This window comes from Bacillota bacterium, assembly GCA_012837285.1.
GTDB lineage: Bacteria > Bacillota > DTU030 > DUMP01 > DUMP01 > DUNI01.
This window is the reverse complement of record DURJ01000131.1, coordinates 1-47,647: the sequence shown is the minus strand read 5'-3', so window position 1 is coordinate 47,647 and position 47,647 is coordinate 1. Positions and strand designations below refer to the sequence as shown.

The 47,647-nt window shown below is 52.9% G+C and carries 46 protein-coding genes, 1 pseudogene, 1 CRISPR repeat array and 2 riboswitches; of the genes and pseudogenes, 10 read left to right on the top strand and 37 right to left on the bottom strand.

All coding sequences use genetic code 11. From position 1 onward, the window contains the following. From GX016_07880 to GX016_07860, 5 genes and pseudogenes are all read right to left on the bottom strand, one after another. Window positions 1–143, bottom strand: a 143-nt coding sequence (locus GX016_07880; GenBank protein HHT71477.1) for a permease, incomplete at its 3' end; no start/stop codon positions are given. Window positions 144–212: 69 nt separating this feature from the next. Further along, window positions 213–539: a winged helix-turn-helix transcriptional regulator gene (locus GX016_07875; protein ID HHT71476.1), complete on the bottom strand. Its 327-nt coding sequence runs from the start codon at window positions 537–539 to the stop codon at window positions 213–215. Window positions 540–760: 221 nt separating this feature from the next. Next, window positions 761–1,306 (bottom strand): DUF2703 domain-containing protein, encoded by a 546-nt coding sequence (locus tag GX016_07870; GenBank protein HHT71475.1) that lies wholly within the window; start codon window positions 1,304–1,306, stop codon window positions 761–763. A gap of 30 nt (window positions 1,307–1,336) precedes the next feature. After that, the gene (locus GX016_07865) at window positions 1,337–1,675 is read right to left on the bottom strand and encodes a winged helix-turn-helix transcriptional regulator (GenBank protein HHT71474.1); all 339 of its coding nucleotides are present in this window, start codon (window positions 1,673–1,675) and stop codon (window positions 1,337–1,339) included. Window positions 1,676–1,691: 16 nt separating this feature from the next. Next, window positions 1,692–2,020: pseudogene (locus GX016_07860) on the bottom strand (hypothetical protein). A gap of 340 nt (window positions 2,021–2,360) precedes the next feature. Further along, window positions 2,361–2,469, top strand: a riboswitch (SAM riboswitch). Between the two features lie 73 nt (window positions 2,470–2,542). On the opposite strand from GX016_07860, the gene GX016_07855 reads away from it, so the two are divergent. From GX016_07855 to GX016_07840, 4 genes are all read left to right on the top strand, one after another. Further along, window positions 2,543–3,349 carry an ATP-binding cassette domain-containing protein gene (locus tag GX016_07855; GenBank protein ID HHT71473.1) on the top strand — a complete coding sequence of 269 codons (807 nt, stop codon included), beginning with the start codon at window positions 2,543–2,545 and terminating at the stop codon, window positions 3,347–3,349. Window positions 3,350–3,419: 70 nt separating this feature from the next. Continuing rightward, a complete protein-coding gene (locus tag GX016_07850) occupies window positions 3,420–4,034 on the top strand; it encodes an ABC transporter permease (protein HHT71472.1) in 615 nt (204 codons plus the stop codon). Window positions 4,035–4,040: 6 nt separating this feature from the next. Beyond that, window positions 4,041–4,868 (top strand): MetQ/NlpA family ABC transporter substrate-binding protein, encoded by an 828-nt coding sequence (locus GX016_07845; protein HHT71471.1) that lies wholly within the window; start codon window positions 4,041–4,043, stop codon window positions 4,866–4,868. Window positions 4,869–4,907: 39 nt separating this feature from the next. Next, complete coding sequence (locus GX016_07840) at window positions 4,908–6,287, top strand: iron hydrogenase (protein ID HHT71470.1); 1,380 nt, start codon at window positions 4,908–4,910, stop codon at window positions 6,285–6,287. Here the strand turns inward: GX016_07840 and typA are convergent. The 3 genes from typA to GX016_07825 form a co-directional block, all read right to left on the bottom strand. Then, window positions 6,256–8,097 (bottom strand): translational GTPase TypA, encoded by a 1,842-nt coding sequence (gene typA / locus GX016_07835; protein HHT71469.1) that lies wholly within the window; start codon window positions 8,095–8,097, stop codon window positions 6,256–6,258. The genes GX016_07840 and typA overlap by 32 nt on opposite strands. 145 nt (window positions 8,098–8,242) lie before the next feature. Beyond that, window positions 8,243–9,292: a CapA family protein gene (locus tag GX016_07830; GenBank protein HHT71468.1), complete on the bottom strand. Its 1,050-nt coding sequence runs from the start codon at window positions 9,290–9,292 to the stop codon at window positions 8,243–8,245. 112 nt (window positions 9,293–9,404) lie between these two features. Further along, a complete protein-coding gene (locus GX016_07825) occupies window positions 9,405–10,361 on the bottom strand; it encodes a membrane dipeptidase (protein ID HHT71467.1) in 957 nt (318 codons plus the stop codon). A gap of 222 nt (window positions 10,362–10,583) precedes the next feature. Here GX016_07825 and GX016_07820 point away from each other — a divergent pair, with 222 nt between their 5' ends. The 4 genes from GX016_07820 to GX016_07805 all read left to right on the top strand — a co-directional run bounded on the left by GX016_07820 (window position 10,584) and on the right by GX016_07805 (window position 13,619). Continuing rightward, entirely contained in the window at window positions 10,584–10,841 is a 258-nt protein-coding gene (locus GX016_07820) for a ferrous iron transport protein A (GenBank protein HHT71466.1), read from the top strand. Further along, complete coding sequence (locus GX016_07815) at window positions 10,838–11,584, top strand: iron transporter FeoB (protein HHT71465.1); 747 nt, start codon at window positions 10,838–10,840, stop codon at window positions 11,582–11,584. The genes GX016_07820 and GX016_07815 overlap by 4 nt, the downstream gene beginning before the upstream one ends. Then, window positions 11,572–12,960: a ferrous iron transporter B gene (locus tag GX016_07810; GenBank protein HHT71464.1), complete on the top strand. Its 1,389-nt coding sequence runs from the start codon at window positions 11,572–11,574 to the stop codon at window positions 12,958–12,960. The genes GX016_07815 and GX016_07810 overlap by 13 nt, the downstream gene beginning before the upstream one ends. Before the next feature lie 194 nt (window positions 12,961–13,154). Beyond that, window positions 13,155–13,619, top strand: coding sequence for a Fur family transcriptional regulator (locus GX016_07805; protein HHT71463.1), 465 nt, complete (start codon window positions 13,155–13,157; stop codon window positions 13,617–13,619). A 263-nt stretch (window positions 13,620–13,882) separates the two neighbouring features. Here the strand turns inward: GX016_07805 and ptsP are convergent, their stop codons facing one another. The 20 genes from ptsP to GX016_07705 all read right to left on the bottom strand — a co-directional run bounded on the left by ptsP (window position 13,883) and on the right by GX016_07705 (window position 33,112). Next, window positions 13,883–15,601: a phosphoenolpyruvate--protein phosphotransferase gene (gene ptsP, locus GX016_07800; protein HHT71462.1), complete on the bottom strand. Its 1,719-nt coding sequence runs from the start codon at window positions 15,599–15,601 to the stop codon at window positions 13,883–13,885. Window positions 15,602–15,623: 22 nt separating this feature from the next. Then, window positions 15,624–15,887 carry an HPr family phosphocarrier protein gene (locus GX016_07795; GenBank protein ID HHT71461.1) on the bottom strand — a complete coding sequence of 88 codons (264 nt, stop codon included), beginning with the start codon at window positions 15,885–15,887 and terminating at the stop codon, window positions 15,624–15,626. Window positions 15,888–15,901: 14 nt separating this feature from the next. After that, window positions 15,902–16,291 carry a PTS-dependent dihydroxyacetone kinase phosphotransferase subunit DhaM gene (gene dhaM, locus GX016_07790; GenBank protein ID HHT71460.1) on the bottom strand — a complete coding sequence of 130 codons (390 nt, stop codon included), beginning with the start codon at window positions 16,289–16,291 and terminating at the stop codon, window positions 15,902–15,904. Window positions 16,292–16,300: 9 nt separating this feature from the next. Then, window positions 16,301–16,825: a type 1 glutamine amidotransferase gene (locus GX016_07785; protein HHT71459.1), complete on the bottom strand. Its 525-nt coding sequence runs from the start codon at window positions 16,823–16,825 to the stop codon at window positions 16,301–16,303. Between the two features lies 1 nt (window position 16,826). Then, window positions 16,827–17,465 carry a dihydroxyacetone kinase subunit L gene (gene dhaL / locus GX016_07780; protein ID HHT71458.1) on the bottom strand — a complete coding sequence of 213 codons (639 nt, stop codon included), beginning with the start codon at window positions 17,463–17,465 and terminating at the stop codon, window positions 16,827–16,829. 52 nt (window positions 17,466–17,517) lie between these two features. Further along, window positions 17,518–18,516 (bottom strand): dihydroxyacetone kinase subunit DhaK, encoded by a 999-nt coding sequence (gene dhaK, locus GX016_07775; GenBank protein HHT71457.1) that lies wholly within the window; start codon window positions 18,514–18,516, stop codon window positions 17,518–17,520. Between the two features lie 176 nt (window positions 18,517–18,692). Further along, window positions 18,693–19,565 (bottom strand): hypothetical protein, encoded by an 873-nt coding sequence (locus GX016_07770; GenBank protein HHT71456.1) that lies wholly within the window; start codon window positions 19,563–19,565, stop codon window positions 18,693–18,695. 18 nt (window positions 19,566–19,583) lie between these two features. Then, window positions 19,584–20,216 (bottom strand): glycerol-3-phosphate responsive antiterminator, encoded by a 633-nt coding sequence (locus tag GX016_07765; protein ID HHT71455.1) that lies wholly within the window; start codon window positions 20,214–20,216, stop codon window positions 19,584–19,586. A 29-nt stretch (window positions 20,217–20,245) separates the two neighbouring features. Beyond that, window positions 20,246–20,635, bottom strand: a complete 390-nt coding sequence (locus GX016_07760) for a DUF1667 domain-containing protein (protein ID HHT71454.1) — start codon at window positions 20,633–20,635, stop codon at window positions 20,246–20,248. After that, complete coding sequence (locus tag GX016_07755) at window positions 20,632–21,909, bottom strand: FAD-dependent oxidoreductase (GenBank protein ID HHT71453.1); 1,278 nt, start codon at window positions 21,907–21,909, stop codon at window positions 20,632–20,634. The genes GX016_07760 and GX016_07755 overlap by 4 nt, the downstream gene beginning before the upstream one ends. Next, window positions 21,902–23,386: an NAD(P)/FAD-dependent oxidoreductase gene (locus tag GX016_07750; GenBank protein HHT71452.1), complete on the bottom strand. Its 1,485-nt coding sequence runs from the start codon at window positions 23,384–23,386 to the stop codon at window positions 21,902–21,904. Before GX016_07750 ends, GX016_07755 begins: the two co-directional genes overlap by 8 nt. 172 nt (window positions 23,387–23,558) lie before the next feature. Further along, the gene (glpK, locus tag GX016_07745; GenBank protein ID HHT71451.1) at window positions 23,559–25,052 is read right to left on the bottom strand and encodes a glycerol kinase GlpK; all 1,494 of its coding nucleotides are present in this window, start codon (window positions 25,050–25,052) and stop codon (window positions 23,559–23,561) included. A gap of 254 nt (window positions 25,053–25,306) precedes the next feature. After that, complete coding sequence (locus tag GX016_07740) at window positions 25,307–25,912, bottom strand: glycerol-3-phosphate responsive antiterminator (protein HHT71450.1); 606 nt, start codon at window positions 25,910–25,912, stop codon at window positions 25,307–25,309. A 34-nt stretch (window positions 25,913–25,946) separates the two neighbouring features. After that, window positions 25,947–26,528 (bottom strand): glycerol-3-phosphate 1-O-acyltransferase PlsY, encoded by a 582-nt coding sequence (gene plsY / locus GX016_07735; GenBank protein HHT71449.1) that lies wholly within the window; start codon window positions 26,526–26,528, stop codon window positions 25,947–25,949. 183 nt (window positions 26,529–26,711) lie between these two features. After that, window positions 26,712–27,584, bottom strand: a complete 873-nt coding sequence (locus GX016_07730; protein ID HHT71448.1) for an arsenic efflux protein — start codon at window positions 27,582–27,584, stop codon at window positions 26,712–26,714. A 57-nt stretch (window positions 27,585–27,641) separates the two neighbouring features. Beyond that, window positions 27,642–28,484, bottom strand: a complete 843-nt coding sequence (locus GX016_07725) for a deoxyribonuclease IV (protein ID HHT71447.1) — start codon at window positions 28,482–28,484, stop codon at window positions 27,642–27,644. A gap of 66 nt (window positions 28,485–28,550) precedes the next feature. Further along, window positions 28,551–29,267, bottom strand: a complete 717-nt coding sequence (locus GX016_07720; GenBank protein HHT71446.1) for an amino acid racemase — start codon at window positions 29,265–29,267, stop codon at window positions 28,551–28,553. Window positions 29,268–29,396: 129 nt separating this feature from the next. Beyond that, window positions 29,397–31,025 (bottom strand): chaperonin GroEL, encoded by a 1,629-nt coding sequence (gene groL / locus GX016_07715; protein ID HHT71445.1) that lies wholly within the window; start codon window positions 31,023–31,025, stop codon window positions 29,397–29,399. 17 nt (window positions 31,026–31,042) lie between these two features. Further along, complete coding sequence (locus tag GX016_07710; GenBank protein ID HHT71444.1) at window positions 31,043–31,330, bottom strand: co-chaperone GroES; 288 nt, start codon at window positions 31,328–31,330, stop codon at window positions 31,043–31,045. 111 nt (window positions 31,331–31,441) lie between these two features. Then, on the bottom strand, window positions 31,442–33,112 hold the full coding sequence (locus tag GX016_07705; protein ID HHT71443.1) for a nucleoside kinase: 1,671 nt from the start codon (window positions 33,110–33,112) through the stop codon (window positions 31,442–31,444). A gap of 111 nt (window positions 33,113–33,223) precedes the next feature. Here GX016_07705 and GX016_07700 point away from each other — a divergent pair, with 111 nt between their 5' ends. Continuing rightward, window positions 33,224–34,042 (top strand): DUF2935 domain-containing protein, encoded by an 819-nt coding sequence (locus GX016_07700; protein HHT71442.1) that lies wholly within the window; start codon window positions 33,224–33,226, stop codon window positions 34,040–34,042. A gap of 87 nt (window positions 34,043–34,129) precedes the next feature. Here GX016_07700 and pfkA read toward each other — a convergent pair whose 3' ends face one another. From pfkA to GX016_07680, 4 genes are all read right to left on the bottom strand, one after another. After that, window positions 34,130–35,089, bottom strand: coding sequence for a 6-phosphofructokinase (gene pfkA, locus GX016_07695; GenBank protein HHT71441.1), 960 nt, complete (start codon window positions 35,087–35,089; stop codon window positions 34,130–34,132). A gap of 17 nt (window positions 35,090–35,106) precedes the next feature. Next, the gene (locus tag GX016_07690) at window positions 35,107–35,877 is read right to left on the bottom strand and encodes a glucose-6-phosphate isomerase (GenBank protein ID HHT71440.1); all 771 of its coding nucleotides are present in this window, start codon (window positions 35,875–35,877) and stop codon (window positions 35,107–35,109) included. Window positions 35,878–35,989: 112 nt separating this feature from the next. Next, window positions 35,990–37,141 (bottom strand): amidase domain-containing protein, encoded by a 1,152-nt coding sequence (locus GX016_07685; protein HHT71439.1) that lies wholly within the window; start codon window positions 37,139–37,141, stop codon window positions 35,990–35,992. A gap of 159 nt (window positions 37,142–37,300) precedes the next feature. Then, on the bottom strand, window positions 37,301–38,218 hold the full coding sequence (locus tag GX016_07680; GenBank protein HHT71438.1) for a LysM peptidoglycan-binding domain-containing protein: 918 nt from the start codon (window positions 38,216–38,218) through the stop codon (window positions 37,301–37,303). A gap of 184 nt (window positions 38,219–38,402) precedes the next feature. After that, window positions 38,403–38,555, top strand: a riboswitch (FMN riboswitch). Window positions 38,556–38,632: 77 nt separating this feature from the next. Here GX016_07680 and GX016_07675 point away from each other — a divergent pair. Beyond that, window positions 38,633–39,208 (top strand): ECF transporter S component, encoded by a 576-nt coding sequence (locus tag GX016_07675; protein ID HHT71437.1) that lies wholly within the window; start codon window positions 38,633–38,635, stop codon window positions 39,206–39,208. 270 nt (window positions 39,209–39,478) lie between these two features. Here the strand turns inward: GX016_07675 and GX016_07670 are convergent, their stop codons facing one another. From GX016_07670 to GX016_07650, 5 genes are all read right to left on the bottom strand, one after another. Further along, entirely contained in the window at window positions 39,479–43,003 is a 3,525-nt protein-coding gene (locus GX016_07670) for a glycosidase (GenBank protein ID HHT71436.1), read from the bottom strand. Window positions 43,004–43,148: 145 nt separating this feature from the next. Then, window positions 43,149–43,850 carry a GntR family transcriptional regulator gene (locus tag GX016_07665; GenBank protein HHT71435.1) on the bottom strand — a complete coding sequence of 234 codons (702 nt, stop codon included), beginning with the start codon at window positions 43,848–43,850 and terminating at the stop codon, window positions 43,149–43,151. A gap of 267 nt (window positions 43,851–44,117) precedes the next feature. Beyond that, window positions 44,118–44,276, bottom strand: coding sequence for a hypothetical protein (locus GX016_07660; protein HHT71434.1), 159 nt, complete (start codon window positions 44,274–44,276; stop codon window positions 44,118–44,120). A gap of 298 nt (window positions 44,277–44,574) precedes the next feature. Further along, a complete protein-coding gene (locus GX016_07655; GenBank protein HHT71433.1) occupies window positions 44,575–45,489 on the bottom strand; it encodes an EamA family transporter in 915 nt (304 codons plus the stop codon). 104 nt (window positions 45,490–45,593) lie between these two features. Beyond that, a complete protein-coding gene (locus tag GX016_07650) occupies window positions 45,594–46,565 on the bottom strand; it encodes a cellulose biosynthesis cyclic di-GMP-binding regulatory protein BcsB (GenBank protein HHT71432.1) in 972 nt (323 codons plus the stop codon). Window positions 46,566–47,325: 760 nt separating this feature from the next. Next, window positions 47,326–47,647: direct repeats of the CRISPR family, unit length 37 nt; unit sequence GTTTCAATCCTCACCCAGCGGTGAAGCTGGGTGCTAC.

Here is a 47,647-nt window from a genome sequence, read left to right as displayed (position 1 = left end):
GTCTTTGGACCGAAGTACTGTAAAACTGCTGCCGTAGAAAGCACAGCCGAAATACCACCGGCAATAAAAAACGCCGGTACCAAACAAGTTAACACATGAGCCGAGAGATATTCCAGCAGTTCACTAAGACCACTTTGTAGCATTGTAAAGATAATCAACGATAATCAGCTCCTTTTCCAACCAAAAACATCTAATTGAAACATCTTGACAAACTACTTCTCATCGCGGTTAAACTGGGACAGAACACTTTGTTGGGCCTGAACTTGCCGAGCCAATAGTCTGGCAGCAGCATCTAGCAGGGGCATAATTCCCGGGTGCGCCAATCTATAAACCACGCGCAATCCATCTTTACTAAAAGTAACTAAGCCTTGGTTGCGCAAAACCGCCAGATGCTGAGAAACATTAGACTGCTCCAATTCCAACTGAGGTGCCATATCGCAAACACAGATTTCTCCCTGGCGCAGTATCTTCAAGATCTTTACTCGTGTCGGGTGTCCTAGCGCTTTAAACAAGTCAGCCAATAGTTGCTCGGCATCCATTTGAAGCATGGCCAATTCCCCCCTTAGGCGGGCTTACTCACAAATTTACTATATGCATATATCCTAATATAGTTGTCATGGAAAATCAAGTGAAATCGCTACTGTAATAATTCTATGTACAATTGGATAAAGCAGCAAAGCAGTTTTCCCCAAAGGATACTGCCTCTAAAGGCGTCGTTCGACTGATCTTGCAAGTTTTCCTTATTCAAGTTCCTTATTCATCAACAGCAATTGCCTTCGCAAGAGCATTTTGTGCCTTCCTTGCCTTCGAAAAAAGTTGCTAGATTGTCCGGCAGCTTATAGCTGTCGCAGGAACAACTGCCTTCAGGCATCCCAAACACACTCCGGAGTATAGCATCGGCCAGCATTTCTTTTGGAGGTATCTCGTAGATTTCCCCGTTATATTCAAACACACGGCAATCCACATTGGTGTCACTAATTTCGCTACAACAGCCGCAGCTTGTTTCCGTAACAGTCTGACAGATGTCCTGCCCGTTTACACGAATGGTCGGCGAGGACAAAAACTTATACTGCCTTGCTATTTCCGCCGTGGCCATTTCAACCTTGTGATATTCAACAGAGCATCCGGCAAGTTCCAGGGCAGGCGTAAGCTTCACCATAACCTCGTCCAGCACGATGTCAGTCCCTATGCAACGATTGCAGGTTTTCAAATCAAGATACAGATATTCAACAAGTACTTTCTTCTTAGTAAGTTCGCCGCAGCCATAGGAGCAGCAAGTCTCTCCCATATCCCGAGTTTTAACCATAACAAATCACCCCTTTAATGTATCCGGTCCTTAAAAACCATCTTCGGATGGCCCACAGTCCTTACAGCAGTAATTCGTTTCTACTACAGTGTTTGGCGTTGTTAGAGTTTTGAGAAGCTTAGCTGCTGAACTACTCCCTTTTTTACTTATTTTGTAATGGGTCCATTTTCCGTCCTGCCTGCTATCCACGATACCTGATTCACATAATATCTTCATGTGGTAAGATAGCGAGGATTGCGGGATATCAAGCTGCTCTATCAAAACACAGGCACATTTTTCACCGGCTCGAAGCAGCTCAAGTATCCGCAAGCGCTTTTCATCGCAGAAAGCTTTGAATACCTTTGCCTGATCCTCATATATCGATGTCATGTTCTTCTCCTCATATTTAAAAATCTTGATACGAAATATAATATGTATCAAATCTAGTTTTGTCAATACGCGCCGTAAGTACTATGGCGAGAACATTGATAGCCGGCCCGAAATACAAAAAAGCTGTCCTATCCCCGCCCCCTTGCGATAAATGCCAGCAAATAAAGGTAGTACCGTACACGAGCAAACAGCTAACACCGTTCCCGACACCGAAGCCACACCATAAGAAAGCCACTTTTCAGTTCGGGGGCCAAAATACTTCAGCACTGCCCCCGCAGACAGAACAGCTGAGATGCCGCCGGCGATGCAAAAAGTGCTCCAACTGTGGAGCCATCTCGCATACACATATCTCCCCTTGGCACAACAGCCGCAAAATCTTCAACCGAGTAGGATGCCCCAACGCCTTAAATAGGTCAGCCATAGGCTGTTCTGCATCCATGTGTATCATGAATTCACCCCCATAGCCCCGGAATTAATTTTCTATCGCTATATGATAATATTCTAATATAGTTATGTGCACAGTGCAACAGTATCTTGTTCAAGAAAATGTCTTCCTTTCCCATGGTGACATTTTCTCAGTCCCCTTATATCATAGTCCCGTGACACAAATGATTCATAACTCTTGACAGCTATTGGATTCTGTGCTAACATTGCTGACAACAAGCAAATACCGAGCTAACTTAGGCTCTTATCCAGAGAGGTGGAGGGACTGGCCCGGTGAAACCTCGGCAACCAGCCGCCCATACGCGGTATGGTGCCAATTCCAGCAGGACTTAAGTCCTGGCAGATGAGAGTGTGGGATAATACTATGTATTTTACCCCTCCGTCTGCGGAGGGGTTTTATTTTGCTTATAAGGAGGGACCATGATGGTAGAAGTAAAGAACCTGTGCAAAGAGTTCGTTACCCCCATGGGAACTGTAACTGCTTTGCAAAACATCTCTTTTGCCGTGGCTGAGGGGGAGGTGTTTGGCATCATGGGCGCCTCCGGAGCCGGAAAAAGCACTTTGGTCCGCTGTCTTAACTACTTGGAACGCCCCACTGCCGGCCAAGTTCAGATTGACGGCCAGGACCTAGGTCAGTTAAGCCCACAGCAGTTGGCCCAGGCCCGTCAACAAATCGGTATGATCTTTCAGCATTTCAATCTGCTTAAGCTTAGAACCGTGGCTCAAAACATCGCCTTTCCCCTGGAGATTGCCCGTGTACCTGGAGCGGAAATAAAACAGCGGGTGGATGAACTGCTGGCGATGGTGGGATTGACTGACAAAGCTCAGGCTTATCCGCACCAGTTGTCCGGCGGCCAAAAGCAGCGGGTTGGCATTGCGCGAGCGTTGGCTTGTCGCCCTCGCCTTCTGCTCTCTGACGAGGCCACCTCAGCTTTGGACCCGGAGACAACTCAATCCATCTTAGCACTGCTAAAACAAATCAACCGTAACTTAGGTGTTACCATCATTCTGATCACCCACGAATTAGCGGTAATTCACCAAGTCTGTGATCGCGTAGGCGTACTCGACGAAGGCCGGTTAGTGGAAATGGGCTCGGTAACCGATGTCTTTAGCCAGCCCCATGCTTCCGCTACCCGCCGCCTGATCACCACCAGCGGTCTTGTAGCAGGCGTCGCTCGCAACAAGTCGGCTGTGGCCAGGCCGGCACTGGCCGTCGGGGAGGTGGTATAAAGTGTCAGCTCTTCTGGCTGATAAAGCCCTGCAGAAACTGATTTTGACAGCCACTGGGCAAACACTGTACATGGTAGGGCTGTCTCTGGCCATAGCTTTGGCTGTTGGGGTACCGTTGGGCGTATTGTTAGTGGTCACTGCGCCGGGACATATTCTTCCCCGGCAACAACTAAACGCCATTTTAAGCAGCATCGTCAATACTGGACGCTCGATACCGTTTGTGATCTTGCTCTTTTTGTTGATGCCGATCACAAAATTGCTGGTAGGCGTGTCTATTGGTACCCGGGGCGCCATTTTCCCGCTGGCTGTGGCCGCCGTGCCGTTTGTAGCCCGGGTAGTGGAAAACTCCCTTAGGGAAATCGAACCCGGTGTTATCGAGGCCGCTGAGTCTATGGGAGCCTCGCCGCTCCAGATAATTGCCAAAGTATTGCTGCCGGAAGCGTGGCCGGCACTGCTGCTTGGCTTTACCCTCACTGCCATCAATCTGGTCGGATACTCAGCCATGGCCGGTGCCATCGGCGGTGGCGGTCTGGGGGACATTGCCATTCGCTATGGTTACCAACGGTTTCGCAATGATGTCCTTCTGGAAACAGTGGTTATCCTTATTGTCTTGGTCCAAGTCACACAATCAGTGGGTAATTCCCTGGCTTTAAAAGCGTCGAAAGGACAAAGGAGGTTGGAGTAATTGAACTTGTTTCAACGTATTGCTGTTATCGCTCTAGCTGTTATTCTGCTGTTCACTCTGGGTGCCTGCACTGCCCCGGCCGAGCCGGAAGCAGACAACAATTCCGGTGAGGAAGTTGTTACGGTAAAAATAGGAGCTACATCTGTTCCCCATGCCGAAGTGCTGAGCTTCATCAAGCCTGAATTGGAACAGGAAGGCATTGAGCTTGATATACAAGAGTTCAGTGATTGGACTCAGCTGAATCCCAGCTTAGCCGGTAAGGAACTGGACGCCAACTACTTCCAGCATGTACCGTATCTGGAGACTTATAACGAAGGTGCCGGAACTGATCTGGTACCCATTGCCAAGGTTCACGTAGAGCCGTTAGGAGTGTACTCCAAAAAGATTGCCAGCATCAACGACATACCGGAAAAAGCGGTAGTAGCTATCCCCAACGATGCTACCAACTGCGGGCGAGCGCTGCTGCTACTGCAGAAGGCAGGCCTTCTTACCTTAAAAGAAGGAGTGGGGCTCACAGCCACGCCCCTGGACATTGCCGCCAACCCCAAGCAGCTACAAATCAATGAGCTGGAGGCGGCCTCCCTGCCCCGCACTTTGGACGAAGTGGATTTTGCCGTCATCAACACTAACTACGCCCTGCCGGCTGGACTCAATCCTAAAGCCGATGCCATCTTTATCGAAGACAAAGATTCGCCCTATGCCAACGTGCTGGTGGTACGAGCCGAAGATAAAGATAGCGCCGCCCTAAAGAAAGTGGCCCAAGCTCTGAACAACGAAGCGGTGAAGAAATTTATTGAAGAAAAATACGAAGGTGCCGTAGTACCGGCGTTCTAACAACCGAACATTAGGGCAAACTAGAGCCGGGGTGATACTGTGAAGCTGGAAATTACCCCGGCTCAAGCTTTGCGCCGTCAGCTGTGGCACAAGATCACTTATGCCACTTTAAACGGCGATTTGCCACACCAAATAGACGTGATAGCAGCTGAAGCCGCCGATTATTGGTTTCGGTTGCTCGAGCAGCCGAAAGAGGCCCGCTTAATCGCCGAAGCCTTAGTCCGTAGCACCCTAGGCCTTAATCCCCGAACCGGTGGGGAAAACTTGATTCAAGCCGCCCGGCGGGCTCCTTTCCTTTCGGCCCCGGAAAAGCCGCTGATATCTGCTATTCCCGCAGCCTGCCGTAGCTGCAGCGACCTGGAGTGCGCAGCCGAACTCGCCTGTATCACCGACGCCTTAGAACGAAATGAGCACGGGCGCCATATCAACAACGACCGCTGCCTGGGCTGTGGGTTCTGCATCGGTGCTTGCCGTGCCGCCGCTCTTTCGGACAAGACAGAAATCGTTCAGGTTGCCCAGCTACTGATGGATCAGACGCAAGAAGTGGCGGCGGTGGTGGCGCCCGCTTTCGCCGGTCAATTCGGTCCCGGTGTTTTCGGCGAACAAGTTCGCGCTGCCCTTACAGCTTTCGGCTTTGATCGCGTGGTGGAAGTTGCTTTAGGAGCCGACGTGATCACCATTAAAGAAGCCGAGGAATATATCCGCCGCCGACAACGCGGCGATCTGTTCATGATCACATCCTGCTGTTGCCCGCCTTTTATTCGCCTGGTACAGAAGTTTCGGCCCCTCCTGGCTCATCTCATCTCTGATTCCGTTTCCCCCATGATCGCCATCGGACGATTGCTCAAAGCCGAAAACCCTAAGCTCAAGGTAGTGTTTATCGGCCCCTGTATCGCTAAGAAATCAGAAGCCCGCCAACCGGAGCTGGCCGGCGCCGTCGACTTTGTTCTTACCTTTGAAGAAACCGCGGCCATGCTCCAAGCCGGTGGAATCGAAGTTGACGGTGCAACTCAAACTGCCGATCTAGCTGATGCCAGCCACGACGGGCGTATCTACGGGCGTAGCGGCGGTGTCTCCACCGCCATTGTCCGTAGCATCAACACCCTGGCTCCCAGTTTAGAAGTTAGGATCCAGCGCGGCAACGGTATTAAAGAATGCAGCCAGCTGCTGAAACTGGCTGAACAAGGTTTGCTCGACGCAACTTTTATTGAGGGTATGGCCTGTGTCGGCGGCTGCGTCGGTGGCCCAGGAAAGCTTATCCCCCCAGAAACCGGAAAGACCCAGGTCGACACGTTTGCCGACCGAGCACCCATCGGCGAAGCCGTCCGCAACCGGCGTGCCCATCGACTCTATACCAGGTACGGCCAGGCAGTGAAGCTGCACTCAGTTAAGACTCCTGACCCCCTCCGTGGTACTTAGCATCTTTGCGTTCGTCCCGGTTTAAGATCAGCTTCCGCAATCTAATGCTTTTGGGGGTTATTTCTACCAGCTCGTCGTTATTAATGTAAGCCAGCGCCTGTTCCAACGTTAGAATCCGCGGTTCATCTAACTTCACAGCTATTTCCGACGTGGCCGACCGGATGTTGGTCACGTGTCTTTTTTTGGCTATGTTCACATCGATATCAACCGGTCGGGAGTTTTCTCCCACAATCATTCCCTGATAAACCCGGGTGCCGGGCGTAACAAAGAGTGTACCCCGCTCCTGAATGTTACTGATGGCATAAGCGGTGGCTTCGCCTTCTTCCCAGGCTACCAAACTGCCACCGGGACGAGTTGGTACTGGTCCACGATAGGGCCCGTAGCCAGCGAAGTTTTGGTTTAAAATGCCGGAGCCCTTGGTTTCGGTAGCGAACTGAGAAGCATAGCCGATCAGTCCACGCATGGGGACAACAAACTCCAACCGCACGCGGTCGTCGCCCCGAGGTGTCATGCTTTGTAGCTCACCTTTACGTATTCCCAGTCCCTCAATAACAGCGCCGGTATATTCCTGTCCAACATCGACGGTTACTCGTTCCAACGGTTCATGCTGGATCCCATTGATTTCTTTCATTATTACATTTGGTTTGGAGACAGCTAGTTCATAACCTTCACGCCGCATGGTTTCGATTAGAATGGCCAGATGCAGTTCTCCCCGACCGGCCACAGTGAACGCGTCCGGAGTATCAGTCTCTTCCACCCTTAAGGCCACATCTTTGCGTGCCTCTTTCCACAGCCTCTGGCGCAGCTGGCGTGAGGTGAGGTAGTCGCCTTCCTCGCCGGCAAAAGGACTGTCGTTCACTCGAAACGTCATGGTAAGCGTCGGTTCATCCACCGTAATCGGCGGCAACGGTCTCGGATCGTTGGGATCCATTACCGTAACGCCGATATCTACATCTCCCAGTCCGGTTACAGCCACAATATCGCCGGCTAGCGCTGCCTCGATGGGAACTCGTTTCAGGCTTTGGAAAGTGAACACATCGGCAATTCTAGTCAGTACCGGTTCTTCATCCCCTCGGGCTACGGCCACTTCCTGTCCGGGATGGAGCATACCGTTGTCAATTCGGCCGATGGCTATCCGCCCGACATAATCGCTCCAATCAAGGGTGGTCACCAAAAGCTGCAACGGCGCCTCCGGGTTACCGCTGGGCCCGGGTATATAGTCTAATATTGCCTCCAGCAGCGGCAGGATATCTTGCTTTCCGGCCGCCAACAAGCGTTCCGCTTGGTCCAGATCGGGGTGTAAAGCTCCGGCTCGGGCCGAACCGTACAGCACCGGAAATTCTATTTGCTCTTCAGTGGCACCCAGATTAATGAATAAATCAAGTACTTCATCCACCACTTCTTGCGGCCGTGCTCCTTGGCGGTCAATTTTATTGATAACAACTAACAGTTTTATTCCCTGCACTAACGCTTTCTCCAGTACAAACCGGGTCTGGGGCATGGGCCCTTCAAAGGCATCCACCAGCAGCAACGCACCGTCCACCATGGACAATACTCGTTCAACCTCGCCGCCAAAATCGGCATGGCCGGGGGTATCCACAATGTTAATCTTGGTGTCTCGATAAAAGACCGCTGTGTTCTTGGCCAATATCGTGATTCCCCGTTCCCGTTCCAGCTCACCGGAGTCGAGAACGCGATCTCTTACTTCTTGGTGACTCCGAAACACACCGGTTTGATGTAGCAAAGTATCAACCAAAGTGGTCTTACCGTGATCTACATGAGCAATAATAGCAATGTTTCTAAGCTCCATAATATCTCCTCCGACAGTTAGTCTAACCATAACTCTGTGGGCGGCCGCGGAGGGCCGGACTCCGTCCCGGCCCGGGAAACAAGCAGCCACAGAGGGCCCACCCCTACACAAGGTCCGTGTCGGGCCCCCGCTGGCAATTCTCTGGCTAGGGAAATTCTAGTTTATCATCCACTACAACGGTATGGCGCTGCTCCCGCAGAACCCGTGTGGGCACAACTTCATAGGAATCAACGTTGATGATGCCCGAGAGAGGATCCTTGGCTAGAGTAACGTAAAGAATAATACCGCGATCAGTATAAGGGAAGTATTGGTTGGAAATAAAGTTGCCCAGTGAGTAGACAATAAGAACTCGCTCATCACTATTTGGTTTCATCTGCTCAGCCCACGGTTGTACCACATGGGGGTGGCATCCCAGGACCAAGTCTGCACCGGCGTCTATTAGTTCCTGTGCAATCTGCTGCTGCTGTGCCGACGGCTGACGCTGATACTCGGGACCAAAATGGATACAGGTGATGACAAACTCCGCCCCCTGCTGGCGGGCACACCGGATATCAGCCGCGGCCTTTTCTTGGTCCCATATATTTACTAAGTAGTCTTTGCCTATCGGCACCGGCAAACCATTGGTAGTGGTAGTGTAAGCCAAACAAGCCAAATCAAATCCTGGCACCGATATCAACAATGGTTGTCGCTCGGTCTCTGTCCGAAAAGTGCCCGTATGCAAAAGGCCGATCTGATCCAAGTGATCCAAGCTGTTTAGCAGCCCGCTTTCATCTTGATCCAAAGCATGGTTGTTGGCAGTAGTGACCACGTCTACCCCGGCTTCCTTTAAGGCTACAGCCAAACTGCTGGGGCTATTGAAGCGCGGATAACCGTGGTACGGACGGCTGTCGTCCAGCACTGTTTCTAAGTTGGCGATAGTAAGGTCGGCACTGCTTAAGTAAGGGGCAATTTCCCTGAAAGAAGGGCTAAAATCATACACCTGCCGCTCCGGATCCCAAGCTCCGTGTACCTGGGGCATATGGGCCATCACATCTCCCACCGCCGCCACCGTAATTAGCGTCGGTGCCGGCAATTCTGCCGCTGTTTTGGCCGGATCTTCTCCAGCTGTAACAGCGTTGCCGAGCCCACAACCGACGACAACGAAAACTACCATCAGGGCCGCAGCTGTCCCGCCGCCGATTCTAATCTTGGTCAACCTTCTCCCCCTCTCTGGCTTGACTGACCCATTCCTTTCTAGTCTTTACCAACAAACAGCCCTTATTATATCACTCTCCAGCAAGAAACGGGCTGGTTTTGAGTCTTAATACCTAAGTTGATGGAAGAACTCGCAAAAAATTCAAGCCCATAATGGCCCTCACTTCTTGATCCTTATACCCGCGCTCAGTCAGGGCCCGAGCTAGATCCGGAAACCGGTGCGGTCCCTCCAGTCCCTGGGGACCGGCTGGGATGCCATCGAAATCTGACCCTAGCCCCACATGCTTAGGCCCCACCAATTGCACCAAGTAATCAATATGGTTCACCACATCGATCAACTTAGCCCCACCCTGTTTACATAAGAACGGCGAGTGGAAATTCACACCGATAACACCGCCGGTTTGGGCCACAGCCCGAGCCTGCTGGTCAGTAAGATTGCGCGGGTGTGGGCAAAGAGCAAAGGCCGAGGAATGAGAAGCGATGACCGGTCCCCGGGCGTAATCAATTAAATCCCAGAACGACCTGGCGCTAAGATGAGATACATCCAGTAGTATGCCTAGGTTCTGGGCTACCTTTACCGCTTCGCCGCCCAAAGCGGTAAGGCCGCCGCCGGAGTCACCGTCATCCACACCGGAAGCCAACAGATTACGCTGATTCCAGGTTAGACCCAGAGACCTTACCCCTAAGCGGTAGAACACTTCCAGTAACCCAGGATCATCGCCGAGTGCCTCACCGCCTTCCAGACTGAGGATAACCGCAATTTTGCCCTCTTGTTGTGCTTTTATAACATCAGCTTGGTTAAAGGCTAGCATCAATTCCGGATTAACTCTAAGTTCACGATAAAGTAACTTAATCTGCTTTAGAGCACTGGACTGAGCCAGGAGTAGCCGGTTAGGCTCCCCGCCATAGAGGGCAAAAAACTGAGCTACCACTTGGCCTTCTTGTAGGCGTTTAATATCGACCTGTCCTTGAGGTCGCTGCTTTAGCGAACCCTGGCCGGCCTCTTGTTCCAGTTGATACAAAGCATCACAATGACCATCGATAACAAAATAGTTCGTCGTCTGTTCCACCGTACATCGCCCTTTCTTGCCGTCACTCTCTTTTGATCTGGGATAATACTTCCATCTAAGACACCCTCTTCCCTGCCAACAGGAGTTATCTTCGACAGTCAGACATTATCTTCTAGGTGCAAACACGACAAGTCGGTGACCTTTATCGGGTTTTAGTCATAGAATAAACCAGTTATAAGGCGAGGCTAAGTTTGTTTGCGTTGTCTAAGTGAGGTGACCTAAATGATCACTGACAATAAAGAAACGCTGATACCGCTTAGTATGTTACCGTCTGGCCAGTCAGCACAGATTATTTCCCTGGAAATGACGGGCGGTATAAAGCGCCGCCTTCTGGACCTGGGACTTGTTCCTGGAACACAAACAGCGGTCGCCTTCTCCAGCCCGATGGGTGACCCTAGTGCTTATCGCGTACGCGGCACAACCTTGGCCCTTAGGGCCAAGGAAGCGCAGTTAATTATGGTGAGGAGGTTGGAACCATGACCAGCTTGGCACGACCGGTTGTAGCACTGGCCGGCAACCCAAACACCGGCAAAAGTACCGTTTTTAACGCGTTAACCGGCCTTAATCAGCATACCGGTAACTGGCCCGGAAAGACAGTTACCTTGGCCACGGGCTCATTTGCCTGGCAAAATACCGCCTATACCATCGTTGATCTACCCGGCACTTACTCTTTGTTTGCTAACTCCCCGGAGGAAGAAGTTGCCAGGGATTTCATTTTGTTTGAAGCACCTGATGTCACAGTGGTGGTGGTAGACGCCACCTGCCTGGAGAGAAATCTGAATCTAGTGTTGCAAATACTTGAACTAACCCCTAAAACTGTGGTTTGCGTTAACCTGATGGATGAAGCCCGCCGCCAAGGTTTGGCTATAGATACAGATAGACTGGCTGCTGAGCTTGGTGTCCCCTGCATACCCAGCGTAGCTCGATCCGGTGAAGGAATGGCGGCCCTTAAAACTGCCATCCGGGACATCGGTAACAGACATTCTATCCGCTCTCCCCGTTTTGTACGTTACGGCGCCGACATAGAAGCATCCCTGGCTGTTATTACGGCGGAATTGGCACCGCTGGCTTCGCAGTTTTCTCCCCGCTGGTTAGCTCTGCGCATACTGGAGCGGGACAACAGTTTGCTACAACGCCTTCTGGACCAAGAACAAGAACAAACGCCAGCTACCGCCCCTGTTCTTGCCCGGGCCACAAAGAAGGTGGCTCCATGGCTCGGCTAAATCCGAACCAAGCAGCTGCTTTGCAGCAAGCCAGCCAGCTCGCTGCCGACCTGCCAACGCCATCGCACGATCAGCTGGTTCATAGCATTTATGATACTGCCCAAACCATTGCGGAACTAGTAGTGAAAATAGAGTCCGGTCCGAAAATCACTTGGCAAGAACGATTAGACCGGGTACTTACTTCCCCCTGGTTGGGCTTCCCGGTAATGATAACATTACTGGTAATTGTGTTTTGGTTGACTTTTGAAGGGGCTAACCACCCCTCAGAGATGTTATCGGCACTCTTTCACGTCGGTGAAGACTTTCTTTCCGCTTTGTTCATAACGATGAACGCCCCCACTTGGCTGCACGGTCTTTTGGTCTTAGGTATTTACCGTAGTACCGCCTGGGTGGTGTCGGTAATGCTTCCGCCCATGGCTATTTTCTTCCCTCTGTTTACCTTACTTGAAGACTTAGGCTACTTGCCCCGGGTAGCCTTTAACCTGGACCGTTTCTTTCAATGGGCGGGGGCGCACGGCAAGCAAGCCCTTACCATGAGCATGGGTTTCGGCTGCAATGCTGCCGGCGTTATCGCCTGTCGGATCATTGATTCCCCACGGGAACGGCTGGTGGCAATCTTGACTAATACTTTCGTGCCCTGCAACGGTCGTTTTCCCACCTTTATTGCCTTAAGCAGTATCTTCCTAGGCAGCACTCTCTACGGTGTTGATTCCGGATTCCTGGCATCGTTTGCCGTATTGTCCCTGATTCTAGTTGGGATCGGCACTACCTTGGGTGTGTCTTGGCTGCTAACCCGTACCCTGCTTCGGGGCGTGCCGTCAGCATTTGTGCTGGAGCTTCCTCCCTACCGACCGCCACAAGTGGGGCGCATCTTGGTCCGGTCAGTCTTAGATCGTACCATTCACGTGCTCATGCGGGCCATCGTTTGGGCAGCACCGGCAGGGGCTGTTACCTGGATCTTAGCCAACACCCCGCTGGGATCGGAGACAATGCTAAGTATAGCCGCTGGACACTTAGACAAATTTGCCCGTTGCCTAGGCCTTGACGGCGTTATTCTACTGGCCTTTTTCCTCGGTTTGCCGGCTAACGAAATTGTCCTACCCATTGTGGTTATGGGCTATTTGGCCGAAGGTGCCCTGCTGTGGCCGGGTAGCTTGAGCGAATTGCAGCAGCTGCTGGTGGCTCACGGCTGGACTGCCAAAACTGCCATCTTAGTAATGCTGTTTTCTTTGCTTCATTTCCCTTGTAGCACCACTTTATGGACCATCAAAAAAGAAACCGGCAGCAAGCTCTGGACAGCGGTAGCATTTTTGTTGCCTCTAACGCTAGCTTGCACTGTGTTGTTCCTTCTAAATCTATTGTTACCGTCACTGTAAGCTAGCTCCACTACATGCGAAGCCCGTAGGATTGTCCTTTGAGCACAATGTGGCGACCGCTATTAACATGGCGCCGGCGAGCGAGCCTACTCACCCACACACCTATCGACAGAGCCAGGTTCTGCCCACAAAGAACACGGCGTAGGCTAAAGGGTAGAGAGATTGTTGTCCCGGCGGTAGAAAGGGGAGATGTTATGGATAACAAAACCGACTTTTATACCTTCCGCGGCTACCACTTAAGAAACACGCTACGCCGCGAGAGCCTAACCCCCAGTATGGAAGACTATCTGGAAATGATTTATCGCCTATCTCAGGACAGCGGGCATACTCGTGTTCTTGAGCTGGCTACCGCATTGAACGTCCAGCCGCCGTCGGCATCCAATATGATTCAAAGGTTAGCCGAGAGAAACTGGCTGGTATACGAAAAATACAGCATTGTCCGGCTCACAGACAAAGGTCGGAAACGCGGAGCTTATTTGCTCAACCGCCACCACATACTAGAAGATTTCTTGCGCCTTCTGGGCTTAGAAGATGTACTGGAAGATGCCGAGAAAATCGAGCATAACATTAGCCCGGCTGCAGTAACTGGATTAGAACGACTCCTGGCCTTCTTTAACTCCCATCCCCAAATTCTTTCACAGTGGCAAACCTTCCGCTAGGGCCAAAAGGCATTATCAAGGAATGTGTCAACAGCTCAGTCCCCTTAACACGAACTTAACACGAAAAAGAAAAAGCCCTAGCACTAAACTGGGGCGTCTTAGACAAACCATTAAAGGCATTCACCTTAATCAGTATCGCTCTGCTGCCAGTATTGCTTATGGGCGGCTTGCTCTGGCATGCCTTCGGCCCGGCCGCCCCGTTCTACTTTGGCGGTTCATTAGCCGTCCCGGCTACAATAGGGTTATGCTTCACCCTCCGCACCCTAGGCTCCGTCTCCCCAGTTTAAGACAAGTGTTTGCACCTCTTCCCCTGACGACAGTTCTAGCGCTTGTCGAGCCAGTGACCGGGCTGCGTCCAAAGACCAGGTGCGGACTTTTTCTTTTACTGCCGGCAGCGACAGTGCCGCCATACTAAACTTTTGCAGCCCCAGCCCCAAAAGTAGCGGGGTCGCCAGGGGATCGCCGGCCATCTCACCGCACAGGCCCACTTCGATTCCAGCCTCGCGGCCGGCAGCTATAGTGGTGTCAATAAGACGCAGCACCGCCGGGTGAAACGAATCGAATACCGCCGCCACCCTTTCGTTCTGCCGGTCGGCGGCTAGAGTATACTGGATCAAATCGTTAGAACCGATGCTAAAGAAATCCGCTTCCCGAGCCAGCTGATCAGCTATTATTGCCGCCGCCGGAGTTTCCACCATAATGCCCACCTGAACTTTATCCCCGCGCGGTACCTTGCGTTCGTCCAGCTCTCTTTGAGCCTGAGCCAGTTGCTCCTTAGCCTGTCTTATCTCCTGAATCGACACCACCAGGGGAAACATGATTCTAACCTCACCGGCAGCAGCAGCGCGGAGAATAGCTCGCAGTTGAGTGCGAAATATTTCCGGGTGCGACAAAGAGTAACGCAGTGCTCGCCAGCCTAAGAACGGGTTAGCCTCTCGAACCAGGCCTAAATACGGCAAATCCTTGTCGCCGCCGATATCCAGCGTGCGGATAATTACCGGCTGCGGGGCCATCAGTTCCACCACCTGCCGATACGCAGCCAACTGTTCTTCTTCGCTGGGCAGTTGCTCCCGATCCATATACAAGAATTCGGTTCGGAAAAGGCCTATTCCCGCGGCCCCCATGTTTAGGGCCGGTTGGACTTCGGATGGGCGGCCGATATTGGCCATCAGAGTTACCCGCTGACCGTCCACAGTGATTGCCGGCTGCGCGGCCAGGGCTTGCCGACGACGGCGGTCGGTTTTAAGTTGGTTCTGTCGTTGCTGCCATTCGGCAAGCTCAGCGGCTTCCGGATGTAGCACTACTTCCCCGCTGGTTCCATCCAGAGCCACCACCTGGCCGCTTTTTACCTGGGCGACAATTCCACCTGTCCCCACCACCGCCGGAATACCCAAAGAACGGGCCATAATAGCCACATGGGATGTACGACCTCCAGTCTCCGTGACCAAGCCCAGCAATCGCTCTTTCGGCAGACGAGCTGTCTGGGACGGTGTCAAGTCAGGGGCTACTACAATGGAGGGTACATCAAGCTGCGGCAGCTGTTGTTGTTGGCCCCGTAGATGGGCCAACACCCGTCCTCCCGCATCGCGTACATCAGCCGCCCTCTCAGCCAAATACTCATCGGGCAGGGCTTCCAGCAGAGCCGCCTGCTCTGCTACCGCCTGAGCCATGGCTGTATCAGCACTTTCGCCCTGGGAAATAAGCCCGGCCGCTCTCCCTACAAGAGCCGGATCAGCCAGCATGAGCAGATGGGCGGTAAAGATGGCAGCCTCCTCGGGTCCCAATTCCCGCTCGGTCCGGCTTTTTAGCTCGGCCAACTCTGTTTCCGCAGCTCGTACTGCCGCCTTCAGTCGGGCTCTCTCCTCTTCTGGGCTACCTGTCGTCGGTTCTTTGTCTACACTCGGCAGCTCCGGGCACCACACCACTGCCGGACCGATGGCTATTCCTGGTGCCGCCCCCAAGCCTAAGTATCTGTTCTCCACCAGTGTTCACCCCTGTCTCCAACTACTCTTCAGCCTGGCCGGCAAAAAATGCCTGCAATCCTGCCGCCGCCTTCTCTTCGTCCACCCCGTCAATCCTAATTGTAACGGCAGCCCCTTGGCGGGCCCCCAGTCCTAAGACACCAAGAATGCTTTTGGCATCCGCTGTTTTTCCTCCGGTGGAAATGCTAATTTGGGACTTGAACCCCGCCGCCGTTTGCACAAACGCCGCCGCCGGCCGGGCATGAAGTCCCAGCTTGTTAGTCAGTACTAATTGAATCTCTTTCATCTTTATACCTCATGCTAGAGTTTTTTCAAGCCGGCGGCCCCTTCAGCCGCCGCTTTCACTGCTTTCAGCGGGCTCCCTAAGCTAGCCTCTACTGCCGCTGCTACCGCACCTTCAACTAGCGGTCCATCGGCTAGCTGCACCTTTGTCTGCAGCTCGGCCGCCATAAGCTCCAGTGCCACTTCCGTGCTTAACACAGCGCTGCCCAAATCCATTAGTACCAGCACTCCGTCACAATCAGCAACCTCTTCAATAGCTTGTCGAATCAACACAGCATCTGTACCCAAGCGACCGTCAGCCGTACCGCCGGCAGCGGCTATGGGCACGCTGGGTGCCATCTGCAGGGCCAGCTCTCTGGTTCCTAAGGCCACTGCCTGCGAGTGGGATACAATCACCAGTCCTACCATAATCTGACCCTACTGCTTGAAGGCGGCGATAAATTCCCGGCAAAAATCCGGTAAATCAGCCGGACGCCGGGAACTGATTAAGTTTTCATCCACCACTACCGCCCGATCCACCCAGGTGGCACCGGCGTTTTCCACATCGTCTTTCACCGCCACGGTGGAAGTCATGGTCTTACCGGTCAGCACTTTGGCCGAGATCAACACCCAAGGAGCATGGCAAATAGCACCTACCGGTTTGCCGGCCAGGAAAATGTCGCGGACAAAATCCAATATATTCCCATAGCGGCGCAGCTTGTCCGGTGCCCAGCCGCCGGGGACTATTAACCCGTCGTAGTCAGCCGCCTTGACAGCGACGATATTTTTTCCCGCTGGACAGGAAAGCCCATACTTACCTCTGTATTCGGCAGCGCTACCGGTACCGATCACATCCACTTCAGCACCGGCTTCCCGCAGGCGCAGCACCGGATACCAAAGCTCCAGGTCTTCAAAACCGTCCTCCACTAATACCGCTATTTTCTTACCTGTAAGTTCAGCCATCCTATTGCCTCCTAGTCAAAAACTCTTCTATGGTCTTCAGTATTAAGTAGGTGGATGTGGCTCCAGGATCCTGGTGACCGAGGCTGCGCTCGCCCAGATAGCTGGCGCGCCCTTTGCGGGCAATAATTCCTTTAGTGTATTCCACCCCGTTTTCGGCCGCACTCACAGCCGACCCTAAGGCTGCGGCGGCTCCGTTGCCCGCTGCCAGAGCCTCGGTTAGTGCCGCCAGCGCCGGCTCAAGAGCATCCACTATGGTCTTGTCACCTGGTTCGGCCCGGCCCCGCTGCTTGATCCCCTCCAGGGCAGCAGCCAAAGCCTGCTGCAAATCATTAGCTGACAGTTCGGTTTTATTACCTATTTTCATGCCAGCACGCAAAAACGCGGTGCCGTATAGGGGACCCGACGCGCCGCCCACTGTACTGACCAAAGTCATACCCACTGTTTTAAGTACGGTTCCGGCATCACTGCCGGCTAACGTGGGTATTTTTTCGGCTACGGCTCGAAACCCTTTGGCCATGTTAATCCCATGGTCAGCATCTCCGATGGCACTATCGAGTTCCGTCAAGAACGCTTTATTCTCCTCAATCACTGCACCCATAGCCAAGATTAATTCATTCAGATCGCTCACTTTAAGTCCCATCCCGCTACCCCTCTTTCCTCAACACAGGGGCGCCTTCCGGCGCCCCGGACTGCTACAGTTGCTTAAATCCCGGCGTATCAGCCGGTGCGGCCAGCAGCTCTTTCAGCTCTTCATCCAGTTTGAGCAAGGTTACTGAAGCTCCTGCCATCTCCAGTGAGGTCATGTATTCGCCCACATAAGTACGGAATACCTTAATGTTCCGTTCGGCCAGCATAGCAGCTACTTTCTTGTTGAGAATAAACAATTCCATCAGCGGAGTAGCCCCCAGCCCATTGATCATAACTGCCACTTCATCCCCTTCGTTAAAGGGCAGATCAATTAAGACCTTGTCGGTAAGGTGCTTGGTGATCTCATCCGCCGGTCTAATTTTTTCCCGGTGAGTGCCAGGCTCACCGTGAATTCCCATCCCGATTTCCACTTCATCTTCAGCCAAGGTAAACGTCGGTTTACCGGCAGCAGGCACAATGCAAGGTGTCAAAGCCATCCCCATGCTGCGCACATTGGCGATCACTTTGTTGGCCACTGCCTGCACCTCAGCCAGAGTGCCGCCGGCTTCCGCTTTGGCCCCGGCAATCTTATGCACAAAGACAGTACCGGCAATACCCCGGCGACCCTGGGTATACAGGCTGTCTTCCACGGCTACATCGTCGTCTACCACTACACTGGCAGTCTCTATGTTCTCGGCTGCTGCCAGCTCGGCTGCCATCTCAAAGTTCATCACATCGCCGGTATAGTTCTTTATCACGAGCAGAACCCCGGCTCCACCGTCCACTTCCTTAATAGCCGCCAAGATTTGATCCGGTGTTGGCGAAGTAAAGACATCGCCGGCACAAGCCGCCGATAGCATCCCCTTGCCGACAAACCCGCCATGGGTCGGCTCGTGACCGCTGCCGCCGCCGCTAACCAATCCCACCTGTCCCTGAATTGGAGCATCTGTTCTCACCACTACATTAAGCTCGGGCAAGAGCCGGATATAATCCGGATAGGCCGCTTCCATACCGGCCAGCATCTCTTTCACTACCTGCTCCGGCAAATTAATGAGCTTTTTCATTTCATCACCCCTTCTTTTGATAGATGGATAACCCCGTTCTACTTCCTACCGTCTTTCTTTTTGTTAAGCCGCTCGAGAAGCGTACAGTGCCAGTGGCTTCAAGGCTTGAAGCCACTGGCATACTCGAGCTAAATTCTTTCCCTCTGTTTCCTCGGATACGGTGATTTAAACAGTTATTAGAGAAGCAGTTGAATAATTGTATTGGTAATTACCAGCGATACCGCCGGCGGGTCGATATGGTTCTTACCATAGTTATAGAAAGTCCGCGCCGCCACCTCGCCGAAGATAGCGCCCAGGAGACCAAACAGCGCACCCATCCAGATGCTGCCGGTGGCCAGTGCCGCCGAAGCTGCCGGTAGAGTAATATGGTGAGTTACCGGAAAACCGGGAGCAAAGCGGAGAAACACCAGCGAAGCAGCACTGATGGCAAAGGCCAGCACCGGCTGACCCGTGACAATACCGACCAGTCCGCCTGTCAGCCCGAAGCCCACGCCGATCATCGCCACTTGGGCCCAATCGCTTTGCCATGGCAACCAGCAGTGGCCCTCAGTAACCGCAAACAGTCCACCTTTTGACCTAGCCTCTGCGGTTAAGGTGCCAAAGGGTCCTTCTTGATAAAATGCGGCCCGTGCAATTATCGCCGACAAAGCTACCGTCAGTCCGCCAGTGTCCGTCATCAGCCCTAGAGCGTTCCAGAGGGAGAATAATAACCATCCAATAACACCAAAAACACCGCCCACTAACAGGACACCCGGATTATTTAGCTGAGCCAGAGGAGACCCGATATCCTTCCCGGCAACTTCCAATCCACGACTGGAAGCATAGGTACAAGCAGCTACACCGCCGGCAAAAGCAACCCAGGGTGCCAACACCGGTCCAAAACCAACCCCGGCAATAACATTGGCCGCTTCCGGTGAACCAAAGAAACCAGCCGCTATACCCACCATTAACACAAACCCGGTCATAATAAAAGCCGGCAAGCCTCCCAAGCAGGCTCCCAAAACACCACCGCCAAACGCCGCCGCTAAATACTGAATGTCAATGGCCATCCCCTAATCCCCCTTTTTTCAGGCATAGTGTACCAGACTTGTGCTCTTTGGCTGATTAACCTTATTACCACCTCCTTTGAATCGGCGTCTTAAGTCCCACAGAGACTTTTCCGCTGTGGCACAACCGGCCGCTCCGGCTGCCAGGGCATTTTCCGCCTCCTTCAGACTGCGAATCAGGCCCCCGGCAATGATAGGCAACGGACACTTGCTACTGATGTCCCGAATAACCCGAGGCATGATCCCGGGTAGTACTTCCACCGCTGTGGGTGAAGAGCCCAGAGCCGAGCGCAGTCCGTTTTTCACTGCCAACGAATCGAGCAGAAACAGACTCTGAATTGTGAGCAGGCCTTCCTTATGAGCAGCCTTAATCAGTTGGCTGCGCGTGCTGCGGATGCCATGGGGTCTAATACGTTGCGCCACAAAGCGCACTGCTGCCTGATCACTGCCGAAACCGTCGATCAGATCAAAATTAAGAAATACCAGTTTCTCCGCCGCTATAAGCTTGCGCACGGCCGCACCCACGCTCACCAGCTCACCATAGGCCAGAAGAACACAGCACACAGGCGACTTCAGTACCAACTCAAAACTGACATCGTCGCGGATCACCGCTATGATGGGGCTTATTGCCAGCTGACGCTCAAGTTCCGTCACCGTGTTCTCCTCCTCTACCCTGCTTTGGCCTAGGCAGTTTTGTCTTTGGCTTCTCTGACTGGCAGCGGACGACTGGCCACCACCGCCACCCCGGTCCCGGCAATATCGTGCGCTATTATCTGGTGAAACTCGATTGGGGCTATCACTGTCACCTGAGCCAGTTCCTGCAATATGGCCCCAATGCTTTTTTTAGGCACCGGCTCAGCTGTTCGCACCGGAACCACTGGCAGAGCCCCATCTTGCACTCGTACCGTACTGGTAACCACCCGCGCCGGTCTGAAAATTTCGTCTTGGGTATAGATTTCGCCCCGCTTGCACTGATTACCTTCTATACTTATGATCTTGTCTTGCCGGACTTGCGCCTTTATTTGACATCCTACCGGGCAAGCAATGCAAATTAATTCATGAATTTCGGTCATGCCTGGTCACCTTCCCTTACCAAACGAACCACTAGCTCCTCACCGGCAGAGGCGGTAATTTGCCCCGATGACAGACTAACACTTACCATTTCGGCCGGGCGCACCACCCGTTCTCTCCTACTATACACCGGTTTTGTTCCTAACAGGAGCTCCAGCTTTACGTTTTCGTCCGGTTCCAGGACTCTAAGGTAAAGCGTGGTTTTCTTGGCTGCCAAATTGGCTACATGAATCTTGTGTGGTACCACGTAGCGAACCCCTTCACCAGCCCTAGTGGTGATCAAGTCTCCCCCCGGCTGTTGCCCCAAGACCCTCCGGGCCGCTCCCTCGCCGGCCAACCAGCTTTCTCGGGTAACGTTATCAACCAGATCGTGTACATGGACCACATTGCCACAGGCAAACACACCCGGTAGGGTGGTCTCCATCTCGTCGGTAACCACAGGCCCTCCGGTCACCGGATCAAGGTCGATATTGGCGTCGCGGCTAAGTTCGTTTTCCGGAATCAAACCCACCGAAAGTAGCAGCGTGTCGCAATCAAGTACTTGTTCGGTTCCCGGTACCGGGTGAAACTGCTCGTCTACCTTAGATACCGTAACCGCTTGAACCCGCTCTTGGCCGTGGATCTTAGTCACGGTATGGCTAAGATGCAGCGGGATATTGTTGTTCCGCAAGCACTGTACCAAATTGCGGGTGAGGCCGTTGGAGTACGGCATAATCTCAAAAACACCCTCTACTTTGGCCCCTTCCCAAGTAAACCTCCGAGCCATGATCAGACCGACGTCACCGGAGCCGAGGATCACTATTCGTTTACCGGGCAGATACCCCTCCACATTGACGAAGCGCTGGGCCGTGCCGGCGGTAAATATTCCACTGGGTCTGCTGCCAGGAATCGTCACCGCCCCACGGTTTCTTTCCCGACAGCCCATGGCCAGCACGACGGCGCCGGCAGCTATATCAACCATACCCAGCTTTTTGCTGATGGCATAAATGTGGCCACTGGGTTGCACCTGCAGTACCATGGTGTTAAGAAAGAATTCCACTCCACTGGCAAAGTTCTCCTGAATAAATTTATATGCGTATTCCGGGCCGGTGAGCTCTTCATTAAACAGATGTAAGCCAAACCCATTGTGAATACACTGTTGCAGGATACCTCCCGGCTCACGGTCGCGGTCGATGAGCATTACTCTTTCGGCTCCCGCAGCCTTGGCCCGCCCAGCTGCAGCCAATCCCGCCGGTCCAGCTCCAATCACGGCCACATCGCACTGCAGTTTATGCATCTTCCCCGGCCCCCTTTACGGCACCTGAACACTTGGTGTGATTGAGCAGCAATCTGGAACTGCCACCTTTTTTCGTAATCTGATCCCAGGAGAGCCCCAATTCCCGAGCCATAATCTCTATCACCCGCGGCGTGCAGAAACCGGCTTGACACCTTCCCATGCCGGCATGAGTGCGGCGCTTAACACCGTCAATGGTCGTACAAGGTACCGGTCGGTGAAGTGCCTGGACAATTTCCGCCTCAGTTACGGTCTCACAACGACACACAATCTGCCCATAACGCGGGTCGCCCTCGATGAGCTCGGCCTGCTGCTTATGGCTCTTGTCCCGAAAAGTGACAATTCCGCGGCGAAACGGATTGAACTTAGCCTTGCCCTTCAGTTCTAACCCGGCCAGTTGGAGAAAATCACGCACTACTTCTGCCACTGCCGGTGCTGCTGTTAAACCCGGTGATTGGATACCGGCCGCGTTAATGAAATTGGCGACTCCCGGTGCCGGCCCCAGCACAAAGTCGTTACTTGGTCTCGCCACCGCCCGCAGCCCGGCAAAATTGGTAATGGCATCTCTTACCGGAAGATCCGGCATCATATCCAACGCTTCTTTCAACACCTCCGCTAATCCCTGCGGTGTTGTATCCAAATCCTCTTTATCTTCCTGATCTTGGGCATTAGGACCGATCAGCAGATTGCCGTCCACTGACGGCGTGACCAGAATGCCTTTAGAAACAGCCGTCGGTACCGGGAACAAAGGGCAGCCCACCATATAGCCAAAGCGCTTGTCAAAAACATAGTACTCGCCCTTGCGCGGCACGATGCGGAAATCATCCTGGCCCACCATGGCGGCAATTTCATCCGAGTACCTGCCGCCGGCGTTAACCACATAACGGGTTTCGATTATTACCGTCGGTGTCTGTACAGAAGTAACCAGTCCGTCTTTAAGTTCAAGACCCACCACCGGAGCTCCTAGCAACACTTCGACTCCGTTTTCGGCCGCGTTTTCCGCTTGGGCAATAGCCAACCCCCACGGATTTACCAACCCAGCGGTTGGTGCCCACAAAGCCGCCACCGCTTTCGGGTTTACATAGGGCTCCTGGGCCAACAGTTGTTCGCGACCGATAATTTCAAGATCGGGCACACCATTTACATAGCCCCGGTTCAGCAGTTCATACAAGTGGGACACTTGATCCTCAGCTAAAGCAACCACTAACGATCCCGTGGGTTTAAATTCCACCTCCAATTCTTGACAAACCTGAGGATAAACCGCGGCACCCCGGACATTGAGCTTAGCCTTCCAGGATCCGGGCGTAGCGTCGTAGCCCGCGTGCACAATAGCTGTGTTGGCCTTGGTGCAGCCACAAGCCACATCAGGATACTTCTCAACTAGAAACACTTTCACCTGATAGCGAGCCAACTCGCGGGCCACTGCTGTGCCGGTAACACCGGCACCGATAACCACCACGTCCCCCTTCAGTCTTTCCATCACCAGAACCTCCTTTGTCCGGCCGGCAAAGAAGACAAAGCCACACCCAAGGAAACCATTGTAAGCCATAGCTTGTTCCCATGCTTTCAGGTGTGGCTTTCTCCGTTTCTTTGCCACCTACTACAAATTATGCTGCGACTGGCCAGGAGCCCCTATCGTTGCCAAATCACCCTCAGGCTTCTTCCCACTTCAGGGCCCTGTCTACGGCCCGTTTCCAGCCACTGTACAGTTTTTCTTTCTTGTCCTCGGCCATAGTCGGTTTAAATTCCCGATCCATCTGCCATTTGGCTGCAATCTCGTTCTGATCCTTCCAATAGCCCACTGCCAATCCGGCTAGGTAAGCAGCGCCCAGCGCCGTAGTTTCAGTGATCTTGGGTCTGTGCACCGGAACACCTAAGATATCGGACTGGAATTGCATCAGGAAGTCATTTACCACCGCTCCGCCGTCCACCTTCAGCGCCTGTAAGCTGATACCGGAATCTTGAATCATCGCTTCCAGTACATCCCGTGTCTGGTAGCAAATCGATTCCAGCGTTGCCCGCACAATGTGCTCGCGCTCGGTACCCCGAGTAATACCAACGATGGTCCCACGGGCATACATGTCCCAATAGGGAGCGCCCAGGCCTACGAAGGCCGGCACTACGTAGACACCGCCGGTATCGTCCACTCGGGTAGCATAGGCCTCCGACTCAGCGGAATTGTCAATAATTTTGATTCCGTCGCGCAGCCACTGAATAGCAGCGCCGGTAATGAAGATGCTGCCCTCCAGGGCATATTCAACCTTATTGTTAACGCCCCACGCAATCGTAGTAAGCAACCCACGCTTGGACGGAACTGCCATCTCGCCGGTGTTCATGAGCATAAAGCAACCGGTACCATAGGTGTTCTTGGCCATACCCGGTTTGTAACAGGCCTGCCCGAACAACGCCGCTTGCTGATCCCCAGCATCACCAGCGATGGGGACCTCTGCTCCGAAAATGGCCGCATCAGTCTGGCCGTAGATATGACTGGACGGACGAGCCTCAGGTAGCATCACCCGCGGAACGTTAAGTGCCACTAAGATCTCATCGTCCCAGTCCAGCTTTCTAATATTGAACAGCATGGTCCGGGAAGCATTGGAATAGTCGGTAGCATGGATTTTGCCGCCGCTGAGCTTCCACATCAGCCAGGTATCCACATTGCCAAATATGAGCTCGCCCCTCTCAGCGCGCGCACGAGCACCGGGAACATTATCTAAAATCCATTTTACTTTAGTTCCCGAGAAATAAGCGTCAATTACTAAGCCGGTCTTGTCGCGCATCTTATCGATCCAGCCTTTGGCCTTAAGATCGTCGCAGATCGAAGCGGTGCGTCGGCATTGCCAGACGATAGCATTGTACACTGGTTCGCCGGTTTTCTTGTCCCAGACAATGGTGGTTTCACGCTGATTCGTGATCCCAATGGCAGCAATATCCTCCGGTCCAACCCCTGCCTTCTCCATGGCTGCCTTAGCCACTTCAAGCTGAGAATTCCAGATGTCCATGGGATTGTGTTCTACCCAGCCAGGCTGCGGATAGATTTGGGGGAACTCTTTGTTAACCATGGCCAGGTTGTTACCTTCATGGTCAAAAACAATGGCCCGTGAACTGGTGGTCCCCTGATCTAGCGCCAAAATGTATTTAGCCATCCTGGTACCTCCTCTTTCTTGCATTTAGATTCCGCCTTAGCCGCCCCATTCTCGCACAACTCAGATTTTTCCTCCTAGCATACCCCCTTGATACCGCTTTTTGGAGATAGCAAAAGTCCTACCCAGGGCCCATGTCACAAAACATGAACCTAGGATAGGACTTTCTCCACATCTCCGTCCGCGCATATTTACTTTTCCCGACTAAAGCCGATTCATCTACCACAAAGTGTACCGCATAAATTAACACTTTGTCTCTATATAGGTATTCGGCAAAACTGCAAAAATTCCTCCTTAGTATGAAAGAAATTCCAAAAAGTTTTTTTACTTACCGATACGGCCCTAACACCCGAATTGAACACAGCCCGCATCTCTTCCGGGTACTGCAGCAGGCCACCGGCAATAATAGGTCGGTGGATTTGCTGGCTAATCTCCATAAATACCCGGGGCAAGATCCCCGGCAAACATTCTACAGCGTCGGGACCCGTCTTGAGCACACTGGCTACTCCGGTGTTAACGGATAACGAGTCCAGCACAAAAATCCGCTGGATAGTATATAGTCCTAGCGACTTAGCCGCCTGAATCAAATGACTGCGAGTAGTGATTATTCCGTCCGGCTGTGCTTCCTGAGCTAAAAACCGTACCGCCGCCTTGTCTCGACCAAGACCCTCTAATAAATCCAAATGAATGTATATGCCCTTATTGGCTTGGCGGGCTAACCGCACCGCCTGACCCACAGTATTGATGTCGCCGGTAAGAAGAAATACCGCCCGGACAGAAGACGAGAGGGCCGCATTTAAGTCTCCCATATTCCGCACGGCCGCAATGATGGGGTTACTATCGATGTAGTATTGCAGCTCCATGATCCCTCTCCCTTAACAACCATGGTCGACAGGGTCAAAGCCGATCTCCCAACCTAAGCTCGGTGCCGGATAACAAGCGCTCAATATTACTCCGGTGGCGGACAATGATCAAAGCCGCCCCAGCCACTCCAAACCAAAAGACCGGCCAACCTTGCCGCAAAATAGCAGCCATAAACGGAGCCGCGCCTGCTCCCAGTATTGATCCTAGAGATGAATAACGAGTAATGGCGACCGCCACAATCCAAACAGCAATCAGTGACAGTGCTAACAGCGGTGACAAAGCCAGGCAAGCGCCGAAGGATGTGGCCACACCTTTTCCACCTCTAAATCCCAAAAACAACGACCAATTGTGCCCACAAGCGGCAGCCAAACCGGCCAGTACAGCAGCCGCCGGCGTTCCTCCCAGCCAGCGCCCTATATAGACAGCCAAAAAACCTTTAAGCACATCTCCGACAAAAACCGCCAGCGCCATGGGAACACCGAGCACCCGTGCCACATTGGCGGTACCGATATTCCCGCTGCCCAAACGCGTAACATCTCGTCCCTTAATCTTGCCGGCAATGGCCCCACATGGGATCGATCCCAGAAGGTAGGAAAGGATTATGCTGCCAATCAAGAACCCCTACCCCCTTAATCATTTCGCTTTTCAATAACAGTATTCTGCCCATCCAAACCAATTTCCTTCCTGGGCAGGCATGTTTTTCTTCGCTTTAGGGGAGATTTTGCAGCCGCATCTCTGCCTTCCGTTAACCTCCGTTGGATTTCGCCTTGCCCCCATTGGCGTCCTGCAGCCTTGCCGCTACGTTAGCACCAGTTCCAACACCATACCACCCGCCACTGCGAAACCAACCAGCAGGCCCATAATACGAAGTGTATCGAGCCAGCTACGGTTATGGCGGAGTAAGACCAACAATCCCAACCCGGCTGCCGATGCCAGTCCGGCCACGGTGGCACCAAAACCTAGCGCACCTTCCAGATAAAGCTGGGTTATAACTACGGAAACGACGCAGTTAGGAATGAGGCCTAAGACAGCCGCCAGCGGAATCTGCCAGGAACTGCCGGCAAGAAGGAGCTTGGCCATTTGCTCAAAACCCAGGCGCTGGCTACCATAAGTAAGAGCCGCTGTAGCCAGAAAAGCGAACAAATAGATTTGGACCGTCTGCGCCACAGCATGTTGGACAATTGTCGGCACCGGTTCAACATGGGCGTGTACGCCCAGCGTAGACCCCACCGGCATACTGCCCGTGGGCCCATAGTCCGGCCGCTGCCATTTGGGTGCCAGGATCAGGTCGGTAATATATCCGCCGCTTACGCCTACCATTAATTTGATCGCCAGTAGCGGAGCAACTGTGGCCAGTCGACCTGGCTGAGCCAGTATTACCGGTATTGCTTCGTCCGATGTGGACAAAAACACCGCCAGTAAGGTGCCCGGTGTAATACAGCCTTGCAGGTACAGCAAGCTGGCCAGCACGGAAAACCCGCACTGGGGAATAATTCCCAGCCCAGCTCCAATTAGCGGTCCCAAGACACCGGCGCGCCGAAGAAGCTCTCCCAGTTGCTCACAACGCTGGTGCTGGAAGAACTCTAACCCTAGAAAAAGTAGAAAGAGTAAGGGCAGCATCCCTTTGGTGTCTGCCCAACTGTCAATTAGTGCAGCTGTGATTCCAGCCACGTAGCTTACCTCCGCCCATCTTTTACCCCTATTTTGCCCAGGGTCACCAGTTTTATCCTACTCCTGGGCCAACTCCCGTACCAGTTGGGCCTGTTGTTGATACTGCTTGTAGTCAGCCACCGGTGTCTCCAAAAACATCGGTAACTGACCCAGCCGCGGATGGTTAACAATAGCCTTAATCCCATCTAAGCCAATTTCGCCCTGGCCGATAAGTTCGTGCCGGTCCCGTCGACTGCCCCGGGGTGCCTTGGAATCGTTAAGATGCATTACCTGCACCCGTTCCCAGCCAACAGTGGCCTCAATGGCTGCTACCAATTCATCTAGGCCGGCCCTGGTGCGCATGTCCCAGCCGGCAGCAAACAAGTGGGCCGAGTCAAGACAAATACCGATTTCAGCTCGGTCCCCCACCAGACTGATAATTTCGGCCAGCTCTTCCAGGCGCCCACCGATTTCCCGGCCTTGCCCGGCCATGGTTTCCAAGCAAAACATCGGACCGGGCGGTACGCCCTCTAGTCCGGCCTTGAGTGTAGCAGCCACTCGGTTCAGCCCTGCTTCAACCTCGGCGGCACCGAAATGCCCCGGGTGCGCTACCACTAAAGGAGTGCCCAAAGCCGCCGCGCGCTCCATATCTTCGCTTACCACCATCACGGCAAACTCCTGCCGGCGCGGCTCATCGCTGCCTAAGTTCACCGTATAAGGCAGATGAGCCAAATTAACTTGTAGACCCTCTTGTTGCACCGCTTGTCTAAACTCCGCTACCTCGGCTGCAGGCAAGGACCGCACCGCCCCGCCGCGGGGATTCCGGGAAAAATACTGAAACCCGTCCAGCTTAAGCCGCCCGGCCTGTCTGGCCGCCGCCGGATAACCCCTGCTGATAGATAAGTGTGCTCCGATAATCATCGTGGTCATCCTTTCGATGGCCCCATTATACCACTCGGTATCGAGACTGCAAATAAATCAACCGCTTTAGGCCACCGTTGGATCTGGACCAAGAACTCGCTCCAGCACCCTGTAGGCTACTGCTTTCATGGCATCCACCACTTGTAGGTCCTCGTATGTGTCCCCGATCAAGATCAACGACAATTCGGTACAGCCGGCAATAACCGCTTCCGCCCCCTGGCTCCGAGACCACTTAATGGCCGGGGCAAAGGTTTGCTTCGCCTTCTTTAAGTCGCAACCGGCCTTAATATCGTAAATAGTCTTCATCACTGCCTGTTGGGCCGCTTCGTCCGGCACTAAATAATTCAGCTTGCGGCCGGAAAGCGCCTGTTGGTAGAGGCCTGTCTGGACGGTGCCATCCGTGGCCAGTAAAGCTATTTTGTTCATCCCCCGCTCCCCAATATAGGCCGCTGTTTCTTCGATCATGTTAAGTATAGGAATATTAATTTGAGCTTGTACTTGTGGTAAGAAGTAGTGGGCCGTATTACAAGGAAAGACCAAAAACGTGGCTCCGGCCTGCTCTAATAGGCGCGCTGATTTAACCAGCTCTGGTACCGGCGACGGCCCCTGGCCCAAGATCGCCGCTGTGCGATCGGGGATAGCCGGGTTCATGTCTACCAGCATGCGGATATGATCCTGATCCCGCTGCGCCGGTGTCAAACTGACCACCAAATGCATAAACTGGATCGTAGCTGCTGGTCCCATACCGCCTACTACTCCCAGAATTTCTGTATTGGCCTTCATTCTCCTCCGCTCCTTTTTGGGCTCATGACCACGCTTCGCTTCTGCGTTTCCCTACTGGCTGTAAGAGACTATCGGCTGTAGGGAAATTAGGAAAAAAGGCTGCCGCTTGGCAGCCTTTTTTTGGGTTTGTTAGTAATCCATGCCTCCCATGCCTCCGGGCGGCATAGCGGGCATTGGTTTCTCTTCTTCTGGGAGCTCGGCCACCAAGCACTCAGTGGTCAAAAGTAAAGAGGCGATACTGGCCGCATTCTCCAGGGCAGAGCGAGTAACCTTCACCGGATCCACAATACCGGCTTTAACCATATCTACATACTCTTCCGTTACCGCGTCAAAACCTACGCCGGGATCCAGTTCCTTCACTTTGTTGACTACAATAGAACCTTCCAGTCCGGCATTAGTGGCAATCTGGCGCACCGGCTCTTCCACGGCACGACGCACAATGTTCAGGCCAACAGCTTCATCGCCTGACATGTTCAGATTCCCTAGAACATGAACAGCGTTGAGCAAGGCCGTGCCGCCACCGGCGACAATCCCTTCTTCCACTGCTGCCCGGGTAGCGTTAAGGGCGTCCTCCACACGCATCTTCCGCTCTTTCAGCTCGGTTTCCGTGGCGGCACCGACTTTAACTACTGCTACCCCGCCAGCCAACTTGGCCAGACGCTCTTGCAGCTTTTCGCGGTCGTAATCCGATTCCGTCTCCTCAATTTGCTTCTTAATCTGGCTTACGCGAGCCTGGATGTTCTCTTTTTGGCCCAGACCTTCCACAATGGTAGTTTTCTCCTTGCCAATCTTAACCTTCTTCGCCTGGCCCATGTCTTCCAACTCGACATTCTCCAGCTTAATCCCCAGATCCTCGGAGATAAACTTACCGCCGGTCAAAATAGCGATGTCTTCCATCATGGCCTTGCGGCGATCGCCAAAGCCCGGTGCCTTTACGGCTACGCACTGCAATGTTCCGCGTAATCTGTTCACCACTAGAGTAGCCAGGGCTTCGCCCTCCACATCTTCAGCGATAATCAGTAACGGCTTACCGGTGCGAACTACCTTCTCCAATAGCGGCAGCAAATCGTTGATGGCTGTAATCTTCTTCTCGAACAGAAGAATATAGGGCTCCTCCAAATCCGCTTCCATCGTCTCGGCATTGGTGACAAAGTAAGGAGAAACATAGCCGCGGTCGAACTCCATACCTTCCACAATTTCAACGGTGGTGGTTAGGCTCTTGGATTCTTCCACCGTTATGACGCCGTCTTTGCCTACCTTGTCCATGGCATCGGCGATAAGGTCACCGACTAAATGGTCATTGGCAGCAATTGACGCCACGTGAGCTATGCTGTCCTTTGATTCGACTGCAATAGCTTTCTTCCTGATTTCCTCAGTCAGGGCCTCAACGGCCTTGTCAATGCCGCGCTTGATAAAAATGGGGTTGGCACCGGCAGCTACGTTTTTGATCCCTTCGCGCATAATAGACTGGGCCAAAACGGTAGCGGTTGTAGTACCGTCTCCGGCCACGTCGTTGGTCTTAGATGCAACCTCGCGGCAAAGCTGAGCACCCATGTTTTCAAACGGGTCTTTGAGCTCGATCTCCTTGGCGACGGTGACACCGTCTTTAGTCACTGTCGGAGATCCGAATTTCCTACTAAGTACGACACTGCGCCCTTTCGGTCCGAGGGTAACCTTGACCGCATCGGCCACGGCGCTAACGCCGCGCTCCAAAGCGTGACGTGCTTCTTCTTTGTAAACAAGCTGTTTACCGGCCAACTAAATCCCTCCTCCGGTTATTTTTCCACAATTGCGAGGACATCACTTTCTCTAAGGATAAGATATTCCTCGTCGTCAAACTTGACCTCGGTGCCGCCATATTTGGCGTAAATCACCCGATCCCCGACTTTAACCTCAGGAGCCAGCCGCTCTCCGTTGTCTAGAACCCGTCCCGGCCCAACGGCAATAATCTCGCCCTCCTGCGGCTTTTCTTTAGCCGTATCAGGTAGGACGATACCTCCCTTGGTCCTTTCTTCGGCGGTGATGGTCTTCACCACAACCCTATCACCGAGTGGTTTTAACATAGACTAGACCTCCTTTCGTCCTTTTAGCACTCATCTAAGGTGAGTGCTAACAACCAAGATTTATATTACACAATTTCCTTCTATTAGTCAAGAGTTCCAGGGCGGAAAAAGTCAACAACCGATAAACTCCCGTAAAATAGAGTTGCGCGGAATGTGCTTCAGGTCATCCAGAGGACAAAAATAAGCCAGAAACTTGGTCAACATCTTCGCCCTAGGGTAAGCCGGGCTGTGAAGAGGTATTTGAGCTAATACTGCCTCGGCCTGGCGTTTGATGGCACCTAACTCATACACCAACGCCGAGTTGAACATTACATCAGCTTCTTCCTGATAAGGGAAGATGTTGCGTTCCTCGCCCCGCCGAACAGACGCCCAGCGTAAAATAGTATCTTCCGGGCTGGCAGAACGATACTTGCTATCGCGAACAATACGCCGTAGCAACCTGGTGTCAGTGGTGGGAATGCGATTATGGCGGTCTATGTTAAGCTGGGTCAAGGCGCTGATGTAAATACGAAACTGCTTTTCTTTCGGAATAGCCGGTGTAAGTTTGGGATTCAATCCATGGATACCTTCGATCAGGATAGGCTGGCCAGGCTCCACCTTCAGCCGACGTCCAACCCAGGTGCGACAACCTTGCTTAAAATCAAACACCGGCACCTCTACTTCTATTCCTTGAATTAACTTAACCAATTGCTGGTTAAATAATTTTAGATCCAAGGCTTCTAAGGCTTCAAAATCATACTGACCGCTTTCATCCAGCGGCGTCTCTTCTCGATCGACAAAGTAGTCGTCCAAAGAGATTGTTACTGGAGATAATCCGTTAACCCGCAGCTGAATGTACAAGCGCTGGCAGAAGGTTGTCTTGCCAGAAGAAGAAGGGCCAGCGATAAACACCACCCGTACATCATCATGTCTGGCCGTAATTTCATCAGCAATTTCGGCAATCTTTTTTTCGTGCAAAGCTTCGGCAATCTGCACCAATTCCGGGCCTTGCCCCGAGGTCACAAGACCGTTCAGTGACGCCACATCCCCAACCTGAAGAATATCGCCCCAGCGCTCAGCTTCGCGGAAAATTCCGGCCAGTTTGGGCTGATCCTGATATGGCGGCAGCACTTCCGGTTGATAACGGTTGGGAAAAAGGAGAATCATGCCCGGCAAATAAAAATGCAGGGCGAACTTATCCAAAAAGCCTGTGCTAGGTACCATATAGCCGAAAAAATAGTCGTACAGTCCATCCAGTTCGTACAGATTAAGGTAACCTTTCTTACGGTAGTTGAGCAATTCAGCCTTATCCAGTTGACCCTGACGGCGAAAAATCTCCTGGGCTCTGTTCAAAGGCAGTTGACCCTTCTTGAACGGCAAATCAGCCTGGGCCAGCTGCCGCATCCGCTCTTCTAATACCGGTACGTCTTCTTCCGTCAGCAGATGGGAGCCCCGGAGCTCTACATAAAGGCCGTTTCCCAGCGAATGCTCAATACTGATCTGGCTGTCGGGAAGAATATCTTTGGCCGCCCGGACAAGTAAGAAAGAAAGGCTGCGGATATAAATGCGTTGTCCGTCGTCGGTGGATAAATCCAGGAATCTAATCTGGGCATCCGTCGTCAGGGCCCAGGTAAGCTCTCTGAGCTCGCCGTTTACCATAGCAGCAGCAATTGTTGACGCATGTTCCGGCTGCCAGCGTCGGCTTAAATCCATCAGGGTGGTCCCAGCCGGAACCCACTCTACTTGGTCACCAACCAAAACTCTGATCCTATTTCTCGGTGACACTTTGTTCTCCTCCCCCATATCAAGAGTAGTCACACCGCCCTTTTATTATATCTTAGATCTGCCGACGGCACACCCCGGTGATAATACGCATAAAATGGCCTGAGTAGATAACCGAAGGGAGGGAAACCAGTGCCCACTTCGGAGGAAATAGGATCTCTCCTGGCCCAAGTTAGGTTTTGGGCAGATATCCAAAGTGAACACGCCCGGATCCTGCTAACAGTACTTCCCCGCCTGCGGCCAATCTATGCAAACGAGCTGTCCTCTTTTCAACGCCGGTTTGCTGATTTGGTAAGCCAGGTTGAAAACATCGAGTTGCGCCTGAGACAATCTCCCCAGCAGCAGACCGAACTTCTGGCTCAAGCAGCAACCCTCGTTCGGGAAGCCCAACGGCTGAACGAAGAGTTCCTGACCTTTCTCGGTGAGCTGATGCCGGTGTATCCGGAAACAGACAGCACTCTCCTGTTAAACCATATGCGGATGGAATCAAGACATTTGGGCGCAATTCTGCTTCGATTGGAATTGGCGCTACCTCCGCAAAGCCAGCCTCTGCCGCCGGAGACAGTGGAATCTTTCCTCAGAAAGCTGGTGTTTTGGACCAAGGACCAGCGCGAGCACAGCCAGCTTCTCCGGGCCACCTTGCCAGGGCTTACTGCTGCCGACCGAGAAAACTTACTTCGGTTTGAGCGCGAATGGCGGGCGCTGGAACTATCGGCCCGCCGATTACTGGAAGCATTGTCTCTTCCAGGGCAGGTTCCAGAAGCAATTACCGCCGAGGTGCGCCGACTGGCCCTGATGGCCCGAAACTTGGTCCTGGAATATTTGCGGTTCCTGGAAGAACTGCTGGGGCGTTATACCGACCCTAACTCTCGCTTTCTCCTCCGCCACATGATGAAAGAAGCCCGTCGCTTCACCGAAGACCTCCGTGCTTCCCGATTTCTCATCTTCTAGAATTGGAAAACGCCGGCAAGCCAAGGGGGGCTGTTGGTCCCAGCCGGTTCTCAGGCCAACCGCCCCCCTCTATTTCAGAGCCGCTATTTAGAGAGCCAAAATCGCCGCCAAATCATAAAGTGAGCGATCCAACTCTTTGGTAGCGGCAAACACCTGCGAAAAAGGTACCGCCCTTATCTGCCCGGCAACCAGAGACATGGCGGTCCCCTGTCCACCCGCGAGCAACACTTCCACCGCCCGGGCCCCCATCCGACTGGCCAAGATGCGGTCGAAAGCCGTCGGTGCACCTCCCCGCTGCAGATGACCCAGCACAATAACTCTGGTGTCAAAGCCGGTTCGCTTTTTCACCTCTTCGCCCAGGGCATACGCCGAAGCTACCCCTTCAGCTAGCAAGATAATACTGTGCACCTTGCCTCGCTCTGCACTCCATTTGAGGTGCCGACAGACATCGTCTAGATCAAACTCGATCTCCGGAACCAAAATAGACTCCGCCCCTCCTGCCAAGCCGGCCATCAAGGCAATGTGTCCCGAGGCTCGTCCCATCACTTCCACCACAAAGGTTCGTTCGTGAGCGGTGGCAGTATCGCGAATCTTGTTCATGGCCTCAACCACTGTGTTTACCGCCGTGTCGAAACCGATGCTAGAGTCCGTACACGCGATATCGTTATCGATAGTACCGGGTATCCCCACCACCGAAACACCTCGGCTTACCAGGGCCGCCCCGCCGCGATAGGTACCTTCTCCACCGATAACAATAAGGCCTTGTATTCCGGCCTCTTTTAGGTTGGCTGCTCCTTGATCCTGTCCGGCCGGTGTAAAAAAGCGGTCACAGCGGGCACTCCGTAAGATCGTACCGCCATGCTGGATAATACCGTCCACCGAGCTCAAATTCAGCTCCACGAAGTCCCGCTCTAACAACCCCTCAAACCCGTGCCTGATACCTACCACCATTAGTTCGTGTACTGTCGCCTGATGAACCACCGCCCGGATAGCGGCATTCATGCCGGGCGCGTCGCCCCCGCTGGTTAAAACCGCTGCTTTTTGCAATAATCATCACCTCGGTCTTAAGACGGGCACAAGCTCGGATCGGTAAGATAGCGGAAAAGTTCAGGACTATCGATGAACGCTTCGTATAGTGTAACCCCTTTTACCAAACCTAAATCCCTATACTGGCGCGCCAGTCGGCGCTGTAGCTGAGGAACATAATCATAGTGGGGGTTGGCAATAAAGGTGGATACCCCCTGCACCCGCACCTCGTAATACACCGCCCCGCTCAACTTAACAAAAAGCTCCGACGAGGAAGAAAAGCCGTCTGCCACCCAATTGGCGGTCACCAGTGTTTCGTTAGCCGGGTTAATTATCACCAAGCCCCGGTTCGGCGGGATAATGACCTTATCCCCGGCACCGGCTTCAAACAGGACTACTTCTTCCACTGAGTTAAGCTCCGGATCAAGATACTGCAGCAAAAAGTGGGCCTGCCCTTGAACCACCTCATACACTTCCGGGTAGGTCTCTTCTGTCCCCGCTGCCGCCGGATTGTAATGCCCGGCGGTCTTTACGTACTCCGGCCCAATGAGAGCCGGTGGCATAATAGTAATGTCATACCGCAAGCCATGACGCTCAATCAACTCTTGGTCTTTGTTTAGACAAATGCCGTGATACATAAAATAAAGCTGCTGCTTAGAGTCCACCACGGCCGGTGCATAAAACAGTTCGCGCATCTCCCCGGCTAAACGTACCGTCGGGGCCACCGGCTCCACGTCTGCTCCAAAGCGCAGCTCAATTCCTTCTAAAGCCAACGGTAGTGCTGTATTTACCGATAAATCGATCTGCATACCTAACACCCCCCTCCGCCTAATCCAATCCCTTACTAGGGGTGCCCAAACGGCCCTTAGGCACACCTAATATTATATTCGCTGAAGCAAAGGTTAATCCTCCCACTTATGACTAAAACTTACTTTCATTGTTGTCGGCCGACACCTGCAACAGCCAATATACCGTGTCAGCACTGTACCCCAAGTCCCAAGGAACCCGATGCCGATCAGCCGAATGGCTGTTCACCAGTAAGTAGCCGGCGGGATCAAAGCCCACCACTAGTGAAACATGGACAATTTCTCCCTTCTCTTCGTAAGCGATAATGTCCCCGGGAAGAAGTTCCCGAATGGCCCCGACCGGATGGTCCGGCGTAAAAGCGCATACTTGGGCCAAGTCTCCCCGGGCAACACATGAGGCTCGGCCACTGCCCGTGAGATGCTGCACTAAGGATGCGGCCTTAAGCCACGCCACCGTACCTTCCCCGTTATCATAATACCATCCCCAGTCCTGGGGCAAATTACCCCCGTCCTTGTCGGTAAGAGCTTGGGAAACAAAGTTGGCACAGTCCCCGCCCAGGCCGGAGAAATCGCGATAGGCCTGGTTATAGTGGCCGCTGCCGGGGCCCAGCTTTACCCCGGAATAACGATCGGCATAACGAACTGCTGCCTGGCGCCAGTTTTGGGCTCCGATTTGTTGCTGGGTCCCGCTCTTTAGGGTCCGCCTGGTTTCTGCCACTGTCGGCCATCGGCTGGCATTTTCCAGCGGATCCAAAAACCATTCCGCTGCCAGCACCCAGCGGCCGCCCCTCTTGTTTAGTTCCAACCAGTGTACCGTACGCCAACCCATGGTGGTCTCCGGTTGATCAGCATAGTCGCGGTGACGATAAGTCAATAACGTATGAACACAAACAGAAATATTAGTTCGCTCTTTACCTTTGTCTTCTTCCACCCGGGTAAACTGCACTTCGGTCTGCACCAGTTCTATCTTCCTGGCCTGCAGCCATTGGCGTACATACTGTATTCGAGCTTGTTCCTTTTCCAGCGCCCACCTGCCCCCGCTGGTTTTCAGATCATAAAAAGACTCCAGCAGCCCTAATTCTCCCCTGGACAAAAGTTCTGTGCGCAAGCTAAACAAGTCCTTTACCCAAGCCGTTACCGCCGGTGACTCCGTACTTGCCGCCAGCAGTGAGTTGTTCTGCCACAACAGGCCACCCACCAAAGCCAGACAGCAAAGCTGCGCCCCTATAGCTATCCACACGGTCCTGACAGTTAGTCTCCTTCCCACCCTGGCCTTCCCTCCCTTGCCGGTTACGACTGATCGTCTCTTAATCGATATTCAGTTGGGAGGTCTTTACATGCCTGAAGATGTCTTCATTATTTCTTCGAAACAAAAAGAGGGCTCTGCACTTACAGCTGCCCTCTAACTAGACTTCGGCTAATGCTCTCAGTTACCGCCATGGGTGCTTGCCGCCGACTCCGACCTTTCTGCCGTCGGTGGGTCCGGCAGCGGCGGCAGTAACAATTCCTGTCCCGGTACCAATTCTCTTGGATTGGAGATTTGATTATGCTCTAAAATCAACCCAAAATACGATCCTCGACCATAGTATCGCTGGCTAATCCCCCAGAGGGTATCATTTGGTTGCACAGTGTATACAGTATCTCCCGGCCCCAACTGCTCCCCGGTTTCGGACCCCGGAGCCGGCACTCCGTCTCCCGACGGTTGGGACGTAGCCGGATCTTGTGGCTGGGCTTCGGTCTGCTGCGCCGGTGGTCCTCCAGGGGTAACCGGCGCCGACGGTTCCCTAAACCAACGCCACAAACCGGTGGCAGCCGCCACCACAACCACCAGCAATGCTACCGTTGCTAGAAACCGCTTAGGGTCAACCAAACGATAGCGACTACCGGACAAAGGTATCAGATCATAATAGTCCTCGCTTTCCTTCGTATAAGGAACAAGTTCATCTCCGTGATTAATATAGATAGCCTCGTTCCCCACCACAGGGTCGAACACCAAAGCTATCTGCCACGGTGAAGGGAAGTGCTCTTTATGCACAGTGGTATCATAGCCGGACAAAAACGCCCCTAAGCCGTGGTGGGTATGAAACCAGCCTACCACTTCAAATGTAGGATACTCCGCCTTGGCCTGGCGGGTCAGGGCAGCTACCAGTTCCGGTGTCAGGCGGATACTGCTGCCCACAGACTCCGCCCCTGCGGCCAAAACAGCCGCTTCCACCCGTACCCGCCGCACCGAGTCACCGCGGCGCTGCACCCGTCCCAGCAAGATCCCTCCGATTTCTTTGCCTTCCTGCCGGGACCAAACAGCAATTTGGCTCCTCACCACCTGGGCTACATGGACTTTCATGGCCGCTCCGCTCCCTCCCCGGCAATCTATCCTCTGCTGGCCGAAATTGCCTGAAATTCCTGAGCTTAAGACTTTATTCGTGATCAGGCTTTGAATCCCTGCCGGTTTAGTCGAAAAAGTCCGCCAGGGGCATCTTGTTTTTCTCCATGAGTTGTGCTATCTTAAAAGAGAATTGAATAAGGAAGAAGTCCTTCAGGGCAAGGTGCAGAGGCAGAGCCTCTAATTCCTGACCGGCGGTGAAACTCGGTCTAAGCCGAGATGAGCCCGCGAGCCACGACAGTGGTTGATCTGGTATAATCCAGAGCCGACGGTATAGTCCGGATGGGAGAAGGTATTGGTTTCCCCCAGCTTGGTCATGGTTCCCCGGAAGGCACTTCTTCCGGGGACTTTTACTTGTAAGGAGGTTGTGGTTTAATGTCCCAGGTTCGCAACACCAGGTACCTAGTAAAGATAGCCTTTTTAGGAGCCCTGGGATTCCTGCTCATGTATCTGGAGTTTCCTCTCCCCTTTATGCCCCCGTTTCTCAAGTACGACTTCGGCGACGTGCCGGCCCTTATTGCCGGGTTCGCTTATGGCCCCATGGCCGGTATCCTGACCGAACTCATCAAATGCACTGTCTTTCTCTTGTCTGGGCGCTCCGAAGCCGGCATTATCGGCACGTCAGCCAATTTTGTCACCGGCATCAGCCTGGTCATTCCGGCCGCCCTTATTTATCGTCGTTATCGTACCCTGAAAGGTGCCACCGCATCTCTTATTGTCGGCTCTGTTGTTATGACGGCTGTTATTACCATTGCCGACATTTATGTGTTTTTGCCCTTGTGGAACGTACCGGTGGAGCAAGTAATGCCCATGGTAAAAGCCGGCATTATTCCCTTTAATCTCATGAAGGGCTTGTTCACTTCCGTGTCCACTTTTCTGCTTTACAAGCGGGTAAGTGCATGGCTCGGAGCAGACGCCTTGATACCCTCTACCGACAAAGTCCGGCCATAACCTAACTAGAGTGCCAACAAGCCTGGCGGAACTACCCCGCCAGGCTTGTCTTTTTGGGTCTGCGCTCACACGTCTATTATGTCACCCTCGGGCCCAGCCGATTGAGCCAAAGCCACCACCACCCACCGATCACCGATACGACGTCCCTGTGGATCCAGCAGCACAGCCAGCATCTCCACCAGATTAACTATACCCCCAAACGGCGCCCAGGATCCACCCGATAAACGGTACCAAAGCGATCAAATTGCCTATGCCTAAAGGTGCACTGCCTTATCGTCTCCGGCCAATGCGCCGGCGCACTGCCTCCGGGATTAGCTCGGCTACTGTGGCCGAAGCCAGGCAAAGATAAGTATCGGAGGCACCGTAGTAGCAAAGCACCTGGTCATTATCGTCCAGCACTTCTTTATCTGCCCCCGGTACGGCCCCGCAAGTAAAGACCACATTGGGTACCCACGAGCGTCCCGGAGCACCCACCTCAAGTTCCGTCTCCGGAGACAAGATGGGATTGGGCGAACGATACAGCAGACGCCCCGGATCCTCCATATCCACCAGAATAACTCCTAACCGGTACACCATGGTGTTGCTAACCCCATGGTAAATAAGGAGCCAACCGTACTTGGTCTTAATTGGCTGTGAGCCGGACCCTATCTTAAGCGAATCCCACATCAGCCCTGAACGCGGCCCGATGATAATCTTATGATTTTGTTTGGGCCACGGCAGTTGCAGCTCACTGGCATAAGACACCCAGATGCTGGGCTCTACCCGGTGATACATTACCCAACGCCCACCCACCTGTTCCGGAAACAAGATCGCATCTTTGTCCCAGAGGCCGGGGAAAGCCAAGCCCAAGTGCTCAAAGCGCTGGAATCGACGGGCCAAAAAGTCATCGATACCGATGGCCGCCGCTGCCACCTGGGCAATAACTCCATTGTAGGCCGTATAAACCATGTACAGTCGATCATCAATCACAACCACCCGCGGGTCTTCACAACCGCGGCTTTCCTCTGGGATCACCGGGCCGAACACCGGCTCCGGCAACCGTTCTAACAACCGAGCCCCGTGGAAAATTGCCAGTCCGATCCGAGATATTTCATCCTCGCCGAAGGCTCGATAAAGCACGTACACCTTCCCGTCTAAGCGCACCGTAGCGGCATTGAGCACGTAACGGCTTTCCCAGTAATGCTCCTCAATGGGTTCCAGTAAGGGATTCAGTTCGTGGCGTATTAGCTGCCCAGCCGGCGGGTACGAATCCACATCTTGAACCAAAACCACTTCTTCCTGCGCTGGACCGCGCAAAACAGCATCGAGCAGACTGGTGGCCTCCCGGCCCTCGCCAATGCGCCTAATGGCTTCCACCATGATATCCTGGGGCCGAAAGCCCATCTCCTTATATATTTCTTCTAGTAAATCGTGGTGAAACCAATCGCGCTCGATCCGTACTGACAGCGGAGTGGGAATTCCTTGGCCGCCGCGAAAACTATAGCTGGCCCAGGTCCAAGCCGAGCAAGGAACAAAAGTCCCGTCGCCCAAAGTTAGGCTGAGGCCATAGCCCTCGGCCATCAATTCCAGCAGCCGTGCCTCTTTGGTCTGGTTTTTGGTTTTCAGTTGCTCCGCCAACAACTGCACCCGCTGAGTCAGCTCCCGTTGATGCCAATTCTGAAAGATGTTAGCAGCCGAGAAAACCTCTCGCCCACGGTGCTTAATAACTGAGTTCACCAGTTTAAGTCCAAACCCTTTGCGTTCCCGGGCATACGCCTGCCAGATAAAAGAATAATGCTCCGCTTCCACCAAAATCTTGGCCACATGGGTAAAGTAACGCAATTTTGGAAAGGAGCCGCCTAGTCCCTTAGGCAGATTACTTACTGTAAGTCGGGCGGCCAGCCGGTCAAAATGAGATATGTCCCTTAGCTCCCCCACTCCAGGAAAGGTCTCCGGAGTAAATACCAGCGGCCTCATGTTCACTTCTTCCAAACTGTCAGGACGCAAGTTATCCCCCAGCCACCAGAGCAGACGGTCCGTATACTCCCGTTCCTCGCTGATACCGGCCAAGGCCAGCGCATCCCGCACCTCAAAGTGGCTGAGCAGTTCGCCGGTGCTGGAGTAGCCCAGTTGGATCAGCAGGTTCAAGGGCGGAAACTCCGTCAGCAGTTGACGTAATATCTCTTCTTTCACCGCTAAAATTTTCTGGTGGGGGATCAGCTCGAAGACTCGCTCCACCGCCTGTTTGGTTCCTGCGGCCGTGGCTAAATTCCCCGGCACCAGTCTGTCCGCCATCTGTTCTAACTCAGCCATGAACCCTTCTAGCTCTGCGCCCAGCTCAGCCGACGTTAGAGCAGCGTCCAGACCCAAGCCAGCATGAATAAACCGGTGAAAGGCGTCGCTATAGCGTTCCTCTAGACGACGAAACACTGTTTTCGCCCTAACTGGTAACCCACCAATACCGGTCAGGTCCTTAGGTAAGGCCAGCGGTACCCCGGGAATGAATTCCAGGTAGTCCAAGGGAGTGATCACCGGTCGAACTTCCGCCGCTCGTTCCACCCAGGTCTTAATGAATCCGCTCTTGCCGTCTAAGAACTCCGCCACCTGATCTCCGCGCAGCCGTTCAACTTGTTTGTATGTGAGCTCTTCTTTATCCAGGTGTTTTACTTCACTAATCAGGTAAGAAAATTTACTCACGCCGGCAATAAAAGCAGCTAAGCGACCGTCATAGACGATCCTCAGTCCTTCCATGATATCCTCTGCTTCCACGCCGTCGGCGAAGACATAGGTCTGAAGAAAGCTGTAAACCACCGCACTCCACAGTTTAGAACTGAATTCTGGCTCTGTTTCAGCCGTTAGAGCTACCTTTTCCACCGCTGCATAATTCTCTTCCGGCAGTACCCGAGCCAGCAAGGAACTATACTGATCAAAACCAAGTGTGAAGCTGGCCACAAGATCCCCTAGATGACAGCTGAGCTCCGGCGCCCGATCCCGGGCTTCCAAGCCATAGATGTCCGGTTGTTTCAAGATCAGTTGGGATTTGAGCCAGTAGTCCTCATTTACCTTGATACAATCAAACAGCGACAGCGCGAGCTGCTTAAATACGTAAGACCGTTTGCTCAAAGCCGGAGGACCAATTTTGGCTCCCAAACTCACCTCGCAAATCTTCTTATCCCACACTACCGCTTGGGCCAACAGCCAAGGATCAACACCATACCCGCCGGCACCACCGTACCACCAGTCCAGATCGGTACAATAATCTTCTACCAGCCGGCGGGAAATTCCGTACACACCGCTGAGAGGATCGCGCAACCTTAAGCCAAAGAAGCTCTCCAGCATCGGCCCCACAAACAAGCTCCCAGTGGGGTCTTCGAAGTAATGACGACGGAAACAACCACTGACTAAATCGTAATCTTGCAACAGGGGGAAATACAAGCGCTCCAACCAAGAAGGGTTAAAGCCTTGATCGCCCTTCCGCCTTAGGTCTGCCTCCAACAACACCACATCGGCGGCTAGCTCCCGAGCAATTTCCAGTATGGCCCGGATACTGAAGCCCCGTCCGTTGACGCCGTCCGTCAACAAAAACCCGTGACAAGGCATACCTGTTTTAAGCCCTTCCAGGGATGCCAACGCCTGGGCCCCGGCCGGATCACCCACGCACACCACCAGGGGCCGAACATTAATAAACGGGCTCAACCCCTGGGCCGCTGTAGTCACCACTTGAGCCAGGGTTTCCTGCTCGTTATAAAAAGGCACCCCCACCACAACGTCGATGGTTTTATGTCGCGTTAGCTTCTTCAGCTCCCGGCCCACAATTGCCTGAAATTGCTCCTCCCTACTACGCAATTCCTTGATATCCAGCGTAAACCCTCCCCGTTCTAGCTTTGCAAGAAGACAGCGGTCATATATTGCCCCAATTCTCCTGGTCTAAGTATAAAAAAGGCCTGGTCACCCCAGGCATTTAGTTGCTTCTGCTGTTCTCTTTTCCTTCCGAAGTGAAGCTTAACACGTTTTGTCGGGCTCGTCGCATGTGCTCGGCCATTCGCTCCCCAGCCAGTTCGGCCTGGCCAGCCGCCACCGCCTCGAGGATACTCCGGTGTTCCCGCATCGAGTCGTGGATCCGCCCAGGGACCCGCAGCGAGCGAAATCGAGCCTGCTCCACATAATCTAACATACTCCCCAAAGCATAGCGTAAAGACTTGCTGCGGCTGGCATCCAACAGCAGGCGATGAAATTCCGTATCAAGCACTGTCACTTGCTCAATATCGTCCTTAGTAGTATAAAACTCCTGCAGATCCAAAACTTCCTGCATTTTCCTTATCTCTTCCGGCTGAACCCGCTGCGCCGCCCAGTTGGCTACCAACGTCTCTAAGTGCTCACGAATAACAAAGATATCCTCCACATCTTCAGCCGTTATTCCCTCTACCAACACGCCGCGGTTCGGCAGATATCTTACCAACCCTTCCAGCTCCAATTGCCTTAACGCTTCCCTAACCGGCGTCCGACTCACACCGTAGTGAGCAGCCAACTTCAGTTCCACCAGGCTCTCACCCGGTTCAAACCGACCTTTAAGAATGTCATCCCGAAGTTGAAAAAAAATACTGTTCCTGAGCACTGCTGCTCTACCCCGGCCCCGACCACCGTCCCCCCGTCGTGGCAACATCTATCCCTCCCTGCAATCCCGTACCACCCTTAACCGAGTCCAAACTCTGCCAGCCTTCTGTACCAGGCCATACCGCTAATTGCTATCATTGTATGCCATGTCCACGGATACTGCAAGAACATAACAGCCCGGTTCCCGGTCTCCACATCCGGTTTCATTCCCGGACCTAGATCACCCTCGGCCAGTCAGAAAAAGGCACCTGTGCTTCTTAGGGCACAGGTGCTATCTTAAGAGAAGCCTGCTAGACAACTGGTTTAGCCTTACCCGCTAGTCTTCCAACGGTCGGCTGCGTAAATAGTCCCGTTGTAACAGATTCATCCACAGACTTAACGTGTCTACCATAGAGAGCCTCTGGCCGCTCCCTAACTCCGTGACCAAGTACTGGTCAAACAGATAACCCATATTATCTTGAGTACAGGCCTTCATGGCGGGCACCTCCCCGGAGTGATATTGTATACTGGTATTTGTGTATTATTGTATACAATCCTTAGCCAAAAGTCAACGCCTTTAGCATAAACCCTTCTTATCGCCCGGTCGTTCCCTGCTTATAGGTGGCATCAGCATCACAACGGTAGATCGTGTCAAAAGTCACGTTATGAAGGGATTGTCAAGATTGTCATCCTGAGCAAAGCGGAGGATCTAAGACTGTTCACTGAGTTCAGGGTGATCCAAACATGGATTGGCAGGCTTTCGGGCAGTCTGACGAGCTTATTTCCACCACCGGTTAAACCGGCGGCACCTCCGGCTTAGGAGCCGAGCTCCCATCCACAGCCTTCGCCGGCAGAGTAGCAATAACGATGCCGGCCAACATCAGCCCCATGCCTACGATCTGAATCGGCTCTAGCCGCTCCCCCAGCCCAAAATAACCGAACAGCCCGGCAGCAACAGGTTCCAACATAGAGGCAATACTGGCTGTACCTGCTTCCGTCCGCTGCAATCCGTAGGTAAACAGCAGAAAAGGTGTCAGTGTAGTCATTACCCCTATGCCCACCACGCCCAGCCATACTTGCCCCGGCAAGTTAACTGGCATGGGAACCCCCACAAGCAGCAGGATCAACCACAACATAACCAGCCCGGAACCAAAGGAGTAGAACAAGGCCGTAGCAGCATGATAACGAGCGGAAACGTTCTTCATCGTTATTGTCTGCACGCCCTGTAAGAAACCGGCCACTAGACCGAGACCCAGTCCCGCCGGTGTAACAGCCAGACTGCCCAAATCAAAGATATTAACAACTAGCGCCAATCCGGCCACAGCCAGCAGCAAAGCCGCGCATTTGCGCCCAGTGATCGTCTCCTTGAAAATGAAGCGGGACAGAATAATGACATAAAAAGGCGCCGTATACAAAAGAATTGTCGCCACGGCGATGGCGTTGGCTTCCAGGGCCAGAAACAGCGCCGGATGAGCCAGAACAATGCTAACAAACCCGGCTAACAAAAACCGCCACCTGTCCTCTCGTCTTATCACCAACAGCTCACGCCTGAATAAAGCTAAATAAAGCCCTAAACACAACACGGCGAACGAAGTGCGCAAAACCACAATGTAGAACGGACTGAGCTGATACGCACCCAAAAAGCGCGCGAACAAACCCACCGAACCCCAGAAAACACCGGCCAGCACTATAGCCAATACACCGTTCATGGCAACACCTCGTATTCCTTGCTCGCATAGCTCACCCCAGACCGTAAGTCTATCCAGAATCTTACCTGCTATCCCCCAATCATCGTGGGAATTGGCAAGAGTAATTACTTCCCTCTGGTTACCACTATCACCCCATAGATCCCGGTGACTATCAACATGAAAAAGAAGGCTACATACATTATGAGCTGTGGATTGTCTTGCCACTTCAGCGAAAGGTATCGAGACCGGATGGCTTTATCCTCTACCCTGGTGTCTTTCGGGCTCACAAAGTACGCTGTCTGGATATGCCCGTCTTGGTCGATAACTACTCCGTCGCCGCTCAGTCTGGTGTAAAAGCCGAAGTCTTTTAAGTAAGTTTCAGCTGCAGTCAAGCTCTCCCCGACCGTACCTGCTACCACCATCAGGTGCCGCTGGTTATCAAAAGGGGAGGCCAGCAATTGTATCGAAGCCAGATTATTACTGTATTCCGGCACTATGACAATCGCGCCACTTATTTCAAACTTATCCCCGGCCTTATTAAATCTAAGGTGTAAATGGTCGTTAATAAGCCTGATGGCGTTGTTATCTGGCGGAGTTCCGATTATTATCAGGTTCTGTTGTTTATCGGTCCGCTCAAATTCCGAGCTCCTTATTACCTTTATATTATTAACTTCGTCCAGGTTATGGCCAATAAAAGCCATAATGTTGGCTGCCATGGTTAAGTAACTTCCGTTTGCTTGTTGGGGTAGAACCACCAACAGGTCATCTACGGTACCGTCTTTGATGAACAGTCCCGGGTAATACTCAAAATACCTATCCCTGACCGTTTCCTGAGGAATATCAAACCCAGCATCATTGGAAATTAGGGCCCATATGTCGCCGTGCCGCCAGTTGGTACAATCGAACCCGTAAGGTTCCAGGTAAAAGATTAGCTTCAGCTCTAAGAAGTCTTCTCCCCAAAACTCCTTTGGTATGTCTACAATCAATTCATCGTTCTCGGCCCGCTCATGCTCCAGCAGTTTGTCGGTTATCGGTATGTTGTTCAGATACACAGAAACCGACGATTTGTCAAAATCCAAGGCTTTGGAATAACGCAAGGGAAGCTGGATCTTTACGCTATCGCTGGAAATGACATATGGGGTTTGTATCGAGGTTAAGAAAGGGCTGACTTAGATTAAACCCATCAATTCCACCGGCACCAGAAAAAGCATGTTGTGTTGTTTGAAGAGCTCTTGGCTAGCCTTAGAACAAAGTGCAATAATGACGAGGGGGTTGATTTCTTAGACATCTTTTTCGTCTACAAGATAATTTGCTGAATGGGGTACTGGCTTGTGTTATTCTCCGTTTGTTTCTACTAAAAACAAGTGGGTGCATAAAAAACCAACCGCTAACGGTGGACAGCATATCCCTAGCGAGTAAGGCGTATCTAAAGCTTAGCAGTGCATTAGTAAGGATCTTTGGGTGAACGTCGGCTGCGAAATTTTCGTAGCCAGATATCGGGATTCTCAAGTGGGCATTGACATATCAATTCGTTGAACCCTTGTAAATATTTGCGTGTGGTACCAGTACTATAGTCAAAGGTACAATTGGTTCACCTAAGACAGTCAGGAGGCAGGCACGGTTTTTAACACTTGCTTCCGGCAACAACTAGAATAACATTTCAATCCTCACCTCGTAAGAGGAGCTGTTGAGATTCGCCTGCCTCCTGGAATCCATTATACCATCCCGTAGCCAATTCTTTACTGGGCAATTTTTCTGATCTTCAGAAGAACCCAATATTGTATGGTGTACGGAACAAATCAAACCCTCCCGATGTAATACCAGCCGCTGTATTATACGAAATCCCTAACCACTATAGTTTCAATTCCCACTCAGTGGTGCAGCTGGGTGCTACCGCAAAAACCAACTGCCTACCCCGTACGCGACGGGTTTCAATCCTCACCCAGCGGTGAAGCTGGGTGCTACGGTACCGTTTTCCTACATTTCCGGTACCATCGCCAGTTTCAATCCTCACCCAGCGGTGAAGCTGGGTGCTACGCCTTTGGAAGAGGTCGATGGGCACGTTCTCGGCGTTTCAATCCTCACCCGGCGGTGAAGCTGGGTGCTACTGTTTTTGGTGGCGTCTTGCTGCTTATCGACAGGGTTTCAATCCTCACCCAGCGGTGAAGCTGGGTGCTAC

Coding starts and splice junctions, on each gene's coding strand:
- GX016_07875 (HHT71476.1), bottom strand. CDS start 539: ATGGATGCCGAGCAACTATTGGCTGACTTGTTTAAAGCGCTAGGACAC.
- GX016_07870 (HHT71475.1), bottom strand. CDS start 1,306: ATGGTTAAAACTCGGGATATGGGAGAGACTTGCTGCTCCTATGGCTGC.
- GX016_07865 (HHT71474.1), bottom strand. CDS start 1,675: ATGACATCGATATATGAGGATCAGGCAAAGGTATTCAAAGCTTTCTGC.
- GX016_07855 (HHT71473.1), top strand. CDS start 2,543: ATGGTAGAAGTAAAGAACCTGTGCAAAGAGTTCGTTACCCCCATGGGA.
- GX016_07850 (HHT71472.1), top strand. CDS start 3,420: ATGGTAGGGCTGTCTCTGGCCATAGCTTTGGCTGTTGGGGTACCGTTG.
- typA (HHT71469.1), bottom strand. CDS start 8,097: ATGGAGCTTAGAAACATTGCTATTATTGCTCATGTAGATCACGGTAAG.
- GX016_07820 (HHT71466.1), top strand. CDS start 10,584: ATGATCACTGACAATAAAGAAACGCTGATACCGCTTAGTATGTTACCG.
- GX016_07815 (HHT71465.1), top strand. CDS start 10,838: ATGACCAGCTTGGCACGACCGGTTGTAGCACTGGCCGGCAACCCAAAC.
- GX016_07810 (HHT71464.1), top strand. CDS start 11,572: ATGGCTCGGCTAAATCCGAACCAAGCAGCTGCTTTGCAGCAAGCCAGC.
- GX016_07805 (HHT71463.1), top strand. CDS start 13,155: ATGGATAACAAAACCGACTTTTATACCTTCCGCGGCTACCACTTAAGA.
- GX016_07795 (HHT71461.1), bottom strand. CDS start 15,887: ATGAAAGAGATTCAATTAGTACTGACTAACAAGCTGGGACTTCATGCC.
- dhaM (HHT71460.1), bottom strand. CDS start 16,291: ATGGTAGGACTGGTGATTGTATCCCACTCGCAGGCAGTGGCCTTAGGA.
- GX016_07785 (HHT71459.1), bottom strand. CDS start 16,825: ATGGCTGAACTTACAGGTAAGAAAATAGCGGTATTAGTGGAGGACGGT.
- dhaL (HHT71458.1), bottom strand. CDS start 17,465: ATGGGACTTAAAGTGAGCGATCTGAATGAATTAATCTTGGCTATGGGT.
- dhaK (HHT71457.1), bottom strand. CDS start 18,516: ATGAAAAAGCTCATTAATTTGCCGGAGCAGGTAGTGAAAGAGATGCTG.
- GX016_07770 (HHT71456.1), bottom strand. CDS start 19,565: ATGGCCATTGACATTCAGTATTTAGCGGCGGCGTTTGGCGGTGGTGTT.
- GX016_07760 (HHT71454.1), bottom strand. CDS start 20,635: ATGACCGAAATTCATGAATTAATTTGCATTGCTTGCCCGGTAGGATGT.
- GX016_07755 (HHT71453.1), bottom strand. CDS start 21,909: ATGCATAAACTGCAGTGCGATGTGGCCGTGATTGGAGCTGGACCGGCG.
- GX016_07750 (HHT71452.1), bottom strand. CDS start 23,386: ATGGAAAGACTGAAGGGGGACGTGGTGGTTATCGGTGCCGGTGTTACC.
- glpK (HHT71451.1), bottom strand. CDS start 25,052: ATGGCTAAATACATTTTGGCGCTAGATCAGGGGACCACCAGTTCACGG.
- GX016_07740 (HHT71450.1), bottom strand. CDS start 25,912: ATGGAGCTGCAATACTACATCGATAGTAACCCCATCATTGCGGCCGTG.
- GX016_07725 (HHT71447.1), bottom strand. CDS start 28,484: ATGATTATCGGAGCACACTTATCTATCAGCAGGGGTTATCCGGCGGCG.
- GX016_07720 (HHT71446.1), bottom strand. CDS start 29,267: ATGAAGGCCAATACAGAAATTCTGGGAGTAGTAGGCGGTATGGGACCA.
- GX016_07710 (HHT71444.1), bottom strand. CDS start 31,330: ATGTTAAAACCACTCGGTGATAGGGTTGTGGTGAAGACCATCACCGCC.
- GX016_07705 (HHT71443.1), bottom strand. CDS start 33,112: ATGGGGGAGGAGAACAAAGTGTCACCGAGAAATAGGATCAGAGTTTTG.
- GX016_07690 (HHT71440.1), bottom strand. CDS start 35,877: ATGCAGATCGATTTATCGGTAAATACAGCACTACCGTTGGCTTTAGAA.
- GX016_07680 (HHT71438.1), bottom strand. CDS start 38,218: ATGAAAGTCCATGTAGCCCAGGTGGTGAGGAGCCAAATTGCTGTTTGG.
- GX016_07675 (HHT71437.1), top strand. CDS start 38,633: ATGTCCCAGGTTCGCAACACCAGGTACCTAGTAAAGATAGCCTTTTTA.
- GX016_07665 (HHT71435.1), bottom strand. CDS start 43,850: ATGTTGCCACGACGGGGGGACGGTGGTCGGGGCCGGGGTAGAGCAGCA.
- GX016_07660 (HHT71434.1), bottom strand. CDS start 44,276: ATGAAGGCCTGTACTCAAGATAATATGGGTTATCTGTTTGACCAGTAC.
- GX016_07655 (HHT71433.1), bottom strand. CDS start 45,489: ATGAACGGTGTATTGGCTATAGTGCTGGCCGGTGTTTTCTGGGGTTCG.